The sequence below is a fragment of the Hymenobacter segetis genome (assembly GCF_054776495.1).
The window spans coordinates 859,829-917,499 of the sequence record NZ_BAAHBV010000001.1; the positions used below are offsets into that span (position 1 = coordinate 859,829).

A 57,671-nucleotide genomic window follows, 5' to 3' on the forward strand; every position below is an offset into this window, starting at 1 on the left:
CTCTACAACGAGTGGCCGGTGTACGAGCGGTTCGGCCGGCTCGTGGCCGAGTACCACCTCCTGGGCACCGATGCCCGGCTGGTCGAGCAGCTGCTCCTCTCGCCCGAAGAGCGGTACCTGGCCCTGCTGCGCAGCGGCAAAACGAAGATTCTGGAGCGTATTCCGCAGCACTTGGTGGCCAACTATCTGGGCATAACGCCGGTATCGCTAAGCCGCATCCGGGCGCGGGTGACACGGGGAAGCAGCAGGAAGTAACGGGCAAGTGGTGAAATGTGCGTGGTGGGCATGACGGCTTTTTTGTCCGGATGGCCCAAGACCAGCCTGCATTTCTTAGCTTTTGTTAACGAGAATGGGCATGGGGCCGTCGGAATTTTGGGTCATCATTCACCCAACCCTTTTGCCCCATGAAAAACCTGCTGAAAACCGAAGAACTGGCCGAAATGCTGCTGGCCGTGGTGGTATTCACCCAGTTGCCGTATGCCTGGTGGGTGCTGCCCGCCACGTTTCTGCTGCCCGACCTGAGTATGCTGGGCTACCTGGCCGGCCCCCGGGTGGGCACTGCCAGCTACAACCTGTTTCACCACAAGGCGCTGGCCGTAGCCGTGGGCTTGGCCGGTTGGGCACTGGGGCAGCCACTGCTGCTCCTGGCGGGCACCGTGCTGTTCTTCCACAGCGCCTTCGACCGGATGCTGGGCTACGGCCTGAAGTACGTCACCGGCTTTAAGGATACGCACCTGGGGCAGATTGGGCGGGCGTAGGTTCGCGCCAATACGACGGCAAATGCTCACAAAACTGCTGGCACGGCCCTGTTTTTAGCTGGTGCCCTCTACCCCGCGTACGCCCGCTCCCCATCCACCTGCCGCACCAGAAACATGGCGGCCAGGGTATCGAGCAGGGACTGAATTTTTCTCCTGCTCACAAAGTAAAGGAGGCCGCCACGCTCGTATGTGGCGGCCTCCAAGAGTATTCTCAGGCCGGGGGCAGTTATCGTTTCAGAAGCTGTCAGCGGAAGCTTTGGCGGCCTGACTCCGGCCCATAGAGGCCGTTGCAATGGCCGGATATTACAGCAAGTCGCTCACCTCGCGTACTCCTACCGGCCGGGCCACAGTGAAGCCTTCGCCAAACTCGACCCCGATGATGTGGCCAAACTCCCGCGCCCGCGCCTCCATAAACCGGCTAAAGGCCTGGCTCGACAGGTAGGTTTGCGGGGCGTCCAAATCGGGGTTGAAGAACTGGGTTTTGAAGGCCTGAATAGCCTCCCACTTCTTCTCCCAGTACGGCGTAATATCCACCACAAAAGCGGGCGGCAGCTGCCGGTCCTGGATGTAGTGGTACACGTTTTTAGGCCGCCAGGCTTCCTGCGGCAGGCCGTCGTCGCCGATGGTTTCAATCATGCGCAGCCCGGCCAGAAAACAGGCATCAATGGCCAACTGGGCGGCGCGGCCGTGGTCGGGGTGCCGGTCATCAATGGCGTTGGCCAGCACCACTTCGGGCCGGTAGCGGCGAATGGCGGCAATAAGCGGCAACTGGTGCTCCCGGTCGTTGCGAAAGAAACCATCAGCCATGCCCAGGTTTTCGCGGATATCGATACCCAGGATTTTATTCGCCGCCGCCGCTTCTTCCGCCCGAATGGCGGGTGTGCCGCGCGTGCCCAGCTCGCCCCGCGTGAAGTCGACGATACCAACTTTTTTACCGGCCGCCATACTGGCCAGCAGCGTGCCGGTGCAGGACATTTCTACATCATCGGGATGGGCACCGAGGGCCAAGATATCAAGCTTCATGGGGAAATTTTGGTACTTAATGAAATAAAGAACGTCATGCAGAGCGCAGCGAAGCATCTTGCCCGCTGCCACTAACTCGTATTTATTGAATTAGTGGTGGCGGTAAAGATGCTTCGCTGCGCTCTGCATGACGGTTGGGTTGGTAGTAGAGCGGCTTATTTAATCCGCAGCTTTTTGCCCGGCTGCAAAGTGCGCACCCCCGGGTTCAGCTTTTTCAGGGTGCTTACCCGCACGCCATACCGCTCGGCCACTTCCGACATGGTATCGCCGGAGCGCACCTTGTGCGTGACAACTTGCCTAGCCCGCGAAGGCGAACCACTGCTGCGACTCCCGCTACTCCGGTGCCCGAGGGCGCGGCTGTAGTAGTTGAACAGCGCTGAAGTAATAGTAAAATTGTCCTTGCGCAGCTTGTAGCCGGGGAAATCATACATCAGCACCGGGTTGATGGGGTTGCCTTGGTAGCGCACTTCAAAGTGCAGGTGCGAGCCCGTGCTGCGCCCCGTGCTGCCACCGTAACCGATGAGCTGGCCCGCTTTCACGAAGGTGCCCACGGTTACCAACGCCTTGCTTAGGTGGCCGTACACTGTTTCGAGGCCATTGTAGTGGCGCACCAGAATGTAGTTGCCGTAGCCGCCGCCGTCCCAGGCCTGAATGCGTACCACGCCGTCGAACACGGTTTTCACTGAGTCGCCGGTTTCCAAATCCAGGTCCATGCCGTAGTGCCAGCGGTAGCCCCGGAAAGCGAAGCCCGAGGTGATGGGCGTGGTCAGGAGCGGCATTTTGGCGTAGCGCTGCCGGGGCGGGTCTGTGAGGTGTAGCTTCAGCGAGTCGCGGTAGCTGCGGCCGTCGACGCGGTAGGGGTTCACGCGGTGCGTGTCCCAGATGGAATAATAGCCCGCCACCTTCACCCACGACGAATCAATCAATACTTCCTCCGACATCTCCACGATTTCCTGACCGCCCTCGTTCAGCGTCGTGGTGTCTTCGCTCACGATACTGAGCTTTTTGGCCGGATTGAAATAGATGGATTTCGCGGCGTCCGAGTTGTCGTCGGGTATTTCCTCGGTTTCAATAACCGTGGTAGTGTCCGGCCGCACGTAGCGCATCCGGGGCGTTTTGATGCGGAAGAAATCCGACTTGCCGGTCGTGCTGCCGGCTTTAGCCTTGGTGCGCGGGGCCTTGCGGCGTTGCGCCTGGGCCGGACTCAGCCCAACCAGCAGCCAGAGCAGCGCCAGCAACAGTAGCACCGGGCGCCAGAATGTTGTTTTCAGGATAGTCAAAAGCAAATAAATTAACAGATTGTCTCCGCACATCATGCTGAGCATTCTGCTTGGCGCGCAGAATACTCGGCATGACGCTTAAAAGACAAATTTAGTGTATGCCCATGGCAGCCAAATACCGTTCCGCATCCAGCGCGGCCATGCAGCCGGTGCCGGCGGCCGTCACGGCCTGGCGGTAGGTGTAGTCCTGCACATCGCCGCAGGCAAACACGCCGTCGATATTCGTCTTACTGGTGCCGGGAATCGTTTTCAGATACCCCTGCTCGTCGTGGTGCAGGTAGGGCTGGAAAATCTTGGAATTCGGCTCGTGCCCAATGGCCACGAAAAAGCCCGTCAGCGCGATTTCGCGGGTTTCGTGGGTCAGCACGTTTTTCACGCGCACGCCTTCCACCGCATGCTCACCCAGAATCTCATCCGTTACCGTATCGAACAGTACCTCAATCTTGGGGTTGTCCAGCACGCGCTGCTGCATGATTTTCGAGGCTTTCATCTCGCTCTTGCGCACAATCATAGTCACCTTGCTACACAGGTTGGCAAGGTAGGTCGCCTCCTCAGCCGCAGTGTCGCCCGCGCCCACAATGGCCACTTCCTGCCCACGATAGAAGAATCCATCGCACACGGCGCAAGCCGAAACACCCGAACCGTTCAGCTTGGCTTCCGACGGAATACCCAGCCACTTGGCCGAAGCCCCGGTGGCAATAATCACGGAATCGGCCGTCAACTCGATGGTTTCGTCAATCGTGATTTTGCGCGGATGCACGGAGAAATCAACCGCCGTGGCAATACCATAGCGAATATCGGTGCCGAAACGGGTAGCCTGCTTTTTCAGGTCTTCCATCATCTCCGGGCCCATAATTCCGTCCGGGTAGCCGGGGAAATTCTCAACGTCGTTGGTAATCGTCAACTGGCCACCGGGCTGCAGACCCATGTACATCACGGGCGCCATGTTGGCGCGAGCAGCGTAAATAGCAGCAGTATAACCAGCTGGGCCAGAGCCGATAATCAGGCATTTAATGTGTTCCATTGCGTAGCGCACGCTTGAGCTTGCGCGTTTTAAGGTCAGTGTAAAATTGCGCAGGCAAAAGCATGCGCTACAAAAAACCCCAACCTTACAGCCGGGGTTTTTGCAACAACAAAACTAAGCAGAAGTTAGCCCAGATAAGGCTTCAGCGCCTTCGAGCGCGACGTGTGCCGCAGACGACGAATAGCCTTCTCCTTAATCTGACGCACCCGCTCGCGGGTCAAGTTAAACTTCTCGCCGATTTCCTCCAAGGTCAAAGCGGCTTCGCCGTTCAGCCCGAAGTAAAGCGTAATCACGTCAGCTTCGCGCTTAGTGAGCGTACTCAAGGCGCGCTGCACCTCCTTGCGGAGCGAGTCATTCATCAGTGCCATGTCCGGCGACTCCTCGTCCTCGTTTTCGAGCACGTCGAGCAGACGGTTTTCCTCGCCCTGCACAAACGGAGCATCCACCGATACGTGGCGACCCGAAATCTTGAGCGTGTCCACTACTTCCGAAGTAGTCAACTCCAGAACCTCAGCAATTTCCTCAGGCGAAGGCTCACGTTCGAACTTCTGCTCCAGTTCCGAGAAGGATTTGCTGATTTTGTTCAGCGAACCCACGCGGTTCAGGGGCAGACGTACGATACGGCTCTGCTCGGCCAAGGCCTGCAGAATCGACTGGCGAATCCACCAAACGGCGTACGAGATGAATTTAAAGCCCCGAGTTTCGTCAAAACGCTTAGCCGCTTTGATGAGGCCGAGGTTACCCTCGTTAATGAGGTCACCGAGGCTAAGACCTTGGTTCTGATACTGTTTTGCAACCGACACTACGAAACGCAGGTTGGCCTTAGTCAATTTTTCCAGCGCCTGCTGGTCCCCGTCGCGGATGCGCTGCGCGAGCGTCACCTCCTCGTCGGGCGTGAGCAAATCAACCTTGCCAATCTCCTGGAGGTATTTATCCAGCGACTGGCTTTCGCGGTTGGTAATCTGCTTACTAATTTTTAGCTGTCTCATTGGGGACTAGGTAAGAACGATATCTGATGGGGTTATACGAAAGAAAAAGCTGTCCGGACAGTCCCCTAAGTCAGAGGTAGCCAACAGGCTTCCTCTGACATTAGTTCGGACTGCCTGGATAACTACGCCTGGGCTTCGCCGTTGCTGGCGGCCGCCGTCTCCGGCTTGGGCAGCAACACCTTGCGCGACAAGCGGTACTTGCCGGTTTTCTTATCGATTTCCACCAGTTTCACGTCGATGTCCTGGCCCACTTCCAACAAGCCTTCCAGCGTCTGAATCCGCTCGTGGGTCACTTCTGAGATGTGCAGCAGGCCATCCTTGCCCGGCATAATCTCCACGAAAGCGCCGTAGGGCTGAATGCTGCGCACTTTGCCTTTGTATACCTCGCCCACTTCGGGCTGCGCGGCGATAGCGCGAATCCGGTCGATAGCGCCCTGCATGTCCTCTTGGTTGGAGGCATAAATGCTTACGTGGCCCTTCTCGTCCTTCTCCTCGATAATTACCGTGGCGTTGGTGTCCTTCTGGATTTGCTGGATGACTTTGCCGCCCGGCCCGATTACCGCGCCGATAAATTCTTTGTCAATCAACATCTTGTGCGAGCGCGGCGTGTGAGGCTTCAGCTCGGCCGCCGGAGCGGCAATGGTCTTCGCCATTTCGGCGAGGATATGCAGGCGGCCGGCGCGGGCCTGATGCAGCGCGGCGGTCAGAATCTCATTGCTCAGGCCCTGGATTTTGATGTCCATCTGGCAAGCACAAATACCTTTCTCGGTACCGGTTACTTTAAAGTCCATGTCGCCGAGGTGGTCCTCGTCGCCGAGAATGTCGCTCAGTACAGCGTATTCGCCGGTTTCTTTATCCTGAACCAGACCCATAGCGATGCCCGACACGGCACCCGTGATTTTCACACCGGCGTCCATCAGCGCCAGCGAGCCGGCACAAACGGTGGCCATCGAGCTGGAACCGTTCGACTCCAGAATGTCTGACACGATGCGGATAGTGTAGGGGTTTTCGTCTTCGGGGGGCAGCACTTGCTTCAGCGAGCGCAGGGCCAAGTTGCCGTGGCCGATTTCGCGGCGGCCAGCGCCACGGTTCGGCTTCACCTCACCGGTCGAGAAACCGGGGAAGTTGTAGTGCAGCATAAATTTCGAGTAGCCCTTGGCCAGCGGCTGGTCGATGATTTGCTCATCGAGCTTGGTGCCAAGCGTGGCCGTGGTCAGGCTTTGAGTCTCGCCACGAGTAAAAATAGCCGAGCCATGAGCACCGGGCAGATAGTTGATTTCCGACCAGATAGGACGGATTTCGGTGAGCTGGCGGCCGTCGAGACGCACCCGCTCTTTCACCATCATGTCGCGGATAGCCTTCTTTTCAGCCGAGCCATAGTAGCGGCTGAACATTTTCATGTTCAACTCCGCATCCACGGACAGCAGGTGCTCCAGCACCTCTTTTTTCACTTTACCAAAGCCTTCCTTACGGCCACCTTTGCTAGTGTTGCCGCTGCGGGCTACAGCGTAAGCACCCTGATACACGGCGTCCAGAATGGTCTTTTTCAGCTCCTCGTTCTCCTCGTACTTGGGGTACTCGCGAGTCGGCGAGTCGGCGGTGCGGCCCACGGCCTCGGCCAAATCTTTCTGCAGCTGGCACTGGGCCTTGATGGCTTCGTGGCCGAAAGCAATGGCCGCCACCATTTCCTCTTCGCTCACTTCCTTCATGGCACCTTCTACCATGGCCACGGAGTCGGCGGTAGCGCCCACCATCAGGTCCATGTCGGCGCGGGCCAGGTCGGATGTCTTGGGGTTAATCTGGAATTGGCCGTCAATGCGCGCCACGCGCACTTCGGAAATCGGACCAGCAAACGGAATGTCGGAAATCGACAGCGCAGCCGAGGCGGCCAGGGCGGCCAAAGCATCGGGCTGAACTTCTTTATCGGCCGAGATGAGGGTAATCATTACCTGCACCTCGTAGTGGTAGTCTTTGGGGAACATCGGCCGCAGAATACGGTCGACGAGGCGGCACACCAGGATTTCGTAGTCGCTCAGGCGGCCTTCGCGGCGCTGAAACGAACCGGGAATCTTGCCGGCCGAGCCGAATTTCTCCTGATAATCCACCGACAGGGGCAGAAAATCAACGCCTTCGCGCTGGCTCGGGGCCGAAACCACCGTGGCGAGCAGCATGGTATCGCCGAGGCGAACCACGACGGCACCGTCGGCGAATTTGGCCAGCTTGCCGGTTTCGATGGAGATAACGCGGCCGTCGGGCAGCGCCAGGGTTTTGGTAATGGCGTGGGGTTGGGACATCAGCGGGATTTGCTTGGATAAGCGACAGCGGGCGAGCAGCCAAAAACGAGCACCGCGCACGGCCCTCGTTACTCAGGTAAACACAACAAGGCACCGATGGTAAAACAGCTTTCCGGGCCGGCCTCGGGGCCAAACCAACCCGAACAAAAAAAGAGTAGGGAACCTTCGTTGGAAGGCTCCCTACTCTCAGATTCTGGACTTACTTACGGATGCCCAGCTCCTTGATGATGGCACGGTAGCGGTTGATTTCGCGGTGCTGCAGGTAGTTCAACATGCTGCGACGCTTACCTACCAGCTTCAGAAGGCCCAGGCGGGTGCTGTGGTCCTTCTTGTTCACCTTGAGGTGCTCGGTGAGGTGGGTGATGCGGTGGGTGAAAAGGGCGATTTGCGCCTCGGCCGAACCAGTGTCGGTTTTCACTTTTTGCAGGCTGTTCTTTTCGAAGATGGCCTGTTTTGCTTCTGTAGTTAAAATCATCGGTTGATAGGTGTTACCCCGTCTTAGATTTTAGGATGAAAAAAGAAATTTGTGTACCCCACACATTGGGGTGCCGCAAAGGTACGAAATTTAAAAACAGGATGAAAGCGCGGAGTTGAGATTTGTGCCAGACCTACGCAACAACCTCTTCCTCCGGCTCCGTGATTTTGCGCAGCGCCGGAATGCCCAGGCGCTGCGGCAGCCGCCGCCAGAAATCCATTTCCAGCAAACCGGAGTCGTTATAAGCCTGGTAGAGGAAGAACAAGCCCGCCGGTAGCAACACCAGGTTCGACATCCACATGCCCACTCCTACCGGCATCACAAACTCACGGCCGTACTTCTCGCCCATGATGCTGAGCACATAGTACACGATGAAAAAGAGGATGGAAATGAGAATAGGCACGCCCAGGCCGCCTTTCTTGATAATCGAACCCAGCGGCGCCCCAATCAGAAACATCAGCAGCACCGCGACGGACTGCGAGTATTTCCGGTAAACCTCAATCCGGAACAGGGCCGAATTGCGGGCGTAGTCATTCAGCCGCTCGGAGGTAGAGTTGGCGAAAGCCTGGAGGTTGCGGGCCCGGTTGGCAGCCTGCTGGATGATGGAAGCGGTAACGGGAGCCAGTTTTGTAGCAGGCACTTGGAGACTTTCCACCTTTTGGTTGGCCTTGCGCCCGGTAGTATCGAATCGCGCGAAGGTGTAATACGCATTCATTTGACGGGGAAGCTGCCGCTGCTCCACATGCAGCTTTTTCTGTACCGAATCGGTAGCGGAATGCAGCTGCGGGATGTTGAGCATCATCCGATTTTCCTTAAACAGGTCCTCCTTGGTGCGACCCAGGCTGAACGAGGCCAGCGAGAAGGTTATGACGTTGTGGTCGAAGCCCTGGCGCACAAAGCTGGCCCCGGCACGGTCACGGGAATCAGGCTGCTCGATGTAGTTGTGTCCGTGAAACAGTTCCAGATTCAGATAACCGCCCCCTAGCGTAGTAAACATGCGGCCGGAATCGGCCAGCATCACCGTGGCGTTGCCCGATTTCTGGGTGTGGTCATAAATCATGACGCCGTGCAGGCGGTCGCCGTTTTCGCCGGTTTTCTTATCAACCTTAATGGTGTAGCCGGGAATACCGCTGTAAAACACGCCCTCGCGGATGTCCAAGGCCAATTTTTGCTGGCGCACGTCCCACAGAAGACTATAGGCTTTGAGGTTGGCCCGGGGCACAATGGTTTCGTTGAACCAGAACGCGCCGATGGCCAGGCCCGCCGTGAGCAGCAACACCGGCCGCAGAATGCGGGTGAGCGCAATGCCCGAGGCCTTGATGGCCGTGAGTTCGTGGTGTTCGCCCAGGTTGCCATAGGTCATCAGCGAGGATAGCAGCACGGCCAGCGGTAGCGAAACGGGCACAATGAGCACGCTGAAATAGAACAGGAGCTGCAACAGCACCCCCGTGCCCAAATCCTTGCCGATGATATCGTCCAGATACTTGAGTAAGGTGTGCGTGAGCAGAATAAACTGCACCACTGCGAAGGTGAGCAGAAACGGGCCGGCAAAGGCCTTTAGAATAAGCTTGTCGAGCTTTTTGAGCATGGTAGGCAGCGCTTGGGGGCGCAAAAGAACGCGCCAGCGCAGAAACGAAAGTTCAGATAAAAAAGTACCGCAGCACCATTATGAAAGAATTGGGCTGGTTAGCCGCCCACCTGGTCGCGCAGCTTGGCCACCAGGCTTTCCCACATTTCGTGCTGCTCGGCAGCATCGTGGCCCGCCGAGTAATCAACCACGCGCAGGTACACTTCATCCGTCACCTGTGATGAATCGAGGGTAAATTCCAAGAAATTGGCATCGAGCACCGATTGGCGGTGGTCATCAAGGAACACGAAGCGAACAGCCTTATTGAGGCGCTGGCCCGAAATCTCGGCGTAATGGTTGTCGTTATCCCAGATAAAATTGAGGCGTTGGCCCTCCACGTAGCGCACATCGTCGCAAAACCACTGGGAAAGGCCCGAGGCGGTAGCCAGGTAAGGAAAAAGAATCTTGGGTGACGCGTTAATGGGGAATTCCACCACGAAACGCGTTTTAGTTTGAGTATCAGGCAATGCCATAGTACGGAGATGAAGGAAGCCGAGCGCCGCGACCGTAAAACAGGCGGAACACAGAAGAAATACAGGTTTATTTGGCCCAGCAACTTGTTTCGGGGCCTTTTGTAACGTTACCTTTGCACCCACAAAAAACCCGGCGGGGTAGCTCAGCTGGTTAGAGCACAGGATTCATAACCCTGAGGTCGGCGGTTCGAGCCCGCCTCCCGCTACGTCGAAAACCGTTTCAGTCTGGTACTGGAGCGGTTTTTTCGTTTCCAGTCCTTTGGGTCAGCAGATGGCGAGACTTATAATGAAACGGGAACGACCGTGCGGGCCAGTTAGCTTGGGCCCAAAACAAGAAAACGCTGAACCCAAGGGCCAGCGTTTTCTTGGTGGATTGCGCGCAGGGGCAGTTACTTCGCCTTCTCCACGATGCCTTTGAAGGCTTCGGGGTGGTTGAGGGCCAAATCAGCCAGCACTTTGCGGTTGAGCTCGATGCCAGCCTTTTTCAGGCCGCCCATCAGCTGCGAGTACGACAGGCCGTGCTCACGAGCACCGGCGTTGATACGCTGAATCCAGAGAGCACGGAATTCGCGCTTCTTTACTTTACGGTCGCGGTAAGCGTAGAGAAGGCCTTTTTCAACGGCGTTCTTGGCTACGGTCCACACGTTTTTGCGACGGCCATAATAGCCTTTCGCCAAACGCATGATTTTCTTACGGCGGTGGCGCGAGGCCACGTGGTTGACACTTCTTGGCATAACCTTGAGAGTTTTTGGCAGCCGGCGACGGGTGAAGGTCTTTAAGGCCGGAAGCCTGGTGAAATTTTAATTATTGGGTGACTTACAGCCTTAAGCGAGGTGTGACACGGGCCACGCACTCACTAGCAACCAGTAAAATCAGATGTTCAACATCTGGCGCACGCGGTTCATGTCGGCGCTGCTCACGAGGCCGGTGTGGGTCAGGCCGCGCTTCTGCTTGGTCGTCTTCTTCGTGAGGATGTGTGATTTGAAGGCGTGCTTCCGCTTCACCTTGCCCGTTCCGGTGAGCGCAAAGCGCTTCTTAGCACCGGATTTCGTCTTTACTTTCGGCATTGTAGTAAGTGTTGGAGGGTTGGTTGTTGATTGTTGATTGCTGACTGACCAGTGGTCGGGAAGCCATCTTCAACCGGGTAAAATCTATTCGGCGGCGTCGGCGGGAGCCGGAGCCGGTTCGGAGGTCTTGTCAGTAGCGTCTGCCTTGGGCTCAGCCGGCTTGGGGGCCTTCGGCTTGGCATCGGCAGGAGCAGCGGGCTTAGCGGCGGGCTTCACTACGGCAGCCGCTTTCGGGGCCAGATAGAGGAACATGCGCTTGCCTTCGAGCTTGGGCAGCTGCTCTACTTTGGCGAGGTCCTCGAGGGCCTGGGCAAACTTGAGCAGCAGGATTTCGCCCCGCTCCTTAAACACGATGCTACGACCAACGAAGTGCACGTAGCTCTTGATTTTCGCGCCTTCGCGCAGAAACTCCTGGGCGTGCTTCACTTTGAAGGCGAAGTCGTGTTCGTCGGTGTTGGGACCGAAGCGGATTTCCTTGAGCACGACCTTGGTCTGCTTGGCTTTCAGCTCACGGGTTTTCTTCTTCTGCTCGTACTTAAATTTCGAGTAGTCGATGACGCGGCAGACCGGCGGAGTGGCAGTGGGCGAAATCTCGACGAGGTCGAGGTTTTGCTCCTGTGCCATTTTCCGAGCCTGGTCGGTCGGATAAATACCCTGTTCGACGTTGTCGCCAACGAGTCGTACCTCGCGGGCCAGGATTTTCTGATTGATTTTGAACGGCTCTTCCACCTGCTGGCGGGGCACGTACCGACGATTCGGAGCTGCTATGGTTTGGTCCTCCTGCTAAAAAAGTGGCGGGGAATGAGATTCTGGGCGGTTTAGGCCGGGTAAGGCCTGGTTATCAGGGGGCAAATATCGGCATTTTTAATTGGAAAGACAAGCAGGGCGCAAATTGTATTTCCTGGAAGGCAAGAAAAGGCCGTTGCGCTGAGTGCAACGGCCTTTTCTTGCCTTAATTATGAACTGATTAATAAGCCTCTACAATCTGGCTTTGCACACTTTTTACAAAAGCATCCAAAGGCATCGAGCCCAGGTCACCTTCGCCGTGCTTGCGCACACTGATGATTTTATCCTGGGCTTCCTTCTCTCCTACTACCAGCAGGTACGGCAGCTTGGCCATTTCGGCGTCGCGGATTTTGCGGCCGATGCGCTCGTCGCGGGCATCCACGGTGCCGCGCAGGTCGCGCTGCTCCAACTGGGCTTTCACTTCGTTGGCGTAGTCGATGTACTTGTCCGAGATGGGCAGCACGATAAACTGCTCGGGGGTGAGCCAGAGCGGGAAGTTGCCGGCGCAGTGTTCGATGAGCACGGCCACGAAGCGCTCCAACGAGCCGAAGGGCGCGCGGTGCAGCATCACGGGGCGCTGCTTGGTATTGTCGGGAGCCACGTATTCGAGGTCGAAACGCTCGGGCAGGTTGTAGTCAACCTGGATAGTGCCGAGCTGCCAGCGGCGGCCGAGGGCATCACGCACCATGAAATCAAGCTTGGGACCGTAGAAGGCGGCTTCGCCGTATTCGGTGACCGTGGGCAGGCCTTTTTCGGCGGCGGCTTCCTGGATGGCGCTTTCGGCGAGGGCCCAGTTTTCGTCGGAGCCGATGTACTTGGTTTTGTTCTCGGGGTCGCGCAGGCTGATTTGGGCCGTGTAGTCTTCGAAACCGAGGTTTTTGAAGACGTAGAGCACCAAGTCAATTACCTTCTTAAACTCCTCTTTCACCTGGTCGGGGCGGCAGAAGATGTGGGCGTCGTCCTGCGTGAAGCCGCGCACACGGGTGAGGCCGTGCAGCTCGCCCGACTGCTCGTAGCGGTACACGGTGCCGAATTCGGCGTAGCGTACGGGCAGGTCGCGGTAGCTGCGGGGCTCGGTTTTATAGATTTCGCAGTGGTGGGGGCAGTTCATCGGCTTGAGGAAGAATTCCTCGCCGGGGTTGGGCGTTTTGATGGGCTGGAAGGAGTCGGCACCGTATTTTTCGTAGTGGCCGCTGGTCACATACAACTCTTTGGCGCCGATGTGGGGCGTTACAACGGGCTGGTAGCCGGCTTTCACCTGGGCTTTGCGCAGGAACTGCTCCAGACGCTCACGCAGGGCGGTGCCTTTGGGGAGCCAAAGGGGCAGCCCCGCTCCTACTTTCTCCGAGAAAGCAAACAGCTTCAGCTCCTTGCCCAGCTTGCGGTGGTCGCGGCGCTTGGCTTCTTCGAGGCGTTCGAGGTATTCGGTGAGGTCCTTCGCTTTGGGGAAGGTGATGCCGTAGAGGCGCGTTAGCTGCTTGTTCTTTTCATCGCCGCGCCAGTAGGCCCCGGCCACGTTCATCAGCTTGGCCGCCTTGATGGTGCCGGTGTCGGGGATGTGCGGGCCGCGGCAGAGGTCGGTGAAGCCGCCCTGCGTGTAGAAAGTAATGTTGCCGTCTTCGAGGTTTTCGAGCAGTTCCAGCTTGTAGGGGTCCTGCTTTTCGGTGAAGTAGGCGATGGCATCGGCTTTCGAGACTTCCTTGCGCTCATAGCGGCTCTTGTGCTTGGCCAGCTCCAGCATTTTCTTCTCGATTTCGGGGAAGTCTTCGCTGGAAATGCTGCGGCCTTCGCCGAGGTCTACGTCGTAGTAGAAGCCGTTTTCGATGGCCGGGCCGATGGCCAGCTTCACGCCGGGGTACAGCGCTTCGAGGGCTTCGGCCATGAGGTGGGCCGAGGAGTGCCAGTAGGTGGATTTGCCGGCGGTGTCATTCCAGGTGAGGATGCTGACAGTAGCGTTGTCAGGCAGGGGGCGGTGGAGGTCGCGCACGTCGCCGTTCACGGTGACGGCGAGGGCGTTGCGAGCAAGGCCTTCGGAGATGCTGGCGGCTACGTCGTAGCCGGTCGCGCCGTCGGGCAGCTGGCGCTGGGAGCCGTCGGGGAGGGTGATATTGAGCATAATACTGAGTAAAAAGGGCCCGCTTGGGGCAGCCAAGGCGCAAGTTAGCACTTGTGCCGGGAGGGGCGGTGTTTTTTTCGGGCAAACTGTGCCCAGCAACCCCAGCATTTGCTTCCGAAGCTGGATTTCGGGCTATTGCTTGCCCGTAACTGAATTCAGCGGCGAAACCGGCGCGATGGGCTCGATGCGGGGCCGGGCTACGGGTCGGCGGTAATAGTAGCGTGGGGTAGTGCGCAGGCTGTCCGGTAATGAGGCTTGCACTGCGCCATTCATCTTCCAGACTTTAAAGGTCCAGTGTGGGTTACCGGGGTTTTCGGCCACTAGCAGGCGGTATTGGGCCAGGGCTTCGGGCAGGCGGTTTTGGGTTTCGAGGGCTTCGGCGAGCAGGTTGCGGGCTTCGGGCAAGCGCGGGTTGCGGCGCAGGGCGCGGGTTAGGTGCTGGATGACAGCCACGGGCTGGCGGGCTTTGGCAGCAGCGAGGCCCAGGCGATAATCAGCGCGGTAGGCGGTGGTATCGAGTGCCAGAGCGCGGCGGTAGTACCAGAGGGCACTATCCGGACGGCCTTGCAATTCCAGCTGGCGGCCATAGTCGTAGCGCAACAGGCCGGACGTGGTGTCGAGCTTCATGCCGAGCGCGGCGTAGCGGGCCGCTTCGGCGGGAATGCGCCAGGCATTGAGCAGGAAAGCCAGTTGGTGCAGGATTTCGGGCTCGCGGGGGTCGCGGGCCAGAGCATCCTGGAGGTACTGCACGGCGGTGCTGGTATCGGCAGTGGCGGCGTAGGCGAGGCCTTTGTAGAAGAGCGCGGCGGGCTGGTCGGGGTCGAGGCGCAGGGTGCGGTCGAGGTTGTCGAGGGCGGCGGGGTAGTTGCGGGCGGCGAGGTGGGTTTCGCCTACAAAGAGCGGCAACTCGGGGCCGGTAAAGCCCCGGTCGGCGGCCTGGCGTGCGGCGGCGAGGGCGGCGGGCAGTTGGCCCAGGGCACGGTAGGCCTTGGCCTGAATGAAGTATAGGTTGCCGTCGGCATCGTCGATTTCCAAGGCGGCGGCCACGTCGGTGAGGGCGGCGGTGGGCTGGCCGGCGGCGAGGCGCAGGGTGGCGCGGCGAGCCAGCAGAGCCGTATTGCGGGGCTCGCGGGCAATGGCCCCGTTGAGCTCATCGGCCTGCACGCGGGGGCCACTTTGCACGGTGGTGAGGTTCACCAGCGTATCGGGCTGCTCGGAGGGCGCGGATTGGCAAGCAGCCACGGCCAGGCAACCCGCCAGCGGCAGCCAACGTGAAGAAAACCGTATCGAAACCGGGAAGCGCATGGTCATGTAAATGCAAAGCTAGCAGCTACTGCTTGCGGCTGAGGGTATCGCGGCGCGCCCGAATGGAATCACCGGGGGCCAGGATAGCGGGTTTTGGTTTTTTGCCTTCGCGGACGCGGCGCTTCTGGCGGCGGGCATCGGCGCGTACCAGCGGGGGCAGCATTTTGCGGCACAGGCGGCTCACCACCAAGTCTTCGCTGGTGATGGTGGGCAGGCGCTCAGCCTCGCGCAGCACGGCGATGGCGCGGCGGCGGCGGCCCTGATAGTCGTACATCCGGGCCAAATCGTAGCAAAACTGGAGGTTGTTGGGGGCCAGCTCGCGGGCTTTTTCCAGGTCGGCCATTGCCTCCTTACTATCGCCGCCGGGGGGCACTCCGCCCAACACCAGTTTGCTATATAGGCGTTCAATCAGGTTGTAGTGCGCCACGCGGTATTGCCAGCGGCCGCGCAGCTGCCAGGTTTCGGGCAGGTCGGGGCGGCGCTCGGTGGCCAGGTACACGTGCGAGCGCAGGTCGCTGAAAGCCTTGAGGCGCGCCCCGGCGCGGTACAGCGTGGCCTGGTTGAATAGGGCCAGCGCCACGGCGTAGTTGCTTTCGCCGCCTTCGGGCCGGAGCAACAGGGCGCGGTCCGCATATTGTCGGCCAAGGTCGAAATAGGCCGATTTACGGGTTTCGTCAGAATAGCGGGTGCCGATTTTCACGCTCAGCACGGCAGCCTGCCACAGGGCCAGGTAATGCGTCGGTATCTCTTTCAGGATTTCCTGATACACGGCCAGGGCTTCGGAATCCTTGAAGCTGTTGGCGAGCGCGGCGGCCTGGAACAGCTTGATGCGGACGGCTGGCGGGTCGGCTACTGCCACGGGGCGGGCAGCGGGCTTAGCCGGACGGGGCCGGATTTGGCCAGCTACCGGCAGCATCGTGAGCGCGGTGAGCAGCACGGCGCTACTGAGCCTAACCCGCCCCCATCGGACTGCCAGGACCAAGCACGACCACCACCGAAACAACACAAGCATAAAGGCAAAGAAAGGGCGCAAAAGGATTCGGAAGCAGCGGAATCAAGCCGGGCAGCATCAATTAGCGTGCCGCCCGGCATCATTCTGCCGCTCCACGAGAGGCTGCTCTAAAACAGCCCCAGCTGCGCCTTGGGCCGCTTCAGCAACTCTTGGGCGCGGGCCACTTCCTCGGCGGTTACATCGACGGGCCCAGTCGGCTCGGGCGGGGCTTCGGTCCCGGCCGGGTTTTCGCCGGGCTTGGGAGCGGCGGCGCGTTTCTTTACTTCGCGGCGCTGCGGCTCGGGGCCTTCGTCGGTGAGCAGTATGAGGGCGTGGATTTTGTAGTAGTTGAGCTTATTGCCCATCGCCTTCCAGCCTTTCACATCGATGAACTCGTGCAACGCAATTTTCTCGGTTTCCTTATCGGATTTCTTGTCCTTCTGGATTTTCAGTTCTACCAGCGGCTCGGGGTTGGCCGTCACGGCCAGCATTTTCGAGCCTTTGCTTTCGGAGATGAAAGTAAAGCGCTTGCCCAGCGTGCTGGTTTCAATTTTGAACCGCTTGACGTAGTGGATTTTAGTTTCTCCGTCGAGGTACACTGTTGAGAGCACCGTATCGGGCTCCAGCTTGCGCAGTAGCACCATGTTGGGCACGTCGAAGTGGATGGCCGGGTCGGGCGCAGTCAGCTCGTAGCTGCCGTCCTTGTGCACCACCAGCAAGGCATTTTCGGTATCGAAAGTACCTAAGTAACGACCGTGGCCGGCCGTGTTGAGGCGGCCCACCACGCTGTCGAAGAACATTTCGCGGCCGCCTAGGGTCGAGTCGCCCAGCGTTTTCTGGGTGATTTTCTTGATGGGCTGCTTGGTCACGATGTTGCCCATCGAGCCCTTTCCCTTGATGCTGAGCTCGGCAAAGTCGAAGTCGAACTGCTTCACCCGCGCCGGCGCTTTATCGGAAAGCTGAATGCTGACGATTTCCGACTCCGAATTGGGATTGGCCGTGAGGTAGAGGGTTTTGGTGCCCTTCGTGCCCTTGGTCAGGTCGTAGGTTTTGTCGCGGGTGATGCCCGACACCAGAAAGCGCTTGGCGAAGCTGATGCCCGACGCTCCGTCGAGGTACACCATGTTGTATACCAGCCGGTCATCGTTCTTATTATAGACGCCGACGTGCAGAATGTCCTTACCCACGAAGGTCTTATCCCCAATTTTGGTCACCATAAAGGTGCCGTCGCGCTTGATGGCGATGATGTCGTCCAAATCGGAGCAGTCACACACGAATTCGTCTTTCTTGAGGCCGTAGCCCACGAAACCGTCCACGCGGTTCACGTAGAGCTTCTGGTTGGCGATGGCTACTTTCTGGGCCGTCACCACGTCGAAGGTGCGGAGCTGGGTTTTGCGCTCGCGGCCCGCGCCGTACTTCTTCAGCAGGCCCTCAAAATAGTTGATGGCGTAGCGCGTGAGGTTGGCGAGATGGTCGGCGACCTCGGCCAGCTCAGCCTCCAGCTTTTGCAGGTATTCATCGGCCTTGAAGCCGTCGAATTTCGAGATGCGCTTGATGCGAATTTCGGTCAGGCGCGTCAAATCGTCCTCTTCAATCGGGCGGCGCAGCACGATTCGGGTATCGTCGGCTTTGGCCTTCTCCCCTTCTATGCGCACGAATTTCTTCAGGCCCTTATCAATCGTTTCGAGGATTTCCTCCCACGTTTCGCACTCCTCAATCTTGCGGTAGATGCGGTTTTCGATGAAAATCTTCTCCAGCGATGCGTTATGCCACTTCTCCCACAGCTCATCCTGGCGGATTTCCAGTTCGCGCTCCAGTAGGCGCACGGTGGCCTTGGTGCTCTGGCGCAGTACGTCCTCCACGCCCACGAAGCGGGGCTTATCGCCGATGATGACGCAGGTGTTGGGCGAGATGCTGATTTCGCAATCGGTGAAGGCGTACAGCGCGTCCATGGTCAAATCGGGCGACACGCCGGCGGGCAGCTGCACCTGAATTTCCACGTTGGCGGCCGTGTTGTCGACCACCTTCTTAATCTTGATTTTATTAGCTTCCGACGCCTTCACGATGCTTTCCATCAGCGCCGTGGTGGTGGAGCCGTAGGGAATATCGCGGATGATGAGCAGCGTTTTATCGACCTTCTCGATGGTAGCGCGCAGCCGGATTTTGGCCCCACGCATACCCGAGTTGTAGTTGCTCACATCGCACAGGCCGCCGGTCGAAAAGTCCGGAAACAGCTGCACTTCCTTACCCCGCAGCACGTCGATGCTGGCCTTGCACAGCTCGCGGAAGTTGTGGGGCATAATCTTGGTGCTCAGGCCCACGGCGATTCCCTCAACACCCTGCGCGAGCAGCAGCGGGAACTTCACAGGCAGCGTGGTGGGCTCGCGCTTGCGGCCGTCGTAGCTGAGCTGCCACTCGGTGGTATCGGGGTTGAACACCACGTCGAGCGCAAACTTGCTCAGGCGGGCTTCAATGTAACGCGGGGCGGCGGCACCGTCGCCGGTGCGCACGTCGCCCCAGTTGCCCTGGGTTTCGATAAGCAGGTCTTTCTGGCCCAGGTTCACCATGGCGTCGCCGATGCTGGCGTCGCCGTGCGGGTGGTACTGCATGGTCTGGCCGATGACGTTGGCCACTTTGTTGAAGCGGCCGTCGTCCATCTCCTTCATCGCGTGCAGGATGCGGCGCTGCACAGGCTTGAGGCCGTCCTCGATGGCCGGCACGGCGCGCTCCAGAATCACATAGCTGGCGTAGTCCAGAAACCAGTTCTGGTACATGCCGCGCACGGTGGCCACGTCGTGGATGGTTTCGCCGGGGGCGAATTTGGGCTCCTCCTCGGTCTGCTCCTCCACTGGGATGGCCTCGGCCTGGGGTGGTGTCAGGGGCACATTGCCGAATAAATCGGCGGCCAGCGGCGCGGATTCTTCGGCCGCTTCTCCGGTATCCGCTTCCGGGAATTCGGTTGGTTCCTGCGCATCGGCATCCGCCGCGGGCGAAAAGGCGGACAAATCAAAATCCACGGAATCACCGGGCTGTAAAAAATCCTGGTCGGGAGCGTCGGAGTTGGGAGTATCGAGAGAAGCCACGGGGGAAACGAATGAGGTCGGCGTACTGCCGTCAAAAATACCGGAATCAGCGCGGAGCGCAATAAATTACAATTCCCAGCAGAGCCGGAAAGTTCCCAAGATTCTTAGCGAATCAATGGCAACAAGTGTGCGTTCAGTCAAACAGCAACACGCCTAAAAAGCCAAATTTCGGCTATTCAATCCCAAAAAACAAGCTAAAAAAACTAGCTGATGCTTGTCTGTTTTTCGGAATCACAAGGGGCACTGTAAATCGAACCAGTCCGAAAAGAAAAAAGCCCGAACCAAAGGCTCGGGCTTTTCCGTGGAATGTGTCGACTAGTCTACCCCTAGGCGACAAGGCAAACGTACACATAAAAACAATTATTCCCAAACATCAGCTGCTCATTCTGGGAAATTTTGCTGGGCCAGCAGTTGAGACTAACGGCCAATTTTCCAGAAATGAGACTATTGGATTGCGTTAAGGTTAGGCTAAATCGGCTTCGGCTACTTCCGCTACGGGCAGCACATCCGAGGTTATTAGGTCTTTCTCCAGGCGCAGGTTTTCGATGATGAATTCCTGGCGGGCGGGCGTATTCTTGCCCATGTAATAGGTGAGCACCTGCTGAATGCTGCGGTCCGATTGCAAAATCACGGGTTCGAGTTTGATGTTCTCGCCGATAAACTTGCCGAACTCATCCGGGGAAATCTCGCCCAGGCCTTTAAAGCGGGTGATTTCGGGGTTGCGGCCGAGCTTGCGCATGGCGTTCTGCTTTTCCTGCTCGTTGTAGCAATAGATGGTTTCCTTCTTGTTACGAACGCGGAACAGCGGGGTTTCGAGGATGAAAACGTGGCCGTTGCGCACCAAATCGGGAAAGAACTGGAGGAAGAACGTGAGCAGCAGCAGGCGGATGTGCATGCCGTCGACGTCGGCATCGGTGGCGACCACCACGCGGTTATAGCGCAGATGCTCAATACCTTCTTCAATATTGAGGGCGTGTTGCAGAAGGTTCAGTTCCTCGTTCTCGTACACGATTTTCTTCTTCAGGCCGAAGCAGTTCAGCGGCTTGCCGCGCAGGCTGAACACGGCCTCCAGCTCCACGTTGCGGCTCTTGGTGATGCTGCCCGATGCGGAGTCTCCCTCGGTGATAAAGAGCGTGGTGAGCAGTTCTTTTTCGGCCCCGTCCTTGGCGTTTTCGCCCAGGTGGAAGCGGCAGTCGCGCAGCTTGCGGTTGTGCAGGTTGGCTTTTTTGGCGCGTTGGTTGGCGAGCTTTTTCACGCCGGCCATGTCCTTGCGCTCCCGCTCGCTCTGCTCGATGCGCTTGCGCAGGGCCTCGGCTACCAGCGCATTCTTGTGCAGGTAGTTATCGAGGTGCTCCTTGACGAAATCGAGGATGAAGCCGCGCACGGTGGGACCGTCCTCGCCCATGTTTACGCTGCCGAGCTTGGTTTTGGTCTGAGATTCAAACACCGGCTCCTGCACGCGCACCGAGATGGCGGCAATGATGCTGGCGCGGATGTCAGAAGCGTCGTAGTCCTTCTTGTAGAACTCGCGCACGGCCTTCACTACGGCTTCGCGGAAGGCGGCTAAGTGTGTGCCGCCCTGCGTGGTGTACTGGCCGTTAACGAAGGAATAATATTCTTCGCCGTAGTCGTTGCCGTGGGTCAGGGCCATCTCAATGTCCGGGGCTTTGAGATGGATGATGGGGTAACGCAGGTGCTCCACATCGGCCTTGCGGGCCAGCAGGTCGAGCAGGCCGTTTTCGGAGTAATACTTCTGGCCGTTGAAGTTGATGGTGAGGCCCGCGTTCAGATAAACGTAGTTCCAGATTTGATTTTCGAGGTACTCCGGGATGAAGCGGTAGTTCTTGAAAATCGTGTCATCGGGCTGGAATACCACCAGCGTGCCGTTGCGCTGGCTGGTTTTGGTGGGCTTGGGGTCGGCGGTGAGCTTGCCCTGGGCAAACTCGGCAGCCTTGAGGATGCCTTCGCGCACGCTTTGCACCAGGAAGTAGCCGCTGAGGGCATTTACGGCCTTGGTGCCCACGCCGTTGAGGCCCACCGACTTTTGAAAGACCTTGCTGTCGTACTTGCCGCCGGTGTTGATTTTGCTCACCACATCGACCACCTTGCCCAGCGGAATGCCGCGGCCGTAGTCGCGCACCTGCACTTTGGAGTCCGAAATCTTGATATCGATGGTGCGGCCGTGGCCCATCACGTGCTCGTCGATGCAGTTGTCGACGACTTCCTTCACCAGCACATAAATGCCATCATCATACGCCGAGCCATCGCCGAGCTTGCCGATGTACATGCCGGGCCGCAGGCGAATGTGCTCGCGCCAGTCCAGCGAGCGGATGCTGTCTTCGTTGTAGCCGTGGTCGGCCGCGGCCGGGGCGAGCGGTAATTGTTCGTCGTTCATCTAAAAAAATCCGTAAGGAGGGCAGTTCTGGGGTAAAATAACGCAGAAAACAGCGGCACGGCAAGCCGCCCGCTGCCAGTAAGCTTAGCCAGACCCGCCAAATTATTTAGTTTCCAACACTGCTCTCACCGTCCAGGTTCACGCGCCCGGCGGCAGACAGCCTGCTTTTTTACCTCTCTTCTCCCCTGCTGCTTTTCGCCTGACCGACATGTTTCCCCGCCCCAATACCATCAACCAGCCGCGCAACCTGCCCTCGCCCACCCAGAACCACGCGCCGGCCGAGGTGAAGCAGTCGCCGATTATTCACTACACGTTTCTACTGATTGGGCTGTCGCTGCTGGTGTTCGTGCTGCACAAGCTGGATGGCGTGCTGCTGCCTATTCTGTTTGCAGCATTGCTGTCGGTGCTGCTGCTGCCGCTGGTGCTGCGGTTGGAAAAGTGGAAGCTTCCGCGCGTCTGGGCCATCATTGTGACGCTGCTGCTGCTGATGGCGGCACTTACGGGCTTGTTCTACCTCTTCGGCACGCAGCTGATGACGCTGCGCGACGAACTGCCCAAGCTGCAGGCGAAGTCGCTGGTGTATTTCGACCAGATTCAGCAATGGGCCAGCGAAAAATTCGGCTACCAGCCCATGAGCAAGGAAGAACTGATTGATTCCTCGATGAAATCGGTGAAGAAATCGGCGGGCGGCTACCTGGGCTCCACGCTCAGCACCACGGCTACTGTGCTGAGCGTAACCACGCTAATACCTATTTATATCTTCTGCTTTCTGTATTACCGCGACCATATGCGGCAGTTCATGTTCCGCTTCGTGGCGCCCGATAAGCGCACCACCGTGCTGCATACGATGGACAGTATTCAGACCGTGGTGCAGGCTTACATCCAAGGTTTGCTCACGGTGATTGTGGTGGTGTCGGTGCTGAACGCCATCGGGCTGCTGCTGCTGGGGGTGAAATTCGCCATCTTCTTCGCGGTTTTTGCCTCGGTGCTGGCCATCATTCCCTACATCGGCATCATGGTGGGCTCGGCCGTTCCGGCATTGGTGACGCTGGTTGAGACCGGCTCGATAGGCAAGGCGGCGGCCGTGGTGGGCGTGTTCATGTTCGTACAATTTCTGGAAGGCAACTTCATCACGCCCATGATTACGGGCTCGAAGGTGAGCATCAATCCCATGGCCGCCATCGTGGCTCTTATTTTGGGCGGCGAGCTGTGGGGCACACCGGGCATGATTCTGAGCATTCCGCTGATTGCGGTGCTGAAGGTGGTATTTGATGCCAGCAAAACCACGGAGCCCTGGGGCTTTCTGCTCGGCGACGTGACCGATGGCGAGGACACGCAAAACGACAAAACAGACGATAAGCCGGGCTTTTTTGCGAAAGCCTGGCGGATGATAAAACGGATGTAAAACTGGGCTGTAGTATGTTTTTTGAAGGTTTATTTGGATTTTTTAATTTAATATTCATTATATTTGATATTAAATTCATTTTCCACCTAACCATTTTCATCATGGCTACTACAAATGAAAAGACCTCCCGTGCTTACATCGAGCTTCTCGAAATCAACAAGACGGCCAGCAAAGGCTACAAGGAAGCCGCCGATGGCGTGACCAACCCGCAGCTCAAAACCGAGTTGAACCGTCTGGCGCAGCAGCGCACCCAGTTCACCAACGAGCTCACCCAGCAGGCCAGCCGTCTGGGCGTCGACCCCAATAAAACCACCTTCGAAGGTGCCGCCACGGAAGTGGTGGCGGCCGTGCATCGCAGCTGGATTAATGTAAAAGCGGCGGTGACCGGTCACAACGACGCCGCCATTCTGAATGAATGCGAAACGGGTGATACGTCGGCCCTGAAGGCCTACGATGCAGCCCTGAAAGCCCCCGATATGCCCACGCCGGTGAAAACCGTAATTGAGCACCAGCGCAGCGAGATTATGGCCGCCAAGAATGCGGTGACGCAGCTGAAATCCAAGATGAAACCGATGTAGAAAAGCAGCGGTAACGGCTTCGGCCTCCTCCGTGTTTTTCGCGTAGAAAAGGCAGCCGGTAGCGGCTGCCTTTTTTTATGTGCAACCTTCTGCGGGGCTAAGTTTGTTAGCTTCGCCACCGACCATCTTTCCCGCGCCCGATTTGTACGCCATCATTGACCTTGAGACCACCGGCGGGCAGCCCACCCAGGACCGCATCACCGAAATAGCCATTTACATTCACGACGGGGAGAAGATTGTGGACGAATACGCCACGCTGCTCAACCCCGGCCGGGGCATTCCGCCGTTCATTACCCAGCTCACGGGCATCACCAACGACATGGTGAGCGACGCGCCCAAGTTCCACGAAGTGGCCCGCAAGGTGGTGGAAATGACCGAAGGCTGCGTGTTCGTGGCCCACAACGTGCGCTTCGACTACTCGTTTCTAAAGAAGGAATTTGCCGACCTCGGCTACAACTACTCGCGCAAAACGCTATGCACCGTGCGTCTTTCGCGCAGCCTCATTCCGGGCCAGCCGAGCTACAGCCTCGGCAAGCTGTGTCAGAACATCGGTATCCCGCTCGAAGGCCGGCACCGCGCCGCCGGCGATGCCCACGCCACGGCCCTGCTCTTCGGCAAGCTCCTCAAAATCACCTCTGAAAGCGAAGACCTCCCCCACGGCACCGATGCCAGCCACACCCTGGCCCGCGTGGATGCCCTGGCCCCCAGCGGCCAGGCGGCCAGCACCAAAAAGCCCTCGCCCAAGCGCGTGGCCGCCGTGCAAACCGCCATCCGCGAGGCACTGATGCCGCCGCTGCTGCCGGCGTCGGTGGTGGCGAATCTGCCGCAGGCCACGGGCGTGTACTACTTCCACAACGAGGCTGGGGAGGTGATTTATGTGGGCAAGTCCATCAATATCTACAAGCGGATTCAGCAGCATTTTGCCATTGATGTGAAGTCGCGCAAAAGCCTGGAGTTCAAGAATTCCATTGCTGATATTACCTGGGAATTGACCGGCTCGGAGCTGGTGGCGCTGCTGTACGAGTCGCACCTGATTAAGCACATGAAGCCGGCTTACAACCGGGCGCAACGGCGCTCGGTGTTTCCGGCGGGCATCTATCTGCGCATTGATGAGCAGGGCTATAAGCGCCTGGCCTACGGCCGCGCCGATGCGCGCAATGCCGAAATCCCCATCATCGCGCTGGGCAATCAGTACAAGGCGCAGGGCTTTCTGTACCATAAAGTGGCCAAGTACAACCTCTGCCAGAAGCTGTGCGGACTCTACAAGACCCAGGGCGCGTGTTTCGACTACCAGGTGCACCGCTGCCTCGGAGCCTGCGTAGGCCAGGAACCGCCGGAGAGCTACAACCTGCGCGTAGACGAGGCCATCGATAGCATCAGCTATGAGCACGAGTCGTTCGTGGTCATAGGCCCGGGCCGTACGGAGCTGGAAAAGAGCATTGTGCTGGTGGAAAATGGCCGCTACAGGGGTTTTGGGTACGTGGACGAGACGTTTTCGGCCCGCAAGCTGGCCGATTTCCGGGACGTGATAAAGGAGTACACCGACAACAAGGACATCCAGCAGATTATCCGGAATCACCTGCGCACCAAGCGCAAGGGCGAGCGGGTGAAGGTGTTTGGGAATTGATTTCGACCTAAAAAAGAAAAGGGCGGCCCCAGAATATCTGGAGCTGCCCTTTTGCGTTGGGGGTTTTAGGGTCTATTAATCCTTACTTCTTGCCAGCCAGAATCTCATCCACCACCAGCGGGTCGAGGAGGGTGGTTACGTCGCCCAGGTTGGTGGTTTCGCCTTCGGCCACTTTGCGCAGGATGCGGCGCATGATTTTGCCGGAGCGGGTTTTGGGCAGGCCCGAGACGAGTTGAATCTTGTCGGGCTTGGCGATGCGGCCGATTTCGGCCACTACGGCTTCGATGATGCTGGCTTCGGTCATTTGCAGGTCGAGGTCGGTGGTGGGGACACCGTTTTTGCAGATGACGTAGGCGTAGATGCCCTGGCCTTTCACGTCGTGCGGGTAGCCTACTACGGCGCTTTCGACCACGTAGTCGCTTTGGTTGATGGCGTTTTCGATTTCGGCGGTGCCGAAGCGGTGGCCGGACACGTTTATCACGTCATCGACGCGGCCGATGATGCGGTAGAGGCCGTTTTCGTCGCGCCGGGCGCCGTCGCCGGTGAAATAGTAGCCGGGGTACGGAGTGAAATACGTTTGGCGGGCGCGCTCGTGGTCGCCCCAGGTGGTGCGGATGACGCCAGGCCAGCTGGCTTTGATGGCGAGGTAGCCTTCCTGGTCGTTTCCTTCGATTTCGGTGCCGTCCTGATTCAGCAAAACCGGTTGCACGCCGGGCAGCGGCAGGCCGGCGCGGGCGGGCACGCTGGGCGTGATGCCGGCCATTGCAGATATCATTATGCCGCCGGTTTCGGTTTGCCACCAGGTGTCGACGATGGGGCAGCGGCCTTTGCCGACGTGCTGGTGGTACCAGTGCCAGGCCTCTTCGTTGATGGGCTCGCCCACCGAACCCAGGATGCGCAGACTGCTGAGGGAATAGGCCAGGACGTGGTCGATGGGCGCGGCCATGAGGCTGCGGATGGCCGTGGGCGCGGTGTAGAAAATGGTGACGTGGTGCTTGTCAATCACCTCCCAGAAGCGGCCCGGCGAGGGGAATGTAGGCACGCCCTCGAACAGCAGCGTGGTGCTGCCGGCCAGCAGCGGGCCGTAGAGGCCGTAGGTATGGCCGGTAACCCAGCCGATGTCGGCGGTGCACCAGTACATGTCGTTTTCCTCCACCTGGAACACGTTGCGGAAGGTGTAATCGGCCCAGACCATGTAGCCGGCCTGGGTGTGGACCACGCCTTTGGGCTTGCCGGTACTGCCGCTGGTGTAGAGAATGAAGAGCGGGTCTTCGGCGGCCATTTCCTCGGCGGGGCAGTCTTTGGTCACATCTTTTACCTCGTCGTGGTACCACACGTCGCGGCCTTCTTTCATTTGCACGGGCCAGCTGGTGTGCTCTACCACGATGACGCGGCGCACCGAGGGGCACAGCTCCAAGGCCTCATCGACCACGCTCTTCACCGGGATTTGCTTCGCGCCGCGGTTGAGGCCGTCGGCGGTGAGGACGAAGGCGGCGTCGGCATCATTGATGCGGTCGGCGATAGCGGTGGCGGAGAAGCCGGCGAAAATGACGCCGTGCACCGCCCCGATGCGGGCGCAGGCCAGCACGGCAATGGCCAGGCTCGGAATCATGGGCATGTAGAGGACCACGCGGTCGCCTTTGGTCACGCCGTTTTTCTTGAGCACGTTGGCGAACTGGCAGACTTGCTCGTGCAGCTCGCGATAGGTGAGGCGCAGGTGGCGGGTTTTGGGGTCGTTGGGTTCGAAGACGATGGCGAGCTTGTTGGCGCGCTGGTCGAGGTGGCGGTCGAGGCAGTTTTCGGTGATGTTGAGGGTGGCACCGTCGAACCAGCGGCTGTTGCCGGCGGGCGAAAACTCGCCGCTGCGCACGGTATCCCACTTTTTGCGCCAGGTGAATGGCTCGGCGGCGGCGGCCCAGAAGGCGTCGGGGTCGGCCACGGATTGCTGGTAGTCGGCGTGGTATTCTTCGAGGGTACGGGTGCGGATGGCGGACATCTGGTTGAGTTAAGAGTTAGGAGTTAGGAGTTGAGAGCTAAGAGGTGGTGGGCGGGGGAAATTGGGAGTGGAGTCGAATTAAATCCTACTCGGTTCGTATTTATTTATAATTGAGTCGTATTTATTTATACATGTCATTAATTTATTTATATTTTGGCTCAATTAACGGCATCTTGATTCGTATTTATTTATACTCGGTGTGAATTTATTTATACTCTAGGGTGATTAATCGGTGCTCGGAGGTGATTAATGTTGCTGTAGGGTGCGGGGCTTGCCCCCGCCCGGACGTTGGTGCCAAACCGACGGTGCCGTTCAACGACGGGCGGGGGCAAGCCCCGCACCCTACAGCGTTTCAAAAGCCAAGCCGATGCCCCGGCGTTGCAGGCCGGCGCGGATTTCATCCAGGATGAGGGGGTCGTCGATGGTGGCGGGGAGGGCGAAATCTTCACCGTCGGCGAGCTGGCGCAAGGTTTTGCGGAGGATTTTGCCGGAGCGGGTTTTGGGCAGGCGCTTCACGACTAAAACAGCCCGGAAGCAGGCCAGCGCGCCAATTTGGGTTCGCACGGCGGCAATTAATTCCTTTTCAAGCTGCTCCTCTCCTATCGTCTGGCCGTCTTTCAGGACTACCAGGCCTGCGGGGACCTGGCCGCGCAGCTGGTCGGCAATGCCGAGGACGGCGCACTCGGCCACGGCGGGGTGGGCGGCCAGGATTTCCTCGATTTCGCCGGTGCTGAGGCGGTGGCCGGCCACGTTGATGACGTCATCGACGCGGCCCATGATGTAGGTGTAGCCTTCGGGGTCGCGGTAGCCGCCGTCGCCGCTGAGATAGTAGCCGGGGAAGGTGCTGAGGTAGGCTTCGTGGAAGCGGGCATCATCGTTCCAGAGCGTGGGGAAGCAGCCGGGGGGCAGCGGGAGTTTCACGGCTACCAGGCCGGTGGTGCCGGGGGGCACGGGCTGGCCGGCTTCGTCCAGAATCTGGATGTCGTAGCCGGGCACGGGGTGGCCGGCGCTGCCGGCGCGGGGAGCGGGCATGCCTTCGAGGCCCGTCAGGGTGGCCAGCATGGGCCAGCCGGACTCGGTTTGCCACCAGTGGTCGACCACGGGCACGCCCAGCAGGCGGCCGGCCCAGGCGTAGGTGGCGGGGTCGCAACGCTCGCCGGCCAGGAAGAGGTGGCGCAGGCTGCTGAGGTCGTATTGCTTGGCCAATAGCCCGTCGGGGTCTTCCTTTTTGATGGCCCGGATGGCGGTGGGCGCGGTGAACATCACGCTGACTTTGTATTGCTCGATGATGCGCCAGAAGGTACCAGCATCAGGGGTGCGGACGGGTTTGCCTTCGAATAAAATAGTGGTGCAGCCTCTTAGTAGCGGCCCGTACACGATGTAGGAGCTGCCCACGGCCCAGCCGATATCGGAAGCGGTGAAAATGACTTCGCCGGGCTCCAGGTTGTAGATGGTGCGCATGCTGAAGAACAAGGCCACGGCGTGGCCGCCGTGGTCGCGCACCACACCCTTGGGGCGGCCGGTGGTGCCGCTGGTGTAGAGGATGTAGAGCGGGTGCGTGGCGGGGACGGACACGGCGGGGACCGGAGCGGCTTGCAGCAACTCCTGGTAGTCGATGTCGCGGCCGGGCTGCATTTCGGCCGTCACGAAATCGCGCTGGCAGACCACGACGTGGGCCGGCTGGAAGGTGGCTTTGGCGAGGGCTTCCTCCACCAGCGGCTTGTAGGGAATGATGCGGTCGAACTCCATGCCGCCCGAGGCGCAGATGAGGACGCGGGGCCGGGCATCGTCGATTCTGACCGCCAATTCGTGCGGCGCGAAGCCCCCGAACACCACCGAATGCACGGCCCCAAGGCGAGCGCAGGCCAGCATGGCCACCACGGCCTCGGGCATGTTGGGCATGTAGATGATGACGCGGTCGCCCATTTCGACGCCGAGGGCGCGCAGGCCGCCGGCCAGGCGGGCGGTCATATCCAGCAGTTCGGCGTAGGTGTAGGTACGCTGGGTGCGGGTCACGGGCGAGTCGTAGATGAGGGCGGGCTGGTGGGCGCGGCCCTGCGCCACCTGCCAGTCGAGGCAGAGGAAGCTGGTGTTCAGTTCCCCGCCTTTGAACCAACGGTAGAAGCCATTTTCATCCTGGCTGAGGGGCTCGGCGGACTTTTTATCCCAATGCAGGTGGGCGGCCTGAGCGGCCCAGAACCCGGCCGGATGGGCCAGGCTGGCGGCGTGGGTGGCGGCGTAGGAGCAAGCTGGTTTCATGGCGGGTGGGATGTAGCGCGGACTTTTAGTCCGCGAGTGGGAATGTCAGGACAGCTCCGGCGCGGACTAAAAGTCCGCGCTACAATTCAGGCGGCTACGCCCAGCAGCTCGCGGACTTTTTCCATGAGCTGGCGGGTGCTGAAGGGCTTGGGAATGTAGAGGTCGGCCCCTACTTCGTAGCCTTTTTGGATGTCGGCTTCGCGGCTTTTAGCAGAGAGGAAAATGACTTTGGTGGCGGCGCGGTCGGGGCGCTGGCGGAGCTCGCGGCACACCTGCAGGCCGTCCACGTCGGGCATCATGATGTCGAGGAGAATGAGGTCGTAGGGGGTTTGGTCGATGGCGGCCAGGGCTTCGGTGCCGTTGCGGGCGATGCCGACCTGGAAGCCGTTTTTGCGCATCAGGAATTCAAGCGACATGACGATGTTGGGCTCGTCGTCGACGATAAGGATGTGGGGGGTTTTCATGCAGATGGGTGGAGGCGGGTGGTGAGGGAGGTAGAAATAAAGGGCCGGGGTTCAATCGGCTGTCATCCTGAGCGCAGCGAAGGACCTTATCACGCGTGCTGTTTGAGATTGCTGCAATTTGTTCTTACTTGATAAGGTCCTTCGCTGCGCTCAGGATGACAGTTTCGATTTCCGCTTCCTCCCTTCCGCTCCCGGCCAGCGGCAGCTCGATAAAGAAGCGGGCACCCTGCTCCAGGCTGCTTTCGACCCAGATGCGGCCGTGGTGGAGCTCCACGATTTTGCGGGTGATGGCCAGGCCCAGGCCGGTGCCTTCGGGCTTGCGGGTGGTCTGGTGCTGGGCCTGGTAAAACTTGTCGAAGATGAGGTGCTGGGCGGCGGGCGAGATGCCCCGGCCGTTGTCTTCCACGCAGAGCAGGAGCACGTCGGCGGTGGGCCAGGCCAGCACGGCGATGCGGCCCTGGCCGTCGGGGTGGCAGGCTTTGATGGCATTGGAAAGCAGGTTGACGAGGACCTGCATGAGGCGGTCGCGGTCGGCGTGGAGGACGGGCAGGTCGACGGGGATATCGACGTGCAGGGTGATGTGCTTGTAGCGCAGGAGCTGGCCCACGGCATCGAGGGCTTCGGCCACGAGGTCGGCCACGGGCACGGGGGCGCGGTCCAGGGTGGCCTGGCCCGATTCGAACTTCTCCAAATCGAGCACCAGGGAGATGAGGCGGGTGAGGCGCTCGGCCTCGCGGCCGATGGTGAGCTGGAAATGCTGGCGCTCCTCGGTTTCCAAATCGGGGTTGTCGGCCAGGATTTCGGCCAGCGCCCGGATGCTGGTGAGGGGCGTGCGCAGCTCGTGGGTCACGGTGTATAGGAATTCGTCCTTGCGATGGTCGAGGGCCTGGAGCTGGTCGTAGGCGGCACGTAGTTCGTCGGTAAGGCGCTGAAGCTGGCGGCTCTGCTTCTGGAGCTGGCGGTTGGCTTCGAGCAGCTGCTGGCTCTCCTTGAGAATGCCCACCACGCTGTCGTAGCTGATTTGCTCGGCCCCGGCCACCGAGGCCACCAGCATCCGGGCGCTGGCCGGGCCGAGGCTGCCGGCCAGCAGCTTCTCGGCGTAGGTGAGCAGGCGCGGGTCGGCTGGAATTGGCAGTTGAGCGGTTTCTGCTGGGTTTTCGGAGGGAAGCGCGTCGGGGAAGCGGGTGGCGAAGGTGCGCAGGGCCTGATTGGTGCGCTTCTTCCCGAGGAAGCCTAGCAGCAGGGCGCGCACGTCGGGGAAGGGGGTCCTCCCCTGCCAGCCGGCCACTTCCTCGGCCAGGCTGCGGCGCGTGAACACGTCTACGAACACATCGGCCTGCCGCAGCTCAAGCGCCGTGGGCGGCCAGGCCAGCGAGAGGCCCACGTAGAGCCCGATGTTGAAAAACCAGCTCCAGAACAGGCCGTGCGAGAGGTAATCGAGCCCTTCGAGCCCAAACAGCGCGAATGGCCGCAAGCCGCTGATGCCGCCCACGCCCTCGGTCAGGACAGATTCGGGCAAGCGCCCCGGCCCTACCAGCGTGGGCAGCACCAGCGTGAAAAACCAGATGCCAAAACCCGCCAGCAGCCCCACCGTGGCCCCGCGCCGCGAGCCGCCCTTCCAGTACAGGCCGCCCAGCACGGCGGGCACAAACTGCGCCACCGCCGCGAAGGACACTAGGCCGGTGTTCACCAGCGGGAGGGTTTTGCCCACTTCGGCGTAGTAGCCGTAGGCCAGCAGCAGCACCAGCACCACGGCCAGGCGGCGGCTTTCGAGCGCTACGCGGCCCAGGTAGGCAAACCAGCGAGTCTGGCCCCCGGGCTGGGCTAAGGGCACGCGCACCAGCAGCGGCATGAGCAGGTGGTTGCTCATCATCACGCTCAGGGCAATGGTTTCGACGATAATCATGCTGCTGGCCGCCGACAAGCCGCCCAGGTACGTGAGCAGCGCCAGCCACGAGTGCCCCGCCGCCAGCGGCAGCGCCAGCACGTAGGTATCGGCATCGATGCCGCTGTGGCCCAGCCGCAGCATGCCACTGAAAGCCACCGGCAGCACGAATAGATTGATGATGATGAGGTAGAGCGGAAACAGCCACATGGCCTTGCGGAGGTGGTTTTCATCGACATTTTCCACCACGGCCACCTGGAACTGCCGGGGCAGCAGCAGCACCGCCGACATGCTCAGAACCAGCAGTGTGAACCACTCAGCCCCGCTCGTGCCCGAGCCGCGTAACGTGAACAGCTGCCGCAGCGCCGGCACCGCCGCCGCCTGGTCGAATACGTCGGCAAAGCCATGAAACAGCCCAAAGGTGACGAACAGGCCCAGCACCAGAAAGGCTACCAACTTCAGCACGCTTTCCAGGGCCACGGCCAGCACAATGCCCTCGTGCCGCTCGGTAGCCTCCACCGACCGCACCCCGAACAGGATGGTGAACACCGCCAGCGCACCCGTAGTGTAGAGGGCCGTGGTGGCCGCCGCCCCGCCCGCCCCCGCCCCGCTCCCGGTCAGGGTCACGAACGAGGCAGCAATGGCTTTGATTTGGAGGGCGATGTAGGGCACGATGCCCAGCACGCACACCACCGTAACCAGCGCGCCCAGCGCCGCGCTCTTGCCGTAGCGGGCCGAAATAAAATCGGCAATGGAGGTGAGGCGCTGCTGCCGGCTCACGCGAATAATCTTGCGCAGCACCAGCCACCACACCGGGGCCAGCAGCGTGGGGCCGAGGTAGATGCCCACGAACTCCAGCCCGTTGTGCGCCGCCCGGCCTACCGAGCCGTAGTACGTCCAGGCCGTGCAGTACACGGCCATGCTCAGGGCGTAGATGTAGGGGTTGCTCACCAAGCTTTTCCGGGCGGCAGAGCGGCGCTCAGCGGCGTAGGCCACGCCGAAAAGCAGGGCCAGGTAGCCGAAGGAAAAGCCGATGACGAGCAGCTTGGACATTTTGGTGGGGTGGTGGGTTGGTAAAAGTTTGTCATCCTGAGCGGAGCGAAGGACCTTATTACCGCTGAACGGTTTGCAGTAATCAACTGGCGCAAGCGTGATAAGGTCCTTCGCTCCGCTCAGGATGACAGGCGGCGAACACGCGTTTTCACTCCCTCCTCTCCCGTACCAGCCAAGCCGTCAGCCCAACCAGCACAGCCCATAGCAGCAACACATACAGGTAGAGCACCGGCACGCCGCCCACCCGCCCGTCGTGGTCGAACACGGCCAGCAGGGGGAAATTGAGCAGCACGCCGAACAGCACGGCTAAGAACAGCAGCCGGTGGCCCCGGCGCGATTCCGTGCGTTCAGGATGGGGATGGGAGGACACGGGAAACGGAGGTTTGGCAGGCATCAGGAGCCGGTGCGCCGGGGAAAGCGGCCGCTCGTCAATTTAGTAAAAAAGCCGCTGGCCCAGCGGACCAGCGGCTTTTTCGGGCGTGGGTTGGTCGCGTTACGGGCTACCTAAGCGGCCGGAGAAGGCTGGTCTTCAATGAGCTTCACGTTGCGCACGTCTTTCATATAAGCCACGCCGACGAGGAAGCAAATCAGGGCGATAACCACCGGGTAAATCAGGCCCACGATGCTGCTGTGCTCCTTGGCAAACGTGCCGGCTGGCTGCGCGGCCGCCCACACACCGATGGACGTGGCCACCAGCGGCACGAAGCCGCCGAAGATGCCATTGCCAATATGATACGGCACCGAAAGCGACGTGTAGCGCACTTTGGTGGGGAACAGCTCAACGAGGTAGGCGGCGATGGGGCCGTACACCATCGTCACGAACACGACGAGGCAGAACACCAGCGCAATCATGGCCGGCACGTTGGGCGTGAGGGCTTTCATGACGGCGGGCACGGCTTTGCCGGCGGCATCCACCGTAGCGGGCGTGATTTCGGTGAGCGGCCCGGCAAAGGCCTTGATGCCGTAGAACAGCGGCATGGTGAACAGCGCCCCACAAATCATACCCGTCATGATGATTTTCTTGCGGCCAATGCGGTCCGACAGCGAACCAAAATACACGAACAGCGGCGTGGCCAGCAGCATCGAAACCACCATGATGATGCTCGAATCAACGATGTCGAGTTTCAGCGTGGCATTCATGAAGGTGAAGGCCTGAAACTGGCTGGTGTAGAAGATAACGCCCTGGCCCATAGTAGCGCCGAACAGCGCAATGAGCACCAGGCGGCGGTTGATGGGGTTCACGAAGGAATCGCGCAAGGGACTTTTGCTGGTGGTGCCGGTGGCCTTAGCTTTGGCAAACAGCGGCGACTCGTGCAGCCGGCGGCGGATGTAGTACGAGGCAATAACCAGGAAGCCCGAGAGCAGGAACGGAATGCGCCAGCCCCACTCCTTGAAGGCGGGCTCGCCCATCAGTTTGCGGGTGATGAGGATGACGGTGATGCTGAGAATGAGGCCGCCGGTGGCCGTAATCTGGATGAAGCTGGTGTAGTAGCCGCGTTTCTGGTCGGGAGCGTATTCGGCCACGTAAGTAGCTGCGCCACCATACTCGCCGCCCAGGGCCAGCCCCTGCAACAGGCGCAAAATCACCACGATAACCGGGGCCGCAATGCCAATGGAATCATAGCTCGGAATGAGGCCGGTGATGAACGTGGCCCCGCCCATAATCAGCAGCGTGACCAGGAAAGTGTATTTCCGCCCAATCATGTCGCCGATGCGGCCAAAGAATACGGCCCCAAACGGCCGCACCACGAAGCCCGCCCCGAACACGGCCAGCGCCCCCAGCAACGACTTGGTAATATCGCCGGACTGCCCAAACAGCACCGGCCCGATGATGGCCGCCAGCGAGCCAAAAATGTAGAAATCGTACCACTCAATCACCGTACCCACCGACGAGGCCGTGATAACCTGCCAGATTTGACTGGTCGAGGTCGTGTTGTTGTCGTGCGCTGCCGGGGCATCCGCCGCCGCCGCGTAGGCCGGCTTCAAACTTTGTTCCATGGGAATTTCAGCAAAAAAAGATGAGGTGTGAAAGCGAAGGAAGTGCCGCCGGCCCTACAGGTACACCTGGAGCTGCAGGGTGACCTCGGGGCGGTACTGCACGCTGTTGACGGTGGCCGCACCGTTGTTGGCGGGGATGAAGGTCTGGTCCGAGAAATCGGGCCGGGCGCGGTAGTTGAGCGTCACTTTGGCGTTGTGGCCGTCGAGCAGCAGGTTCAGGCCGGCATCGTACACGTTCACCGATTTGCGGTTGCCGCTGGTGTCGTGCAGGCCTTCCCACTCGTTGCGCAGGTAGGCCACGTAGGGCTGGAGGCGGGCTTTCGGGCCCAGCAACTTTTTGGGCAGCAGCAGGCCGGCCTGGGCGTAGTAGCTGTGGCCCGTGCCGATGAGCGGCAGCGCATTACCATACAGGTTAGATGGGCCGGTGCTACCGACCGCCACACTGGAACCCGGGTTCAGCAACCCGGCGTTGCGCACATAATTGGGGCCGAAATCATAGTTGTAGTACACGGCATACAGCGTGAGGGCCGTGTTTGAGGTAGTATCAATCGGCGCATCGTAAAAGGCATCGACCCCGAAGAGCTTGATGTCGTGGGTGTGCGTGCCCGGGTTAATTACGTAGTCCTGGTCGCGCGAGTAAGTGCCTTCGGCATTGTAATGGAAGCCCGCCCCGACGTTGAACACCTTCTTCGTGCCCAGGTAGGTACCCGTGGTGAAGGGCAGCAGGTTGGCCTCCTTCTCGAAAAACGAGTAGCTGAAATAGCCCTGGTAAATCTTGTTGGTATTGCGCGGGTTGAACTGCGCCACGTTGGTGCGCAGGCCGGTGGGATTGGCCGTGGTAAGCTGGAGGCTGTTGCCGGCCGTGTTGGTGGCAAAGGCATCATCAATAGCCACGCGGTAGTCAAACCCGCCAATCCGGCCATGGCCATAAAAGCCCAGGAAGAAGCCAAACTGGTCGGTTTGGTCCAGCGTGGGAAAATTGGTGACCGGGATGTCGTAAGTCATCATGGTAGCCGTGCTGGCGGCCGTCATCCGCGACACGCCTACCTGGTAGTTCAGGCCGCCCCCCACGCTCAGGTATTTATTCACTTTGTATTCAGCCACAGCTTCGTGGATGTAATTCGGGGAGCGCTTGCCAGTGCCGTTAGGGTCGTTGGGCAGGCCGCCGCTCAGGGCCGTTTGGTTCTCAATGCCCAGGTCGATGTAAGTCAGAAACCGGGGGTTGAGCTGAGCCAGCATAATCAGGCGCGCCCGCCGGATGCCAAACGTGGTCTGGTCGCTCCTGGGGTTGCCGTTGCGGATAGTATTGCTGTTGTTCTCGTTGTATTGCGCCCACATCTGGGCCCAGGTTAGGAAGCGTAGGTATTTTGAGCCGTCGGGCGAGAGATTGATTTTCATGCCCGGGCCGTAGGGAGCCGATTTGGTCGGCGTGGGCACGGCGGGCGGCGGCGCGGGCGCGGCGGGCTCAGGAGCCGTGCCGGTAGCGGGCGGGGCAACCTGGCCAAACGCGGCCCCGGTCATCAACAAGCCACTCAGGGCCAATGCGTAGCGGGAAGTATGCATCGTGCTAAAGGAAGAATTTAGGTGAGAGTTGCCGCGAAGCTGCCGGGTTATTCAGAAGCTGAGCCGCAGCCGTTAATGGCCGCGCTCCGGCCCCAAGCCGATTGGTCCGGCTAAGTAGCACAATGCCCAGCCCGTTAGCTACCGGCCGGCATCGTTTTGGTAAGCACTATATCTTTTGCGACTTAGTGAGCCCGGAACCGCTCCCAGCGAATCACCATGAACTTATCGCCTAGCTCCGTCACCACCATGCCCGCACCTTTCAGGTTGCCCGGCACCTGAAAAAACGCGCCTAACTCCGCTTGGTTGAGTATTTTGTAGGTTGGGTGATAGTCGGTTTGGCGCGGGGCGCGCATGCCGTACTTCTTCACCCAGTTCATCACGCTCACGTGGCTCACACCCAGCAGCCGCTCAATTTCGCGGTAGCTCACGCCCTCAATGTACAGCTGCAGGGCCTTGATGACGTAGTAGCTGTCCACCTCGCGGCCCAGCTTGGCCACGGTGTAGTGGTAGCCGCAGGTTTTGCACCGAAACCGCTGCCGCTCGTTCACCACGCCACTTTTGGTGGCTTCCTTCGATTCGCATTTGGGGCAGGCGGGGGCTAGCATGGCGCAAAAAAGACGGGTGAAATGCTGAAAAGCTATAGCTACTCAGCAAACCTATACCATTTTAGCGAATATAACACATTTTACATTCATTTTCATTAGTGAGTGCTTACTCTCCCATCTGCACAGTAGCCAGCAACGCTTCTACGGCTAGTCCAAGACGGCGCATATCCAGCCGGCCCAAGGTGTCGGTAGCCTCGTGGTAGCTACGGTTGCGGTAGAAGGCGGTATCTGTCAGCAACACGGCCTGGTAGCCGAATTTCCAGTAATTGAGGTGGTCCGAAAAGTCGATACCCGGCAACCAAGCCGGTGCCTTGAAGCGCTTCACGGGCACGGTGGCCGCGCCCCGGTAGCGCCGCGCAAACTGTCGTCCAAAGCGCCCATTACCAAATTTCTGCGCCACGGTCACGTAGTTGCCGCGGCTCCCATAGATAAATTTCAGCGGCCAGATTGGGTAGCGCTGGGTACCGCGCCGGTCGTCATAATAGCCCAGCATTTCGAGCGCTACCATGCCGCGCACCGGCACGCCAGCGGCTTTCAGGCTCGCGGCGTGCACGTAGCTGCCCATGTTTGGGGTGCGGAAAAACGGCGGCTCTTCCAGCGTATAGGCCACCAAATCGATGCGGTACGGCAGCGCGGGCTGCTGGCCCAGCAGGCGGGCTAGCTCCAGCAGGGCGGCCACGCCGGTGCCGTTGTCATCGGCACCCGGCTGGTCGCCGCACACGTCGTAGTGCGCCCCAATTATCAGGCGTGGCCCATCTGCCGGCCCGAACGAGCCGAGGACATTGCGGTACTTCTGGCCGCGCACGGCGTAGGGCTGCGCACCCACCGAGTGCGCCCCGGCTGCCCGCAGATTCCGTTGAATGTAAGCCGCCACCGAATCGAGCACGTCCGGGTGCTGGTAGTTGCGCGGCTGCGGCGTGCTAACGAGAAACCGCAGGTGCTGGCGCAGCCGCGCCGTGTCGGCTGGCGGTGGGCTGGCCGCTTGCGCCGGACCAGCCGTTTGGAAGAAGAATAAACTCAGCAATGCCCATTTCATGCGGCTAAAGCTAATATCCCAAAACACAAACGGCAGCGCCGGTAAGGGCGCTGCCGTTTGGCAACCTGCGTTCAGATTGAAATCTCGCAGCCTATTCTTCCTCCACGTAGTCGAGGTCTTTGCCATAGGTTTCGGGCAATGTGCTGGCACTAAAAAAGGCCAGCAGCAGCAGCACGGAACCAATAACGGCGGCCGCGCCCACCATGCCCAATGAAGGATTGTCTTTCAATGCTTTGAAAGCAAGGGTAACCAGCACGAGCGCACCCCGGGCAAAATTGGGAGCCGTAGTAGCCACCGTGGAGCGGATATTGGTACCAAATTCCTCGGCCGAAACCGTGACGAACAACGCCCAGAACCCGCCAGTGTAGCCCACGAAAAAGCAGGCGGCGTAGAAGGTTGTGGTGCTGGCCCCGTGCAGCCCAAACAGGTAGAAGGCCACCGCAATGGCACTACCAATAATGAACAGCTGCAAGGTTCGCATCCGGCTTTTGAGTAGCTGGCTGAGGCCGCCGCTAGTGAAGTCGCCCAGCGTGAGACCGAAATAGCACCAGGCAATGCTCAGACCACCCGTAACCGGGCCTTGCAGGCCAAACGCTTTGCCAAATTCCGGGGCTAGCGTGATGAGAATACCGGCTAGAAACCAGAACGGAATGCCTACGAACAGGCAGCGCAGGTACTTCCAAAACCTCACACCATTGGTAAACAGGCTCAGAAAGTTGCCGCGCTTGGCAGTCCCCTGCTTGGTTTGCTCAAACATGCCCGACTCGAACACGCCGGCCCGCAGCGCCAGTAGCGCCAGCCCCAGCCCGCCGCCGATGAAATACGCATTGCGCCAGCCAAACTCGCTACCTACAAAGTAGGCCACCACGGCCCCGCTCACGCCCACCGACGCCACAATCATGGTGCCGTAGCCCCGCTTTTCCTTGGGCAATGTCTCGGCCACCAGCGTGATGCCCGCCCCCAGCTCGCCGGCCAAGCCCACGCCCGCAATCAGGCGCAGCCAGCCGTATTGGTCGATATTCTGCACAAAGCCGTTGGCAATATTGGCCAGCGAGTAGAGTAGAATCGAGCCGAACAGCACCGATAACCGGCCCTTTTTATCGCCCAATATCCCCCATAGAATACCGCCCAGCAGCATCCCTCCCATCTGCATATTAAGTAGGTACAGGCCCTGGTTGGTCACGGCCGAAGCCTCGGTGATGCCGATGTCATTCAGGCTCTGCACCCGCACGATGCTAAAGAGCACAAGGTCATAAATATCAACGAAGTAGCCCAGCGATGCCACAATCACGATGGCGCTGAACAAGCCCACGTCGGGGCGTACCGCGTTGGGGTCCGGAATTTTGGTTGGGTTCATAGGGAGAAGAATTTGGTTACGAACCTCCAACGTTACCCTTTATTTTTTGAACGGCTGCCGCAGCGCCAGCCATCTACTTATTACTATAGCTGCCCTTATCGTTAACATTTCCTGCTGAAAACATCCAATATGTTAGAATATAAGAACTTTATACCCGAACAACCCTCGTTTTAAAAACGATAGTTGTTTAGCACAATCAAGCCCCGACGGCCTACCTCCCGGCCGGTATTTCCCGCTGTACTTCCTTTGCAACCTATGAACGATTTTCACTCCCTCACTCCTTCCGACCTCACGCCCGCCCAGTGGCACCCGTTCCTGGTGGGCGCGGTGGCCCCGCGCCCGGTCGCCTTCGCCAGCACCATCGACGCCGAGGGCCGCGTGAATCTGAGCCCCTTCAGCTTCTTCAACGCCTTCAGCTCGAACCCGCCCATCCTTGTGTTTTCGCCGGCCAACCGCGTGCGCGACAATACCCAAAAGCACACGCTGGAAAATGTGCGCGAGGTGCCCGAAGTCGTCATCAACATCTGCGATTACGCGCTGGTGGAGCAGATGTCGCTGGCCAGCACCGAGTACGGCAAGGGTGTAAACGAATTCGCCAAAGCCGGCCTCACCGAGTTGGCTTCCGAGCTGGTGCGCCCGCCCCGCGTGGCCGAAGCACCGGCGGCCTTCGAGTGCGTAGTAGAGCAGATTATCGAGTTGGGCCAGAACAACGGGGCCGGCAACCTCATCATCTGCCGGGTGGTGCGGGCGCACTTCCGCCAAGATATTCTGTTGCCCGACGCCACCGGCATCGACCCATTCAAGCTGGACGCGGTGGCCCGCCTGGGCGGCGACTGGTACTGCCGGGCCAGCGGGGCCAGCCTATTTGAAGTACCCAAGCCCAACCGCCACATCGGCATCGGCATCGACCAGCTACCCGAGCACCTGCGCAACTCCGAGGTTCTCACCGGCAACGAGCTGGGCCGCCTCGCCAACATCGAGCGCGACGCCCTGCCCACGCCGGCGCAAGTCGAAGACTTTAAAGCGGAGCCGATGGTAGCCTACCTGCTAAACAAATACCGCGACGATACCCCAGAGCTGAAGCAGCAGCTGCTACAGCTGGGCCGCCAGTTTCTGGCTGAAGGGCGGCTGGTGGAGGCGTGGAAAGCGTTTCTATGTGATTAAAATTTCCAAACACTAAATATCAAATCTATATGGACTTAGACTGGTTTGTATTTGACGCATCTGGCACACTTATTCACTTTACTTCGGCAGGTGGGTATTTACCAGCTTTTATAAAGGATGAAGCGTTTAAGATTGATGCTAAAACTCTGGCTCTTGATGCTAAAATTTTAGCCCTTCCAGAAATATCAAATCAAATTATAATAAGTCCTAATCTCTATAAAGCAGCATCAATTGCAAATGAGCAAGAATTTAGTTTGTACATCGTTAGCTACGAGGAGCATGCTCGCCGTGGGCTGTACACGTATGACAAAACCAGCCCATATTACGCGGGCTCAACTTACCATCTTGTAGCATGCCCGATAATAAGTTTGAAATATGAAGACGTTCCCTCAGAATTCAGGGATGAAATACCGTTTTTGAGCAATTTACTAATGCTTGATTCTACACCTCCTTTTGAAATAGTGACGGAAGAATTAGTTATTAAGCATTGAGCACCATCCCAAAGCCCTCCTAATTCCGCACCGCAATCAGTAACCCTAATTCCTTATACCGCAAATTAAATTTCTTCGCAATCATCGCATTTGTCAGCGAGCCGCGGTAGATGTAGACGCCGCTGCGGAAATGCTCGTTGGTGAACAGTACTTCGTTGATGCCGCCGTGCTGGCTAATTTCCTGGAGGATGGGCGTGAAGATGTTGCTCAGCGCGTTGGTGGCGGTGCGGGGCACGCGGGAGGCGATGTTGGGCACGCAGTAGTGCACCACGTCGTATTTGCGGAAGATGGGGCTGCTGTGGCTGGTCATCTCGCTGGTTTCGAAGCAGCCGCCCTGGTCGATGCTCACGTCGATGATGACGGAACCGGAAGCCATGCTGGACACCATTTCCTCGGGCACCATGAAGGGAATGCGACCGTCTTCCACCGCAAGCGCCCCGATAACGACATCGGCCCGGCGGATTTGCTGGCTGAGTGCGAACGTATCCAACGTACTGGTGTAGAGCTGCATACCCAGGTTGTGCTTAAGACGGCGCAGCTTGTACAGGTGGTTATCGAACACCTTCACCTCGGCTCCGAGGCCGGTAGCGGCGCGGGCGGCGAACTCGGCCACCGTGCCGGCCCCGAGAATGACCACCTGCGACGGCGGCACGCCCGTGATGCCGCCCAGAATGATGCCCTTGCCCTCGTTGGAGCGGGCCAGGTATTCGGCCGCAATCAGCATCACCGTCGAGCCCGCGATTTCGCTCATGGCGCGCACCACGGGGCGGGCACCGCTGGGGTCTTTCATCAGCTCAAAGCCGATGGCGTTGATTTTTTTGCGCGAGAGGGCCGCGATGTATTCTGAGGTCATCGAGCCCATTTGCAGGGCCGAAATCAGGGTTTGGCCGGGGTGCAGCAGCTCAATTTCTTCGAGCGTGGGCGGGGCTACTTTCAGCAGAATGTCGGCCTTGAAAACTTCCTCGGTGGAGTAGGCAATCTGGGCGCCAGCTTCGGAATAGGCGTGGTCGGCGTACTTGCTGGGCTCGCCCGCGCCGGCTTCCATCACTACTTCGTGCCCGGCCGAGACGAGGTGCTGCACGGCTTCGGGCGTGAGGCCGAGGCGGTTTTCCTGGAGCGAGGTTTCGCGCGGCATCCCGATGAAGAGCTTGCGTTTGCGCGTTTCCACGGCCAGCATCGATTCCTGCGTGAAATAGGCGCGGCTGGTGGCCAAGGATTCAAAACCGGAGGGTAGCTGCTCGGGCATTTTTGGGGAATTATAAATTATAAATTGGGAATTAAAAATTACGAGCAATCAATAATTACTTCGCACAGAGCGTGATGCGAAGACAATTTCTAATTCTTAATTAATAATTTTCAATTCTATTTCGCGGGTTTCGTCGGGCAATACCTGGATGCGCACTTCGAGGTGGGGCACCGGCAAAAGGGCCGCCACGCGGGCCGGCCATTCTACCAAACAAAGATACCCGGAATCGAGGTACTCCGCCGCGCCCATTTGCTCCGCTTCGGCAATGGAGTCAATGCGGTAGAAGTCAAAATGATAGATGGGCGTGTCGCGGGCATCGCGGTACTCGTTGACCAGGGCGAAGGTGGGGCTGCTCACGTCGTCGGCCACGCCCAGCGCGCCGGCCAGTGCCCGGATGAGGGTGGTTTTGCCCGCGCCCATCTCGCCCTCGAAGGCTATTACCGCGCAGCCAGCTTCGGCAATGGCGGCTTGCAGGCGGGCGGCGGCGGCGGGCAGGGCCGCCAGGGAAGGAACGGTGAGCGTAAGAGGAAGCATTTGGCGAAAATACCGCCTTATGGCCAGAAACAGGCTTTTTTTTGACGCATTGCTGTCAAAACCACGCCTATATCCTTTGCTGATTTCGCTAAGCAATTCATTTCAAAGCTCCTATCCATCGGCTTTCGAAGCGCTTACAATTGACCAACACCTGTTCAACACAGGCCTGTGCAACTTACAAATACGGCTAATGGTCCTTGAAGCCCATTCAGTCTAATTGCTATATGTTGCTCTCCTATTTTCTGCATCGGTCGTTTTCCGCTCGCGGCGGATATTTGTTTTTGCTTCTCCTGTCCGCTTTCGCGGCTGCGGGTCAAACCCGGGTTGCAGTGAGCGGCTCGGTGCTGGCAGCAGGTGCGCCCGTGGAATTTGCCACCATCACCCTGCACCGCGCCGCTGATTCCACTGTTGTTAAATCAGAATTCAGCGATGCGCGGGGCCGGTTTCAGCTGGAAGCGCCGAGCGGGGCCCGGTACCGGGTTTCGGCGGCGCAGGTGGGGTTTGTGCGGTTTTGGAGTGCGCCGTTTGAGCTGCCGGCCGCCGGGCTGGCGCTACCGGCGTTTGACATCCAGGCTAGCGCGGCTACGGATTTGAAGGAAGTGACCGTAACAGGACACAAGCCCTTGTTTGAGCGCCAAGCCGACCGGACCATTGTGAACGTGGAAGACAGTCCGCTCTCGGCCGGCTCCACCACGCTCGACGTGCTGGCCCGCTCGCCGGGCGTGACGGTGGGCAACGGCGACAACCTCAGCCTGAAGGGCCGCCAGGGCGTGCTGGTGATGATTGACGGCAAGCGCGTGGCCATGACGGGCACCGAGCTGGCCGACTACCTCCGCAATCTGCCCGCCGACCAGCTCAAAAACATCGAGCTCATCACCAACCCGCCCGCCAAGTACGATGCCCAGGGCAGTGCCGGCATCATCGCTATCAACCTCAAAAAAGACCAGCGCCAAGGCACCAACGGCAATCTGAGCGCCAGTTTCGGCCGCGGCCAGTACAACAAGTACAACACCAGCCTCACGCTAAACCACCGGCAAGGCAAGCTCAACGTGTTTGGCACCTACGGCTACGCCGACCGCGAGGGCTTTCAGGCCCTGACCATTCACCGCGACTTCCTGAGCACCGGCCAAATCACGGGCACCAGCGACCAGGAAAACTTTGTGCACGTCCGAAATTTCGCCCATACTTATAAAGCCGGGCTCGACTACAACCTGACCGAGCGCACCACTGTGGGCCTTTCCGTGAATGGCCAGGCCGTGCGCGTGCCCCAGGACGGCACCAGCACCGCCGTGCAGGCCGACGCCACCGGCGTGCCCATCCGCCGCTACCAGGCTGATAACGACCGCGCCCTGCGCTTTCCCAACGCCGCCGCTAACCTCAATTTCAAGCATGTATTTGCCGACTCGCTCGGCGCCCGCGAGCTGACCGCCGATGCCGACTACGCCCAGTATCGCAGCATCCGGCTCCAGACGCTCACCACCAATTTCAGCTTGCCGGTGCAAAGCCCCGTGATACTCGACAGCGACCAGCGCGGTACACTCACCATTCAGTCGTTCAAGGCCGATTACACCCAGCCGCTCAACAAGCTGACCAAGCTGGAAGCGGGCGTGAAAACCAGCCTGGTCAATTCCGACAACAACGTGTTGTTTACCAACACCCAGGACGGCCAAACGACCATCGACACCAACCAGTCCAACCACTTCATCTACCACGAAAACATCAACGCCGGCTACGTCACCATCACCCAAACCACGCCCAAAACCACCCTCACCGCCGGCCTGCGCGCCGAGCAAACCAACGCCACTGGCCAGCAGGAAGTGGGCGACGAGCCCTTCGCCCCGCGCCACTACGTGCAGTTGTTTCCTAGCGCCGCCATCCGCCGCAGCCTGAGCGCGCAGCACGAGCTGTCCCTCTCCCTGAGCCGCCGCATCGACCGGCCCACCTACAACCAGCTCAACCCCTTCCGCACCTACATCGACGCGACTACCTACGGCTCGGGCAACCCCACGCTACTGCCCCAAACCAGCTACAACCTGGAGTTGAGCCACACTTTCAAGCAGAAATTCACCACCGAGCTGGCCTGGTCCATCACCAACAACCCCATCATCAACGCGGTGCAGCCCGCGCCGGGCGGCGGCAATTTCGTGGTGGCGCGGGACATCAACCTCGACCGCCAGGACACTTACACCCTCACTCTGAGCGCCGCCCTGGAGCCCGCCAAGTGGTGGAGCACCAACAACAACGTGGTAGTGTACTACGCCCGCTTCATCGGCAGCCTGGCCGGCACGTCCCTCGACAAAGGCCAGCCCGCCTTCAACGCCACCTCCACCAGCACCTTCACGCTGGGCCACGGCTGGGGGGCCGACCTCACCGGCTCGTACCAATCGCGCCAGCTCTACGGCTTCTTCGATTTACGGCCCCAGGGCCAGCTCACGGCCGGCATTTCGAAGAGTGTATGGGACAAAAAAGGCAATTTCAAGCTGAACGTAGCCGACTTGTTCTACACCCAGAAAACCCGCGCTACGTCGACCTACGACAACTATCAGGAGCGTTTTTACCAGCGGTTCGATTCGCGGGTCGTTACCCTGGCCTTCACCTACCGCTTCGGCAACCAGAAGCTGGCCCCCACCCGCCGCCGCACCGGCGGGGCCGAAGACGAAAAGCGCCGCGCCGGCTAAAAAAGCGGGCGTTTCCGACGGCGCTGAAATACCTTCGTGGGCCGAAGCGGCATTCATTTCTCCGTTTTCCCATGCAAGTATCCAAGATGGCAGCCGGCCTCATCGGCTCCGAAATCATTCGAATTGGCAACCAAGTAAGCGAGCAGGTGCGCCAGGGCGCAAACATCTGCAACCTGACCATCGGTGATTTCGACTCGAAAATTTTTCCAATTCCGGCCGGGCTCACCGCCGGCATCATCGGTGCCTACCAGGCTGGCATGACCAACTACCCGCCCGCCGCTGGCATGGGCGAGTTGCGCGACAGCGTCTCGGCATTCCTAAAAACCCGCCAGGGCCTGGAATATTCGGCTAATGATATTCTCATTGCCGGCGGCTCGCGCCCGCTCATCTACGCCACCTACCGCGCCCTGCTCGACGAAGGCGACCGCGCCATTTTCCCGCTGCCCAGCTGGAACAACAACCACTACTGCCACCTGGTAGGGGCTACGCCCGTAGCCGTGCCCACCCGGCCCGAAAACAACTTCATGCCCACGGCCGCCGACCTGGCGCCGCACGTAGCGGGTGCCAACCTGCTGGCCCTCTGCTCGCCGCTGAACCCCACCGGCACCGTATTCACCAAGGAAGGTCTGGAGGAAATCTGCGACTTGGTGATTGCCGAAAACAAGCGCCGTGGCCCCGATGAAAAGCCGCTCTACGTGCTTTACGACCAGATTTACTGGCTCCTCACCTTCGGCGAAGCCAAGCACTACGACCCCGTCAGCCTGCGCCCCGAGCTGCGCGACTACGTCATCTACATCGATGGCACGTCAAAGTGCTTCGCCGCCACTGGCGTGCGCGTGGGCTACAGCTTCGGCCCCACCACCATCATCGACAAGATGAAATCCATCCTGGGCCACGTCGGGGCCTGGGCTCCCAAAGCCGAACAGGTGGCCATGGGCAAATTTCTGCCCCAAACCGCCGCCGTCGATGAGTTCCTAACCAGCATCAAAGGTCGCCTGCAAACCTCCCTGACCGCTCTTTTCGACGGTTTGAAAGAGTTGAAAGCCCAGGGTTACCCCGTCGATGCCGTGGCACCCGCCGGGGCCATCTACCTCACCGCCAAAATCGACGTGCTCGGTCGCACCGCCCCCGACGGCACCATCCTCACCACCACCGCCGAGCTTACCTCCTACCTCATCGCCGAAGCCAAGCTGGCGCTGGTGCCATTTTCAGCATTCGGCTCACCGGCCTCGGAGCCTTGGTTCCGCGCCTCGGTTGGGGCTGAGACAGTGGATTCGATTCAGGCCGCGCTACCGCGTTTGAAGGCGGCACTGGATAAGCTGAAATAATAATTAGCTTATTGTGTATTTTTATTGCGCAATATTCATTGCATTACCCATGAAACGTCAAGCGGCTACATGTCACGAATTGTAGGTACCAACCTATAATTCACATGAAACAACCAAAAAAACGCTGGGCTTGGACGGCGTGGCAAAAAGGGCGCATCCGGCTTTACAGTAGCGTCTCATATGGAGTTTATCACCCCGGTAAAGCTTACACCCAACTGCTATGGAGAAGGCATCGCGCCTTAAAGCGTAAGGCCTTAAGTCAAATTCGGCAGGACGCTGATGAGATGGATGTTCACTTTCTATATCATCACCGTCATAGCGGTCATTGGCAATGTTAAAACAAAAAAAGGCCGCCAGAATTGGCAGCCTTTTTTTTGTTTTGGCTCTTCAATATGCGAACCTTATATAGGTAATCTCGCGCCTTTTTAATTAAGGGAAAATCTTGCGATTAACTTACTATTTATCAACCTTTCGCCGTGAGCGTCACATAAGGAATAATGCATTCCTCCAGCGAAATACCGCCGTGCTGGAACGTGTCCTTGTAGTAGTTCACGTAGTAATTGTAGTTATTCGGATAGGCGAAGAAATAATCGCCAATCGTAAATACATACGCCGTGCTCACATTCTCACGGGGCAGGAAAATGGATTCCGGCTTGCGCACCACGTACACGTCGCGCGAATCTTCGAAGCCCAGGTTTTTGCCGTGCTTGTAGCGCAAGTTGGTGTTTGTATTGCGGTCGCCCACAATCTTATAGGGGCGCTTGCAACGGATGGTGCCGTGGTCGGTGGTGATGATGAGCTTGCCTTTTTTCTCGGCAATCTGCTGCATCATTTCATACAGCGGCGAGTGCAGGAACCACGAGCGGGTGATGCTGCGGTAGGCCGATTCGTCGGCCGCCAGCTCCCGAATCATGGCCATGTCGGTGCGGGCGTGCGAGAGCATATCCACGAAGTTGTAGACGATGACGTTGCACTTGTAGTTGTTGTGCAGGTTGCTCATTTTGCTCAGCAAGTCCTTGCCAGCCTGCAGGTTGGTCACCTTGTGGTAGCTGTGCTTGGCCTTCTGGTTGTTCTTTTGGAAGTTGATTTCCATGAACTCGGCCTCGTGCAGGTTTTTGCCTTCGTCGTCGTCGTCAGTCACCCACAGGTTAGGGTATTTTTTTTGGATTTCACTCGGCATCATGCCCGAGAAAATGGCGTTCCGCGCATAGGCCGTAGTGGTCGGCAGAATGGCGTAGTACATCTCCTCGCTGTCCACCGTAAACATCTCGGTGATAATTGGCTCCAGCACTTTCCACTGGTCGTAGCGCAGGTTGTCAATTAGCACGAAGTACACGGGCGTGTCGCCGGTGGCCTTTAGCGTGGGAAACACCCGCTCCTTGAACAGTTGGTGCGACATGAGCGGCGCGTCCTTGTCGCTGCCGTCCACCCAGTCTTCGTAGTTCTCGGTGATGAAGCGGCCGAAATACGTGTTGGCTTCGTCCTTCTGCATGTTGAAAACCTCGGCCATGCTCTTGCCTTCAGTTTCATTGATTTCAAGCTCCCAGTACACCAGCTTCTTGTACACGTCGGCCCACTCGGAGGGCGAAAGGCGGTCAGAAAGCTGCATACCGAGCTGGCGGAAATCGCGCTGGTAGCCCGAGTTAGTGGCTTCGCTCACGAGGCGCTTGTTGTCAAGCACCTTTTTCACCGACAGCAGAATCTGACTGGGGTTCACCGGTTTAATCAGGTAATCCGCAATTTTAGCGCCGATGGCCGACTCCATAATGTGCTCTTCCTCGCTCTTGGTAATCATCACCACGGGCACGGTGGGGCGGATGGCCTTGATTTCGGTGAGCGTTTGCAGGCCGGTGAGGCCGGGCATGTTCTCATCGAGAAACACGAGGTCGTAGCTCTTTTCCTGAATCTCCTCAATGGCATCCGCGCCGCTGTTGACGGGCGTTACGTCGTAGCCTTTTTCCTTGAGAAACAGCAGGTGCGGCTTGAGCAGGTCGATTTCGTCGTCGGCCCAGAGAATGGTGGTTTGTTGCATAGTGGGGACTTGAGGTCTTGGGGACTTTGGCGTCTTGGTTAATCAAGTTAACGTAAGACGTCCCGAATGGATATATAGAAAGCTGACAACGTTGGCGCGGCCAGCTTCCCGTAAAGGGTTGAGCTTGCCCAAACGGCCTGCCGTAGCTTCGCGTTCAGTTATTGACGGGCGGGCGCTGCAAATGTTGCCTGTTTTTGCCCATTCGCTCCGTATTTCTACTGTTCTGTTTTCTGCCCGTCATCCCCTCCCCGCCCGTTCCGTGAACAAAAAGAAAATCTTCAACGACCCCGTTTACGGCTTCGTCACCATCCCGACGGAGTTCCTGTTTGACCTGATTGAACACCGGTATTTTCAGCGGCTGCGGCGTATCCAGCAGCTCGGCCTCACCGGCTTTGTGTACCCCGGGGCGCTGCACACGCGCTTTCACCACGCGCTGGGCGCCATGCACCTGATGTCGCTGGCCCTGCGCACGCTCAAGGATAAGGGCGTGAAGATTTCGGCCGCCGAGGGCGAGGCTGCAATGGCTGCAATTCTATTGCACGACGTAGGTCACGGCCCCCTATCCCACGCCCTGGAAACGGCCATTTTCCAAGATGTGCCGCACGAGCAGCTGTCGCTTTTTTTGATGGAGCGCCTGAACAAGGAATTTCACGGCAAGCTCGATTTGGCCATTGAGATGTTCAAGGGCACCTACAAGCGGCCGTTTTTTCACCAGCTGGTGAGCAGCCAGCTCGACATGGACCGCCTCGATTACCTCAACCGCGACTCCTTCTACACCGGCGTTGAGGAAGGCCGCCCCGGGGCCGACCGCCTCATCAAAATGCTGCGCGTGCACGAGGAGCGGCTGGTACTGGAAGAGAAAGCCGTGTACTCGGTCGAGAATTTCCTGGTGAGCCGGCGGCTGATGTACTGGCAGGTGTACCTGCACAAAACCGTGACCTCGGCTGAGCAAATGGTCATCCGCGTGGTGCAGCGCGCCCGCGACCTGGCCCGCCGTGGCGTGGAAGTGCCCGCCAACAGCTGCCTGGGCTACTTCCTGGGCCGCGCCGTGAGCCTGGACGAGTTCGAGAAAAACGAGAAAATCCTCAGCCATTTCGTGGAGCTTGACGATTACGACATCTGGTCGGCTATCAAAGCCTGGGCCGGGCATTCGGATATCGTACTCAGCTACCTCGCCAAGAGCATCCTGCACCGCAATCTGCTCAAAATCGTGCTGGCCCCCGAGCCGTTCGACGAGGAATTCCGCCTCGGCATTCAGGAGCTCATCGCCGAGAAGTTCCACCTGCCGATGGAAGAAGCCGAACTGCTCATGATTTCGGGCCGCCTCAGCAACAGCGCCTACAACGCCGAAAGCCAGGAACCCATAGAAATCCTGACCAAAAAAGGCGATGTGGTGAACGTAATGGATGCGTCGGACTTGCCCAACATCCGCGCCCTGAGCCAGCGCGTGGAGAAGTTTTATATCTGCTACCCGAAGGAGATTGTGTAGCGTCCACTTGTCATCCTAAGCGGAGCGAAGGACCTTATCATGTCTGAACAGTTTGCAGTAAATCAGTTGCTACAGGCTTGATAAGGTCCTTCGCTCCGCTCAGGATGACAAGTAGACCGATTACTCAGTCTAAAAACAGAAACCGCCGCCTAATTTTGCGCCTTATGGAATTTACCGTTCAGCAAATTGCCGAAGTTCTCGGCGGCACCGTGGAGGGCGACGCCACCCTGCGCATCTCCAGTTTGGCCAAGATTGAAGAAGCCCAGGCCGGCTCCCTCACCTTCCTCTCGAACAGCAAATACGAGCCGTTTCTCTACGAAACCGGCGCTTCGGCTGTAATCGTGGGTCAGGCCCAGGAGCTGAAACAGGCCATCAAGCCCGCCCTGATTCGGGTTGAGAATCCTTATACCGCATTCAGCCAACTGCTAGAATTTTATGCGCAGGCCACCCGCACCGGCAAGCGCGGCGTCGAGCAGCCTTCGTTCATCGCGGAGTCGTCCGAGATTGGGCCGGGCCACTACCGGGGCGCGTTTTCCTACATTGGCGAGAACTGCAAGCTGGGCGAAAATGTGTTGGTGTTCCCCCACGCCTATATCGGCGACCGGGTCACGATTGGCGCGGGCAGCATCATCCACGCTGGCGCTAAGATTTATTCGGATACCGTCATTGGTCAGTTCTGCGTCGTTAAAGCTGGAGCCGTGGTTGGTTCCGATGGCTTCGGCTTCGCCCCGCAGCCCGACGGCTCTTATAAAGCCATTCCGCAAATCGGCAACGTGGTGCTCGAAGACTACGTCAGCATCGGAGCCAATGCCACCATCGACTGCGCCACGCTGGGGTCGACGCGCATCGGCAGAGGTAGCAAGATTGATAACCTCGTGCAGCTGGCCCACAACGTGGAAATTGGCCAGCACACGGTCATTGCCTCGCAAACGGGTATCGCCGGCTCGGCCAAAATCGGCGACCATTGCGTGCTGGCGGGCCAGGTGGGCATGGCCGGCCACGTCACGCTGGCCAACAAGACGACCGTCACCGCGCAGTCGGGCATCGGCAAGAATGTGAAGCAGGAAGGCACCATCCTGCAAGGCTCCACGGCCTTCGACTTCAAGCAGAACCAGCGCGCCCAAATCGTTTTCCGCCGCCTGCCCGAGCTCGAACAGCGCGTGGCATCGCTGGAGAAGGCGAAAAACGCGACGGAAAAGCCCTAGCTTTGTAGCCTAGTAGTTGTCTGTTGCTAGTGGTCAGTTGTTAGGCTCAAACGCCTTTAAGCCTGATTGCGAACAGCTAACAACTGACAATCAGCAAGAATGAACGACAAGCAACACACCATTCAGGCACCCGTGACGGTGCGCGGCATCGGACTGCACACCGGCGTAGAGGCCACCATGACGTTTTGCCCCGCTCCGGTGGGCCACGGCTACAAGTTTCAGCGGGTCGATATGCCCGGTCAGCCCATCGTCGATGCCGACGTGGACAACGTGGTGGACTTGAGCCGCGGCACCACCATTGAGCAGAACGGTGCCCGCATCAACACCGTGGAGCACACGCTGGCCGCCCTCGTGGGCCTGCAGCTCGACAACGTATTGATTCAGCTCAGCGGCCCCGAGCCGCCCATCATGGACGGGTCGTCGGCCGAGTTCATCAAGGCCCTGGTTTCGGTCGGGTTTGAAGAGCAGAACGCGCTGCGTAACTACTACGAAATCCCGGAAAGCATTCGGTACGTGGACAATGCGCGCGGCGTGGAAATTGCCGCCCTGCCTCTCTCCGACTATCGCCTCACGGTGATGGTGGACTACAACTCGCCGGTGCTGGGCTCGCAACACGCCACGCTCACGGATATCGGCCTGTTTAGCGAAGAAATTGCGTCGTCGCGCACGTTCTGCTTTTTGCACGAGCTGGAAATGCTCTACAAAAACAACCTCATTCGCGGCGGCGACCTCTCCAACGCCATCGTGGTCGTGGACCGTGTGGTGAGCGATGATGAGCTGACCGACCTCGCCAAAATGCTGGGCAAGCCCCGCGTATCGGTGAAGAAAGAGGGCATTTTGAACAACGTGGACCTGCGCCACAAAAACGAGCCCGCCCGCCACAAGCTGCTCGACCTCGTGGGCGACCTCGCCCTGGTGGGCCGCCCGCTGAAAGGCCAAATTCTGGCCGCCCGCCCCGGCCACGCCGCCAACGTCGCCTTCGCCAAGAAAATCAAGAAGAAGATGCTGGAGTCGCGCACCAACCCGGTGCCCGCATACGACCCCAACCGCGAGCCGGTAATGGACATCAACCGCATCATGCAGGTGCTGCCCCACCGCTACCCGTTCATCATGATTGACAAAGTCATTCATCTGGACGACCAGGTGGTGACGGCCGTGAAAAACGTGTCGATTAACGAACCTTTCTTCCAGGGCCACTTCCCCGGCAACCCGGTGATGCCCGGCGTGCTGCAAATCGAGGGCCTGGCCCAGACCGGCGGCATCCTGGTGATGAACACCGTGCCCGACCCCGAAAACTATTGGCAGTATTTCCTGGGCATCGAAAACGCCCGGTTCCGCAAAAAAGTCCTGCCCGGCGATACCATCGTGTATCATTGCCAATTGCTGGCCCCCATCAAGCGCGGCATTGCCAAGATGCGCGGCCAGGCTTTCGTGAATGGCAAAGTGGTGTGCGAAGCCGAAATGAGCGCCGCCATCGTTCGCAAAGACGCCTAATTCATTTAACAATTAACAGTTATCATTTAACAAGACCTAAGGCTGCCTCACATGAACCAAGCCTTTACCTTCTGTTAAATGTTAAATGATAAATGACCACTGAGTACATGATTTCCCCCCTCGCCTATATTCACCCTTCGGCTCGCCTCGCGGCGGGCGTCACCGTCGAGCCGTTTACGACCATTGCGGCCGATGTCGAAATTGGGGAGGGCACCTGGATTGGGCCGAACGTGACCATCATGAACGGGGCCCGCATCGGGGCCAATTGCCAGGTGTTTCCGGGTGCCGTGATTGGGGCCGTGCCGCAGGATTTGAAGTTTGCCGGTGAGCAAACCACCGCTGTAATCGGCGACAACACCGTGATTCGGGAGTGCGTGACCGTGAACCGCGGCACCGTGGACCGCGGCGAAACCCGCGTGGGCAGCCACTGTCTGCTGATGGCCTACGTGCACGTCGCCCACGACTGTATCATCGGCAACCACTGCATTCTGGCTAATACCGTGCAGGTAGCAGGCCACGTCGAGATTGGCGATTATGCCATCGTAGGCGGGTCGTCGGCAGTGCATCAGTTCGTTAAAATAGGGGCGCACGCCATGATTTCGGGCGGCTCGCTGGTGCGCAAGGACGTGCCGCCGTACGTGAAAGCCGGCCGCGAGCCTCTCTCCTACGCCGGGGCCAACTCGGTGGGCCTGCGCCGCCGGGGCTTCTCCGAAGACGCCATCAACATGGTGCAGCAGCTGTACCGCACGCTCTTTCTGGGTGGCCTCAACAACAACGACGCCCTGACGCAGATTGAGCGTGAGCTACCCGCCACGCCCGAGCGCGACCTAGCCGTGGAATTTGTGCGGGCCGCCACGCGGGGCATCATCAAAGGCCCCAAGCGCGGCCGGCCTGATGGCAGCGAGTCGGAGTAATTAATTCCTGCTTTGGCATTGATGCAAAAAAGAACGTCATGCTGAGCGCAGCCGAAGCATCTCTACCGCAGTAGTAAATCCAATCGAAAGGATTAGTTGCGCGGTAGAGATGCTTCGACTGCGCTCAGCATGACGTTCTATCGTTTCAACCAACCAGTCAACCTTCTCCACCTTGCAAATCGACGCCACCGGCCTGGGCAAGCGCTTCCAGCGCGACTGGATTTTCCGGGGCCTGACGCGCGTTTTCCGGCCGGGCAGTGCCACGGCTGTCCTCGGGCCTAATGGCGCGGGCAAGAGCACGTTGCTGAATACGTTTTCGGGGCAATTACTTCCTACCGAGGGCACGCTGACTTACTCACTGGCGGGCGAAAACCTGGCCGTGGAGGATGTGCCCCGGCATCTGGCCTACGCTGCCCCCTACTTGGAGCTGCTGGAGGAGTTGACGCTGATGGAGATGTTGCAATTTCATACCCAATTCAAGCCCTTGCGGCCCGGCGTGACGCTCGACCAGCTCATCGGCATTATGTACTTAGAGAAGGCGCGGCACCAGCTGGTGCGCGAGTTTTCCTCCGGCATGAAGCAGCGGCTGAAACTGGGACTCGCGCTATATGCCGATGCGCCCCTGCTCCTGCTCGATGAGCCCACCACCAACCTCGATACCACCGGCGTGGCCTGGTACCAGGAGCACGTGCAGGCCACGCGCGCCGGCCGCACCCTACTGTTGAGCTCCAATGTGCCGGCCGAATATGGCTTTTGCGATGAGCAATTGGTGGTGACGGATTTTCAGTTGGTGCACGGTTAGTATCCGTAGTTTTCGGGCTTTCAACTTCCTGATTTCTTGGTCAGAATAACAGCCCGACGAGCGGACAAAAACGCCATTCCCAAGCTTGAGCTTACCTTTTTATCGAAATCAAAGGCCCAGGAAGGGAACCGAAAATCAGCTTGGGACGTATCTTCGCGGCCTACTCAAGCATCATTTCTCACCTCAACCTAATCCGCCCTGGCCATGATTGATGACGACGACCTGGACGACGACCTGCTCGCCGACGATGACGACCTGGATACGTATGCCAAAAAAGGCGGCGCTGCCGCCATCGGCAATACCGAAGACCGCCTCTCGGCCAAATACGCCGACTACCTGATGTGGACCGACACCGGCTCCTCGCACGACGAGGCCCTGGACTTGGCCAACATGAGCGAAGAAGAATTCGTGGAAGCCGAGCGCGCCGAAAACTCCGACCGCGGCGGTTTCACCAGCCTCGACGATGATGATGACGAATTCGCTGACGATGACGATGAAGACGACGAAGGCTACAGCAGTGGCCGGGGCAGCCGCCGCGGCAGCAGCTTCGATAGCGACGATTACTAAAATACCGTAGCATTTTTGCCCATGAAAAAGCCCCTGCTGGAAATTCCAGCAGGGGCTTTTTTAATCAACTAATGCGGTAATCTGACGCCTAGCGGCCGAACACCGTTTTGAGGATGTCGCTGGTGCGGGCGGCGGGATTTTTGCGGATTTTGGCTTCCTCGTTGGCCAGCAGGATGAACAGGCCATCCACGGCTTTCTGGGTGGTGTAGTCGGCCAGGCTGAGGTTGACGGGCGTCATCAGCGGGATTTTGTTGTACTGGTTGGTGATGGTGGCGTAGGCGCGGCCGGCCCCTACCTGGTCGATGGCGGCCTCAATGTCGGGATGGAAAGCCGCGTTCAACTGCGCCTGCGTGGATTTGCGCAGGAACTGCGTGGCCGCGTCGGTCGAGCTGCTGGTCACCAGCGTGAGGGCATCGGTGATGCTGATGTTGGCCAAGGCGTTGAGGAAAATGTCTTTGGCTTTGGGCGCGGCGGCCTCGGCGGCGCGGTTGAGCTGGGTTTCGAGCTGGGTGAACAGCGTGTTCATGCCCGGCAGGCGGCCTACGGTCGATTTCACAATGTCAAGGTCGGGCGGCGTGGGGATGTGAATGTCGTCGTTGAGGTTGAAGCCATCGGGCTCCGAGGCGAACTGCACGGCCTTCACGATGCCTTTGTTGAGGGCTTCCTTGATGCCGGCGCTGGCCTGAGCTTCGGTGAGAGGCGCGGCGGGCGCGGCTACGGGCGTGGGGGCTTTGGTGGTGGCAGCTTTGGCAGCGGCAGCTTTGGCGGCAGCGGCTTTGGCGGCAGCGGCTTTGGTCGCGGCGGCTTTCGCGGCGGCCGTTTTAGCAGCGGCGGCCTTGGCGGCGGCGGCTTTTTTGGCGGCAGCGGTTTTAGCGGCGGTAGTTTGGGCGTGGGCGGCGGGGGCCGAAGCGGCCAGCAGGCCGGCTACGAGCAAGGCACTGGCAATGCGAGTAAACATGAAATAAACTGACGCGGCGGGAAAACCGGAAGGCCCCTGTGGCTGTCCTTGGACCGCCGCTTGTGCAAATTGAAGACAATTTTGCGGCCAAACCTATTTTTTTCGCCCAACTCATGCCCACGGCTCATCCCATCCCTGCTTCCAGCGCCCCTCAGCTCCCCCACGCCGCGCCGCCCGATGTCGAAATCATGACCATTGGCGACGAGCTGCTCTACGGGCAGGTCATCGATACCAATTCGGCCTTCATGGGCCAGGAGCTGGGCAAAATCGGCCTGCGCGTGCGGCAGATTTCATCGGTATCGGACCGGGCCGATGAGATTGTGGCGGCCCTGGACCAGGCCCGGCAGCGGGCGCAGGTGGTGCTCATCACCGGCGGCCTCGGCCCCACCAAGGACGACCTGACCAAGCATGTCCTCGCCCGCTATTTCAATACCGAACTGGTAATGCACGAGCCCACCCTGCACCACGTCGAAGAGATTTTCAAAAGATTCCAGCGGCCCATGCTGGACGTGAACCGCCAGCAGGCCCTAGTGCCGGCCAACTGCGAGGTGCTGCACAACGCGGTGGGCACGGCCCCCGGCATGTGGTTTTCCGACCAGGGCACCATTTTCGTGAGCATGCCCGGCGTGCCCTTCGAGATGAAGCGCCTGATGACTGACCACGTCCTGCCGCGCCTGCAGGCGCAGTTTCACATCGCCCCCATCGAGCACGTCGTCATCATGACGGCCGGCCTGGGCGAGAGCTTCCTGGCCAAGCAAATCGAGGATTGGGAAGATGCCCTGCCCGCCAACATCAAGCTGGCCTACCTGCCCAGCTTCGGGGCCGTGCGCCTGCGCCTGACCGGCTCCGACGACGGCCTGCCCGACCTGCGCGGCCGCATGCTGGCCCTGCTGCCCGCCCTGCGCGAGCGCATCGGCGAGTACATTTTTGCCGAAGAAGAAACCACGCTCGAAGCCGCCATCGGCAAGTTATTACTCGCCAAAAACCTCACCGTGGGCACGGCCGAAAGCTGTACCGGCGGGATGGTTGCTCAGCGCCTGACCAGCGTTTCGGGCAGCTCGGCGTATTTCCGGGGCGGTATCGTGGCCTACCACAACGACATCAAGCAGCAGGAGCTGGGCGTGAAGCCCGAAACCCTGGCCGAGTTCGGGGCCGTGAGCGAGGCCACCGTGCGCGAGATGGCTGAGGGTGCCCGCCACCGCCTAGGCGTAGACGTGGCCGTGGCCATCAGCGGCATTGCCGGCCCCACCGGCGCCA

General features: G+C 59.3%; 45 protein-coding genes, 1 tRNA gene and 1 pseudogene (2 of these 47 running past the window's edge). 17 read left to right on the forward strand and 30 right to left on the reverse strand.

The genetic code is table 11. The features are described 5' to 3' along the window. A protein-coding gene (locus ACYU70_RS03740; RefSeq protein ID WP_342301028.1) for a Crp/Fnr family transcriptional regulator crosses the window boundary here: on the forward strand, positions 1–255 show its final stretch. Its footprint begins 342 nt before the window's first position; the window shows 255 of its 597 coding nt (coding positions 343–597); its start codon lies off the left edge, out of view; its stop codon occupies positions 253–255. 149 nt (positions 256–404) lie between these two features. Beyond that, complete coding sequence (locus ACYU70_RS03745) at positions 405–758, forward strand: DUF4260 domain-containing protein (RefSeq protein WP_342301026.1); 354 nt, start codon at positions 405–407, stop codon at positions 756–758. Positions 759–1,061: 303 nt separating this feature from the next. Here the strand turns inward: ACYU70_RS03745 and bshB1 are convergent, their stop codons facing one another. The 8 genes from bshB1 to ACYU70_RS03785 all read right to left on the reverse strand — a co-directional run bounded on the left by bshB1 (position 1,062) and on the right by ACYU70_RS03785 (position 9,943). Further along, entirely contained in the window at positions 1,062–1,781 is a 720-nt protein-coding gene (gene bshB1 / locus ACYU70_RS03750) for a bacillithiol biosynthesis deacetylase BshB1 (RefSeq protein ID WP_342301024.1), read from the reverse strand. Between the two features lie 155 nt (positions 1,782–1,936). Continuing rightward, positions 1,937–3,061: a M23 family metallopeptidase gene (locus tag ACYU70_RS03755; protein ID WP_342301022.1), complete on the reverse strand. Its 1,125-nt coding sequence runs from the start codon at positions 3,059–3,061 to the stop codon at positions 1,937–1,939. 91 nt (positions 3,062–3,152) lie between these two features. Next, a complete protein-coding gene (gene trxB / locus ACYU70_RS03760) occupies positions 3,153–4,085 on the reverse strand; it encodes a thioredoxin-disulfide reductase (protein WP_342301019.1) in 933 nt (310 codons plus the stop codon). Positions 4,086–4,210: 125 nt separating this feature from the next. Then, complete coding sequence (locus tag ACYU70_RS03765; RefSeq protein WP_035566352.1) at positions 4,211–5,074, reverse strand: sigma-70 family RNA polymerase sigma factor; 864 nt, start codon at positions 5,072–5,074, stop codon at positions 4,211–4,213. Positions 5,075–5,196: 122 nt separating this feature from the next. Further along, a complete protein-coding gene (pnp, locus tag ACYU70_RS03770; protein ID WP_342301017.1) occupies positions 5,197–7,368 on the reverse strand; it encodes a polyribonucleotide nucleotidyltransferase in 2,172 nt (723 codons plus the stop codon). Positions 7,369–7,567: 199 nt separating this feature from the next. Further along, complete coding sequence (gene rpsO / locus ACYU70_RS03775; RefSeq protein ID WP_342301015.1) at positions 7,568–7,843, reverse strand: 30S ribosomal protein S15; 276 nt, start codon at positions 7,841–7,843, stop codon at positions 7,568–7,570. Between the two features lie 133 nt (positions 7,844–7,976). Further along, entirely contained in the window at positions 7,977–9,431 is a 1,455-nt protein-coding gene (locus ACYU70_RS03780) for an LptF/LptG family permease (RefSeq protein ID WP_342301014.1), read from the reverse strand. 98 nt (positions 9,432–9,529) lie between these two features. Further along, on the reverse strand, positions 9,530–9,943 hold the full coding sequence (locus ACYU70_RS03785; protein ID WP_342301012.1) for an START-like domain-containing protein: 414 nt from the start codon (positions 9,941–9,943) through the stop codon (positions 9,530–9,532). Positions 9,944–10,075: 132 nt separating this feature from the next. Between ACYU70_RS03785 and ACYU70_RS03790 the strand changes: the two genes are divergently transcribed. Beyond that, a tRNA-Met gene (locus ACYU70_RS03790) sits at positions 10,076–10,149 on the forward strand. Positions 10,150–10,332: 183 nt separating this feature from the next. Here ACYU70_RS03790 and rplT read toward each other — a convergent pair. The 8 genes and pseudogenes from rplT to ACYU70_RS03830 form a co-directional block, all read right to left on the reverse strand. Beyond that, entirely contained in the window at positions 10,333–10,677 is a 345-nt protein-coding gene (rplT, locus tag ACYU70_RS03795; protein ID WP_168672944.1) for a 50S ribosomal protein L20, read from the reverse strand. Between the two features lie 138 nt (positions 10,678–10,815). Further along, entirely contained in the window at positions 10,816–11,010 is a 195-nt protein-coding gene (gene rpmI, locus ACYU70_RS03800) for a 50S ribosomal protein L35 (RefSeq protein ID WP_046242504.1), read from the reverse strand. 210 nt (positions 11,011–11,220) lie between these two features. After that, positions 11,221–11,778: pseudogene (infC, locus tag ACYU70_RS03805) on the reverse strand (translation initiation factor IF-3); the annotation flags it as partial. Between the two features lie 199 nt (positions 11,779–11,977). Continuing rightward, the gene (gene thrS, locus ACYU70_RS03810; protein WP_460615893.1) at positions 11,978–13,912 is read right to left on the reverse strand and encodes a threonine--tRNA ligase; all 1,935 of its coding nucleotides are present in this window, start codon (positions 13,910–13,912) and stop codon (positions 11,978–11,980) included. A gap of 132 nt (positions 13,913–14,044) precedes the next feature. After that, entirely contained in the window at positions 14,045–15,223 is a 1,179-nt protein-coding gene (locus tag ACYU70_RS03815; RefSeq protein WP_460615894.1) for a tetratricopeptide repeat protein, read from the reverse strand. A 19-nt stretch (positions 15,224–15,242) separates the two neighbouring features. Further along, positions 15,243–16,154, reverse strand: coding sequence for a hypothetical protein (locus ACYU70_RS03820; RefSeq protein ID WP_460615895.1), 912 nt, complete (start codon positions 16,152–16,154; stop codon positions 15,243–15,245). 182 nt (positions 16,155–16,336) lie between these two features. Continuing rightward, positions 16,337–19,057: a DNA gyrase/topoisomerase IV subunit A gene (locus tag ACYU70_RS03825; protein ID WP_342296519.1), complete on the reverse strand. Its 2,721-nt coding sequence runs from the start codon at positions 19,055–19,057 to the stop codon at positions 16,337–16,339. Between the two features lie 697 nt (positions 19,058–19,754). Then, the gene (locus ACYU70_RS03830; protein WP_342296518.1) at positions 19,755–21,686 is read right to left on the reverse strand and encodes a DNA topoisomerase IV subunit B; all 1,932 of its coding nucleotides are present in this window, start codon (positions 21,684–21,686) and stop codon (positions 19,755–19,757) included. Positions 21,687–21,894: 208 nt separating this feature from the next. Between ACYU70_RS03830 and ACYU70_RS03835 the strand changes: the two genes are divergently transcribed. The 3 genes from ACYU70_RS03835 to ACYU70_RS03845 all read left to right on the forward strand — a co-directional run bounded on the left by ACYU70_RS03835 (position 21,895) and on the right by ACYU70_RS03845 (position 25,296). Further along, entirely contained in the window at positions 21,895–23,091 is a 1,197-nt protein-coding gene (locus ACYU70_RS03835) for an AI-2E family transporter (RefSeq protein ID WP_342296517.1), read from the forward strand. A gap of 101 nt (positions 23,092–23,192) precedes the next feature. Further along, entirely contained in the window at positions 23,193–23,669 is a 477-nt protein-coding gene (locus ACYU70_RS03840; protein WP_342296516.1) for a ferritin-like domain-containing protein, read from the forward strand. Between the two features lie 142 nt (positions 23,670–23,811). After that, positions 23,812–25,296 (forward strand): exonuclease domain-containing protein, encoded by a 1,485-nt coding sequence (locus tag ACYU70_RS03845; RefSeq protein ID WP_342296515.1) that lies wholly within the window; start codon positions 23,812–23,814, stop codon positions 25,294–25,296. Between the two features lie 82 nt (positions 25,297–25,378). Here the strand turns inward: ACYU70_RS03845 and acs are convergent, their stop codons facing one another. The 10 genes from acs to ACYU70_RS03895 all read right to left on the reverse strand — a co-directional run bounded on the left by acs (position 25,379) and on the right by ACYU70_RS03895 (position 39,512). Next, positions 25,379–27,292: an acetate--CoA ligase gene (gene acs / locus ACYU70_RS03850; protein WP_342296514.1), complete on the reverse strand. Its 1,914-nt coding sequence runs from the start codon at positions 27,290–27,292 to the stop codon at positions 25,379–25,381. A 342-nt stretch (positions 27,293–27,634) separates the two neighbouring features. Beyond that, complete coding sequence (locus ACYU70_RS03855; protein ID WP_342296513.1) at positions 27,635–29,551, reverse strand: propionyl-CoA synthetase; 1,917 nt, start codon at positions 29,549–29,551, stop codon at positions 27,635–27,637. A gap of 86 nt (positions 29,552–29,637) precedes the next feature. Beyond that, the gene (locus tag ACYU70_RS03860) at positions 29,638–30,015 is read right to left on the reverse strand and encodes a response regulator transcription factor (protein ID WP_342296512.1); all 378 of its coding nucleotides are present in this window, start codon (positions 30,013–30,015) and stop codon (positions 29,638–29,640) included. 124 nt (positions 30,016–30,139) lie between these two features. Further along, positions 30,140–32,953, reverse strand: coding sequence for a sensor histidine kinase (locus ACYU70_RS03865; protein ID WP_342296511.1), 2,814 nt, complete (start codon positions 32,951–32,953; stop codon positions 30,140–30,142). A 148-nt stretch (positions 32,954–33,101) separates the two neighbouring features. Further along, a complete protein-coding gene (locus ACYU70_RS03870) occupies positions 33,102–33,323 on the reverse strand; it encodes a hypothetical protein (RefSeq protein ID WP_342296510.1) in 222 nt (73 codons plus the stop codon). 134 nt (positions 33,324–33,457) lie between these two features. Then, positions 33,458–34,951 (reverse strand): MFS transporter, encoded by a 1,494-nt coding sequence (locus ACYU70_RS03875; RefSeq protein WP_342296509.1) that lies wholly within the window; start codon positions 34,949–34,951, stop codon positions 33,458–33,460. Between the two features lie 54 nt (positions 34,952–35,005). Next, complete coding sequence (locus tag ACYU70_RS03880) at positions 35,006–36,514, reverse strand: hypothetical protein (RefSeq protein WP_342296508.1); 1,509 nt, start codon at positions 36,512–36,514, stop codon at positions 35,006–35,008. Positions 36,515–36,696: 182 nt separating this feature from the next. Next, the gene (locus ACYU70_RS03885; protein ID WP_342296507.1) at positions 36,697–37,119 is read right to left on the reverse strand and encodes an IS1/IS1595 family N-terminal zinc-binding domain-containing protein; all 423 of its coding nucleotides are present in this window, start codon (positions 37,117–37,119) and stop codon (positions 36,697–36,699) included. Positions 37,120–37,225: 106 nt separating this feature from the next. After that, positions 37,226–38,155: a M28 family peptidase gene (locus ACYU70_RS03890; protein WP_342296506.1), complete on the reverse strand. Its 930-nt coding sequence runs from the start codon at positions 38,153–38,155 to the stop codon at positions 37,226–37,228. A 91-nt stretch (positions 38,156–38,246) separates the two neighbouring features. Then, positions 38,247–39,512, reverse strand: a complete 1,266-nt coding sequence (locus tag ACYU70_RS03895; RefSeq protein ID WP_342296505.1) for an MFS transporter — start codon at positions 39,510–39,512, stop codon at positions 38,247–38,249. 255 nt (positions 39,513–39,767) lie between these two features. On the opposite strand from ACYU70_RS03895, the gene ACYU70_RS03900 reads away from it, so the two are divergent. Both ACYU70_RS03900 and ACYU70_RS03905 read left to right on the forward strand, forming a co-directional pair. Beyond that, positions 39,768–40,676, forward strand: coding sequence for a flavin reductase family protein (locus tag ACYU70_RS03900; RefSeq protein WP_342296504.1), 909 nt, complete (start codon positions 39,768–39,770; stop codon positions 40,674–40,676). Between the two features lie 29 nt (positions 40,677–40,705). Continuing rightward, complete coding sequence (locus tag ACYU70_RS03905) at positions 40,706–41,167, forward strand: hypothetical protein (RefSeq protein WP_342296503.1); 462 nt, start codon at positions 40,706–40,708, stop codon at positions 41,165–41,167. A 19-nt stretch (positions 41,168–41,186) separates the two neighbouring features. Here ACYU70_RS03905 and ACYU70_RS03910 read toward each other — a convergent pair whose 3' ends face one another. After that, on the reverse strand, positions 41,187–42,413 hold the full coding sequence (locus tag ACYU70_RS03910) for an alanine dehydrogenase (protein WP_342296502.1): 1,227 nt from the start codon (positions 42,411–42,413) through the stop codon (positions 41,187–41,189). 96 nt (positions 42,414–42,509) lie between these two features. Then, a complete protein-coding gene (gene tsaE, locus ACYU70_RS03915) occupies positions 42,510–42,947 on the reverse strand; it encodes a tRNA (adenosine(37)-N6)-threonylcarbamoyltransferase complex ATPase subunit type 1 TsaE (protein WP_342296501.1) in 438 nt (145 codons plus the stop codon). Between the two features lie 281 nt (positions 42,948–43,228). On the opposite strand from tsaE, the gene ACYU70_RS03920 reads away from it, so the two are divergent. Beyond that, on the forward strand, positions 43,229–45,625 hold the full coding sequence (locus tag ACYU70_RS03920; protein WP_342296500.1) for a TonB-dependent receptor domain-containing protein: 2,397 nt from the start codon (positions 43,229–43,231) through the stop codon (positions 45,623–45,625). Positions 45,626–45,696: 71 nt separating this feature from the next. Continuing rightward, positions 45,697–46,953, forward strand: a complete 1,257-nt coding sequence (locus ACYU70_RS03925) for a pyridoxal phosphate-dependent aminotransferase (protein WP_342296499.1) — start codon at positions 45,697–45,699, stop codon at positions 46,951–46,953. A gap of 463 nt (positions 46,954–47,416) precedes the next feature. Here the strand turns inward: ACYU70_RS03925 and porX are convergent, their stop codons facing one another. Next, on the reverse strand, positions 47,417–48,985 hold the full coding sequence (porX, locus tag ACYU70_RS03930; RefSeq protein ID WP_342296498.1) for a T9SS response regulator signal transducer PorX: 1,569 nt from the start codon (positions 48,983–48,985) through the stop codon (positions 47,417–47,419). A gap of 259 nt (positions 48,986–49,244) precedes the next feature. Between porX and ACYU70_RS03935 the strand changes: the two genes are divergently transcribed. The 6 genes from ACYU70_RS03935 to ACYU70_RS03960 all read left to right on the forward strand — a co-directional run bounded on the left by ACYU70_RS03935 (position 49,245) and on the right by ACYU70_RS03960 (position 55,456). Continuing rightward, on the forward strand, positions 49,245–50,474 hold the full coding sequence (locus ACYU70_RS03935) for an HD domain-containing protein (RefSeq protein WP_342296497.1): 1,230 nt from the start codon (positions 49,245–49,247) through the stop codon (positions 50,472–50,474). A 164-nt stretch (positions 50,475–50,638) separates the two neighbouring features. Then, positions 50,639–51,679: a UDP-3-O-(3-hydroxymyristoyl)glucosamine N-acyltransferase gene (gene lpxD / locus ACYU70_RS03940; protein ID WP_342296496.1), complete on the forward strand. Its 1,041-nt coding sequence runs from the start codon at positions 50,639–50,641 to the stop codon at positions 51,677–51,679. Positions 51,680–51,778: 99 nt separating this feature from the next. After that, positions 51,779–53,173: a bifunctional UDP-3-O-[3-hydroxymyristoyl] N-acetylglucosamine deacetylase/3-hydroxyacyl-ACP dehydratase gene (locus ACYU70_RS03945; protein WP_342296495.1), complete on the forward strand. Its 1,395-nt coding sequence runs from the start codon at positions 51,779–51,781 to the stop codon at positions 53,171–53,173. 107 nt (positions 53,174–53,280) lie between these two features. Then, positions 53,281–54,087, forward strand: a complete 807-nt coding sequence (gene lpxA, locus ACYU70_RS03950; protein ID WP_342296494.1) for an acyl-ACP--UDP-N-acetylglucosamine O-acyltransferase — start codon at positions 53,281–53,283, stop codon at positions 54,085–54,087. A 172-nt stretch (positions 54,088–54,259) separates the two neighbouring features. Continuing rightward, positions 54,260–54,889 carry an ABC transporter ATP-binding protein gene (locus tag ACYU70_RS03955; RefSeq protein WP_342296493.1) on the forward strand — a complete coding sequence of 210 codons (630 nt, stop codon included), beginning with the start codon at positions 54,260–54,262 and terminating at the stop codon, positions 54,887–54,889. Between the two features lie 204 nt (positions 54,890–55,093). Further along, on the forward strand, positions 55,094–55,456 hold the full coding sequence (locus ACYU70_RS03960; protein WP_342296492.1) for a hypothetical protein: 363 nt from the start codon (positions 55,094–55,096) through the stop codon (positions 55,454–55,456). An 88-nt stretch (positions 55,457–55,544) separates the two neighbouring features. Here ACYU70_RS03960 and ACYU70_RS03965 read toward each other — a convergent pair whose 3' ends face one another. Further along, positions 55,545–56,414 carry a DUF4197 domain-containing protein gene (locus tag ACYU70_RS03965; RefSeq protein ID WP_342296491.1) on the reverse strand — a complete coding sequence of 290 codons (870 nt, stop codon included), beginning with the start codon at positions 56,412–56,414 and terminating at the stop codon, positions 55,545–55,547. Positions 56,415–56,527: 113 nt separating this feature from the next. Here ACYU70_RS03965 and ACYU70_RS03970 point away from each other — a divergent pair, with 113 nt between their 5' ends. Continuing rightward, positions 56,528–57,671, forward strand: the 5' portion of a protein-coding gene (locus ACYU70_RS03970) for a competence/damage-inducible protein A (protein ID WP_342296490.1). Its footprint extends 158 nt past the window's final position; only the first 1,144 of its 1,302 coding nucleotides appear in the window; the start codon lies at positions 56,528–56,530; its stop codon lies off the right edge, out of view.

What these genes read in the sequence shown, in the direction of transcription:
- lpxA (WP_342296494.1), top strand. Translation starts at nt 53,281, where the DNA reads ATGATTTCCCCCCTCGCCTATATTCACCCTTCGGCTCGCCTCGCGGCG.
- lpxD (WP_342296496.1), top strand. Translation starts at nt 50,639, where the DNA reads ATGGAATTTACCGTTCAGCAAATTGCCGAAGTTCTCGGCGGCACCGTG.
- rplT (WP_168672944.1), bottom strand. Translation starts at nt 10,677, where the DNA reads ATGCCAAGAAGTGTCAACCACGTGGCCTCGCGCCACCGCCGTAAGAAA.
- rpmI (WP_046242504.1), bottom strand. Translation starts at nt 11,010, where the DNA reads ATGCCGAAAGTAAAGACGAAATCCGGTGCTAAGAAGCGCTTTGCGCTC.
- ACYU70_RS03815 (WP_460615894.1), bottom strand. Translation starts at nt 15,223, where the DNA reads ATGACCATGCGCTTCCCGGTTTCGATACGGTTTTCTTCACGTTGGCTG.
- ACYU70_RS03865 (WP_342296511.1), bottom strand. Translation starts at nt 32,953, where the DNA reads ATGTCCAAGCTGCTCGTCATCGGCTTTTCCTTCGGCTACCTGGCCCTG.
- ACYU70_RS03785 (WP_342301012.1), bottom strand. Translation starts at nt 9,943, where the DNA reads ATGGCATTGCCTGATACTCAAACTAAAACGCGTTTCGTGGTGGAATTC.
- porX (WP_342296498.1), bottom strand. Translation starts at nt 48,985, where the DNA reads ATGCAACAAACCACCATTCTCTGGGCCGACGACGAAATCGACCTGCTC.
- ACYU70_RS03890 (WP_342296506.1), bottom strand. Translation starts at nt 38,155, where the DNA reads ATGAAATGGGCATTGCTGAGTTTATTCTTCTTCCAAACGGCTGGTCCG.
- ACYU70_RS03840 (WP_342296516.1), top strand. Translation starts at nt 23,193, where the DNA reads ATGGCTACTACAAATGAAAAGACCTCCCGTGCTTACATCGAGCTTCTC.
- ACYU70_RS03835 (WP_342296517.1), top strand. Translation starts at nt 21,895, where the DNA reads ATGTTTCCCCGCCCCAATACCATCAACCAGCCGCGCAACCTGCCCTCG.
- ACYU70_RS03830 (WP_342296518.1), bottom strand. Translation starts at nt 21,686, where the DNA reads ATGAACGACGAACAATTACCGCTCGCCCCGGCCGCGGCCGACCACGGC.
- ACYU70_RS03855 (WP_342296513.1), bottom strand. Translation starts at nt 29,551, where the DNA reads ATGAAACCAGCTTGCTCCTACGCCGCCACCCACGCCGCCAGCCTGGCC.
- ACYU70_RS03875 (WP_342296509.1), bottom strand. Translation starts at nt 34,951, where the DNA reads ATGGAACAAAGTTTGAAGCCGGCCTACGCGGCGGCGGCGGATGCCCCG.
- ACYU70_RS03965 (WP_342296491.1), bottom strand. Translation starts at nt 56,414, where the DNA reads ATGTTTACTCGCATTGCCAGTGCCTTGCTCGTAGCCGGCCTGCTGGCC.
- ACYU70_RS03860 (WP_342296512.1), bottom strand. Translation starts at nt 30,015, where the DNA reads ATGAAAACCCCCCACATCCTTATCGTCGACGACGAGCCCAACATCGTC.
- acs (WP_342296514.1), bottom strand. Translation starts at nt 27,292, where the DNA reads ATGTCCGCCATCCGCACCCGTACCCTCGAAGAATACCACGCCGACTAC.
- ACYU70_RS03765 (WP_035566352.1), bottom strand. Translation starts at nt 5,074, where the DNA reads ATGAGACAGCTAAAAATTAGTAAGCAGATTACCAACCGCGAAAGCCAG.
- ACYU70_RS03885 (WP_342296507.1), bottom strand. Translation starts at nt 37,119, where the DNA reads ATGCTAGCCCCCGCCTGCCCCAAATGCGAATCGAAGGAAGCCACCAAA.
- tsaE (WP_342296501.1), bottom strand. Translation starts at nt 42,947, where the DNA reads ATGCTTCCTCTTACGCTCACCGTTCCTTCCCTGGCGGCCCTGCCCGCC.
- ACYU70_RS03905 (WP_342296503.1), top strand. Translation starts at nt 40,706, where the DNA reads ATGGACTTAGACTGGTTTGTATTTGACGCATCTGGCACACTTATTCAC.
- ACYU70_RS03880 (WP_342296508.1), bottom strand. Translation starts at nt 36,514, where the DNA reads ATGCATACTTCCCGCTACGCATTGGCCCTGAGTGGCTTGTTGATGACC.
- ACYU70_RS03780 (WP_342301014.1), bottom strand. Translation starts at nt 9,431, where the DNA reads ATGCTCAAAAAGCTCGACAAGCTTATTCTAAAGGCCTTTGCCGGCCCG.
- rpsO (WP_342301015.1), bottom strand. Translation starts at nt 7,843, where the DNA reads ATGATTTTAACTACAGAAGCAAAACAGGCCATCTTCGAAAAGAACAGC.
- ACYU70_RS03895 (WP_342296505.1), bottom strand. Translation starts at nt 39,512, where the DNA reads ATGAACCCAACCAAAATTCCGGACCCCAACGCGGTACGCCCCGACGTG.
- ACYU70_RS03910 (WP_342296502.1), bottom strand. Translation starts at nt 42,413, where the DNA reads ATGCCCGAGCAGCTACCCTCCGGTTTTGAATCCTTGGCCACCAGCCGC.
- ACYU70_RS03745 (WP_342301026.1), top strand. Translation starts at nt 405, where the DNA reads ATGAAAAACCTGCTGAAAACCGAAGAACTGGCCGAAATGCTGCTGGCC.
- ACYU70_RS03900 (WP_342296504.1), top strand. Translation starts at nt 39,768, where the DNA reads ATGAACGATTTTCACTCCCTCACTCCTTCCGACCTCACGCCCGCCCAG.
- ACYU70_RS03925 (WP_342296499.1), top strand. Translation starts at nt 45,697, where the DNA reads ATGCAAGTATCCAAGATGGCAGCCGGCCTCATCGGCTCCGAAATCATT.
- ACYU70_RS03945 (WP_342296495.1), top strand. Translation starts at nt 51,779, where the DNA reads ATGAACGACAAGCAACACACCATTCAGGCACCCGTGACGGTGCGCGGC.
- bshB1 (WP_342301024.1), bottom strand. Translation starts at nt 1,781, where the DNA reads ATGAAGCTTGATATCTTGGCCCTCGGTGCCCATCCCGATGATGTAGAA.
- thrS (WP_460615893.1), bottom strand. Translation starts at nt 13,912, where the DNA reads ATGCTCAATATCACCCTCCCCGACGGCTCCCAGCGCCAGCTGCCCGAC.
- ACYU70_RS03960 (WP_342296492.1), top strand. Translation starts at nt 55,094, where the DNA reads ATGATTGATGACGACGACCTGGACGACGACCTGCTCGCCGACGATGAC.
- pnp (WP_342301017.1), bottom strand. Translation starts at nt 7,368, where the DNA reads ATGTCCCAACCCCACGCCATTACCAAAACCCTGGCGCTGCCCGACGGC.
- trxB (WP_342301019.1), bottom strand. Translation starts at nt 4,085, where the DNA reads ATGGAACACATTAAATGCCTGATTATCGGCTCTGGCCCAGCTGGTTAT.